Annotated in this window: 48 protein-coding genes (1 of these 48 only partly in view); 29 read left to right on the forward strand and 19 right to left on the reverse strand. The window is 71.8% G+C overall.

Annotation, left to right across the window (positions count from 1 at the left end; all coding sequences use genetic code 11):
* The 11 genes from ACZ42X_RS07860 to ACZ42X_RS07910 form a co-directional block, all read left to right on the forward strand.
* Positions 1 to 461 carry the 3' portion of a TetR/AcrR family transcriptional regulator gene (locus tag ACZ42X_RS07860; RefSeq protein WP_468285433.1) on the forward strand. It extends 184 nt beyond the left edge of the window, so only the last 461 of its 645 coding nucleotides appear in the window; the start codon falls outside the window, past its left edge; the stop codon is at positions 459 to 461.
* A gap of 48 nt (positions 462 to 509) precedes the next feature.
* Positions 510 to 1,469 carry an alpha/beta hydrolase gene (locus ACZ42X_RS07865; protein ID WP_468285436.1) on the forward strand — a complete coding sequence of 320 codons (960 nt, stop codon included), beginning with the start codon at positions 510 to 512 and terminating at the stop codon, positions 1,467 to 1,469.
* 60 nt (positions 1,470 to 1,529) lie between these two features.
* On the forward strand, positions 1,530 to 1,727 hold the full coding sequence (locus ACZ42X_RS07870; RefSeq protein ID WP_468285438.1) for a hypothetical protein: 198 nt from the start codon (positions 1,530 to 1,532) through the stop codon (positions 1,725 to 1,727).
* A gap of 314 nt (positions 1,728 to 2,041) precedes the next feature.
* Complete coding sequence (locus ACZ42X_RS07875) at positions 2,042 to 3,979, forward strand: acyl-CoA dehydrogenase family protein (protein ID WP_468285441.1); 1,938 nt, start codon at positions 2,042 to 2,044, stop codon at positions 3,977 to 3,979.
* 94 nt (positions 3,980 to 4,073) lie between these two features.
* Positions 4,074 to 4,817: a hypothetical protein gene (locus ACZ42X_RS07880; protein ID WP_468285444.1), complete on the forward strand. Its 744-nt coding sequence runs from the start codon at positions 4,074 to 4,076 to the stop codon at positions 4,815 to 4,817.
* 43 nt (positions 4,818 to 4,860) lie between these two features.
* Complete coding sequence (dxr, locus tag ACZ42X_RS07885) at positions 4,861 to 6,111, forward strand: 1-deoxy-D-xylulose-5-phosphate reductoisomerase (protein WP_468285446.1); 1,251 nt, start codon at positions 4,861 to 4,863, stop codon at positions 6,109 to 6,111.
* On the forward strand, positions 6,108 to 7,409 hold the full coding sequence (locus ACZ42X_RS07890) for a M50 family metallopeptidase (protein WP_468285449.1): 1,302 nt from the start codon (positions 6,108 to 6,110) through the stop codon (positions 7,407 to 7,409). The genes dxr and ACZ42X_RS07890 overlap by 4 nt, the downstream gene beginning before the upstream one ends.
* A gap of 168 nt (positions 7,410 to 7,577) precedes the next feature.
* The gene (gene ispG, locus ACZ42X_RS07895) at positions 7,578 to 8,735 is read left to right on the forward strand and encodes a flavodoxin-dependent (E)-4-hydroxy-3-methylbut-2-enyl-diphosphate synthase (RefSeq protein ID WP_468285452.1); all 1,158 of its coding nucleotides are present in this window, start codon (positions 7,578 to 7,580) and stop codon (positions 8,733 to 8,735) included.
* Between the two features lie 181 nt (positions 8,736 to 8,916).
* The gene (locus tag ACZ42X_RS07900; protein WP_361429153.1) at positions 8,917 to 9,762 is read left to right on the forward strand and encodes a GNAT family N-acetyltransferase; all 846 of its coding nucleotides are present in this window, start codon (positions 8,917 to 8,919) and stop codon (positions 9,760 to 9,762) included.
* Positions 9,763 to 9,777: 15 nt separating this feature from the next.
* Positions 9,778 to 10,380 carry a GNAT family N-acetyltransferase gene (locus ACZ42X_RS07905; protein ID WP_468285456.1) on the forward strand — a complete coding sequence of 201 codons (603 nt, stop codon included), beginning with the start codon at positions 9,778 to 9,780 and terminating at the stop codon, positions 10,378 to 10,380.
* A gap of 68 nt (positions 10,381 to 10,448) precedes the next feature.
* Entirely contained in the window at positions 10,449 to 12,143 is a 1,695-nt protein-coding gene (locus ACZ42X_RS07910; protein WP_468285459.1) for a proline--tRNA ligase, read from the forward strand.
* 15 nt (positions 12,144 to 12,158) lie between these two features.
* Here ACZ42X_RS07910 and ACZ42X_RS07915 read toward each other — a convergent pair whose 3' ends face one another.
* The 4 genes from ACZ42X_RS07915 to ACZ42X_RS07930 all read right to left on the reverse strand — a co-directional run bounded on the left by ACZ42X_RS07915 (position 12,159) and on the right by ACZ42X_RS07930 (position 15,417).
* The gene (locus ACZ42X_RS07915; RefSeq protein ID WP_468285461.1) at positions 12,159 to 13,091 is read right to left on the reverse strand and encodes a slipin family protein; all 933 of its coding nucleotides are present in this window, start codon (positions 13,089 to 13,091) and stop codon (positions 12,159 to 12,161) included.
* 74 nt (positions 13,092 to 13,165) lie between these two features.
* Entirely contained in the window at positions 13,166 to 14,059 is an 894-nt protein-coding gene (locus tag ACZ42X_RS07920) for an aminoglycoside phosphotransferase family protein (protein WP_468285462.1), read from the reverse strand.
* Between the two features lie 122 nt (positions 14,060 to 14,181).
* On the reverse strand, positions 14,182 to 14,613 hold the full coding sequence (locus tag ACZ42X_RS07925) for a ferritin-like domain-containing protein (protein ID WP_468285465.1): 432 nt from the start codon (positions 14,611 to 14,613) through the stop codon (positions 14,182 to 14,184).
* Positions 14,614 to 14,853: 240 nt separating this feature from the next.
* Positions 14,854 to 15,417: a hypothetical protein gene (locus ACZ42X_RS07930; protein WP_468285468.1), complete on the reverse strand. Its 564-nt coding sequence runs from the start codon at positions 15,415 to 15,417 to the stop codon at positions 14,854 to 14,856.
* A gap of 153 nt (positions 15,418 to 15,570) precedes the next feature.
* On the opposite strand from ACZ42X_RS07930, the gene rimP reads away from it, so the two are divergent.
* The 9 genes from rimP to ACZ42X_RS07975 all read left to right on the forward strand — a co-directional run bounded on the left by rimP (position 15,571) and on the right by ACZ42X_RS07975 (position 26,529).
* Positions 15,571 to 16,083 (forward strand): ribosome maturation factor RimP, encoded by a 513-nt coding sequence (gene rimP, locus ACZ42X_RS07935; RefSeq protein WP_468285470.1) that lies wholly within the window; start codon positions 15,571 to 15,573, stop codon positions 16,081 to 16,083.
* Positions 16,084 to 16,085: 2 nt separating this feature from the next.
* The gene (nusA, locus tag ACZ42X_RS07940) at positions 16,086 to 17,081 is read left to right on the forward strand and encodes a transcription termination factor NusA (RefSeq protein WP_468285473.1); all 996 of its coding nucleotides are present in this window, start codon (positions 16,086 to 16,088) and stop codon (positions 17,079 to 17,081) included.
* Between the two features lie 137 nt (positions 17,082 to 17,218).
* The gene (locus ACZ42X_RS07945; RefSeq protein ID WP_468285476.1) at positions 17,219 to 17,497 is read left to right on the forward strand and encodes a YlxR family protein; all 279 of its coding nucleotides are present in this window, start codon (positions 17,219 to 17,221) and stop codon (positions 17,495 to 17,497) included.
* Between the two features lie 150 nt (positions 17,498 to 17,647).
* The gene (gene infB / locus ACZ42X_RS07950; protein WP_468285479.1) at positions 17,648 to 20,737 is read left to right on the forward strand and encodes a translation initiation factor IF-2; all 3,090 of its coding nucleotides are present in this window, start codon (positions 17,648 to 17,650) and stop codon (positions 20,735 to 20,737) included.
* 147 nt (positions 20,738 to 20,884) lie between these two features.
* Complete coding sequence (locus ACZ42X_RS07955; RefSeq protein ID WP_361429131.1) at positions 20,885 to 21,178, forward strand: DUF503 domain-containing protein; 294 nt, start codon at positions 20,885 to 20,887, stop codon at positions 21,176 to 21,178.
* A 64-nt stretch (positions 21,179 to 21,242) separates the two neighbouring features.
* A complete protein-coding gene (rbfA, locus tag ACZ42X_RS07960; protein ID WP_468285482.1) occupies positions 21,243 to 21,695 on the forward strand; it encodes a 30S ribosome-binding factor RbfA in 453 nt (150 codons plus the stop codon).
* Positions 21,692 to 22,591 (forward strand): tRNA pseudouridine(55) synthase TruB, encoded by a 900-nt coding sequence (gene truB / locus ACZ42X_RS07965; protein WP_468285485.1) that lies wholly within the window; start codon positions 21,692 to 21,694, stop codon positions 22,589 to 22,591. Before rbfA ends, truB begins: the two co-directional genes overlap by 4 nt.
* Before the next feature lie 122 nt (positions 22,592 to 22,713).
* The gene (locus ACZ42X_RS07970; RefSeq protein WP_468285488.1) at positions 22,714 to 25,524 is read left to right on the forward strand and encodes a serine protease; all 2,811 of its coding nucleotides are present in this window, start codon (positions 22,714 to 22,716) and stop codon (positions 25,522 to 25,524) included.
* Between the two features lie 42 nt (positions 25,525 to 25,566).
* Positions 25,567 to 26,529, forward strand: coding sequence for a bifunctional riboflavin kinase/FAD synthetase (locus tag ACZ42X_RS07975; protein WP_468285491.1), 963 nt, complete (start codon positions 25,567 to 25,569; stop codon positions 26,527 to 26,529).
* Between the two features lie 21 nt (positions 26,530 to 26,550).
* Here ACZ42X_RS07975 and ACZ42X_RS07980 read toward each other — a convergent pair whose 3' ends face one another.
* From ACZ42X_RS07980 to eccE, 9 genes are all read right to left on the reverse strand, one after another.
* Positions 26,551 to 27,534: an ABC transporter ATP-binding protein gene (locus tag ACZ42X_RS07980; protein WP_468285494.1), complete on the reverse strand. Its 984-nt coding sequence runs from the start codon at positions 27,532 to 27,534 to the stop codon at positions 26,551 to 26,553.
* On the reverse strand, positions 27,531 to 28,490 hold the full coding sequence (locus ACZ42X_RS07985; protein ID WP_468285496.1) for an ABC transporter ATP-binding protein: 960 nt from the start codon (positions 28,488 to 28,490) through the stop codon (positions 27,531 to 27,533). Before ACZ42X_RS07985 ends, ACZ42X_RS07980 begins: the two co-directional genes overlap by 4 nt.
* Positions 28,487 to 29,377: an ABC transporter permease gene (locus tag ACZ42X_RS07990; RefSeq protein ID WP_468285498.1), complete on the reverse strand. Its 891-nt coding sequence runs from the start codon at positions 29,375 to 29,377 to the stop codon at positions 28,487 to 28,489. Before ACZ42X_RS07990 ends, ACZ42X_RS07985 begins: the two co-directional genes overlap by 4 nt.
* Positions 29,374 to 30,420: an ABC transporter permease gene (locus tag ACZ42X_RS07995; protein ID WP_468285501.1), complete on the reverse strand. Its 1,047-nt coding sequence runs from the start codon at positions 30,418 to 30,420 to the stop codon at positions 29,374 to 29,376. The genes ACZ42X_RS07990 and ACZ42X_RS07995 overlap by 4 nt, the downstream gene beginning before the upstream one ends.
* A 3-nt stretch (positions 30,421 to 30,423) precedes the next feature.
* A complete protein-coding gene (locus tag ACZ42X_RS08000) occupies positions 30,424 to 32,232 on the reverse strand; it encodes an ABC transporter substrate-binding protein (protein ID WP_468285504.1) in 1,809 nt (602 codons plus the stop codon).
* 183 nt (positions 32,233 to 32,415) lie between these two features.
* Entirely contained in the window at positions 32,416 to 35,466 is a 3,051-nt protein-coding gene (locus tag ACZ42X_RS08005) for an SCO5717 family growth-regulating ATPase (RefSeq protein WP_468285507.1), read from the reverse strand.
* Between the two features lie 333 nt (positions 35,467 to 35,799).
* Positions 35,800 to 36,033: a DUF397 domain-containing protein gene (locus ACZ42X_RS08010; protein WP_361429100.1), complete on the reverse strand. Its 234-nt coding sequence runs from the start codon at positions 36,031 to 36,033 to the stop codon at positions 35,800 to 35,802.
* Between the two features lie 128 nt (positions 36,034 to 36,161).
* Positions 36,162 to 36,812 (reverse strand): hypothetical protein, encoded by a 651-nt coding sequence (locus ACZ42X_RS08015; RefSeq protein WP_361429161.1) that lies wholly within the window; start codon positions 36,810 to 36,812, stop codon positions 36,162 to 36,164.
* A gap of 107 nt (positions 36,813 to 36,919) precedes the next feature.
* The gene (gene eccE / locus ACZ42X_RS08020; protein WP_468285510.1) at positions 36,920 to 38,263 is read right to left on the reverse strand and encodes a type VII secretion protein EccE; all 1,344 of its coding nucleotides are present in this window, start codon (positions 38,261 to 38,263) and stop codon (positions 36,920 to 36,922) included.
* Between the two features lie 182 nt (positions 38,264 to 38,445).
* Here eccE and eccB point away from each other — a divergent pair, with 182 nt between their 5' ends.
* From eccB to ACZ42X_RS08060, 8 genes are all read left to right on the forward strand, one after another.
* Entirely contained in the window at positions 38,446 to 39,978 is a 1,533-nt protein-coding gene (gene eccB / locus ACZ42X_RS08025; RefSeq protein ID WP_468285513.1) for a type VII secretion protein EccB, read from the forward strand.
* A 14-nt stretch (positions 39,979 to 39,992) separates the two neighbouring features.
* Complete coding sequence (gene mycP / locus ACZ42X_RS08030) at positions 39,993 to 41,252, forward strand: type VII secretion-associated serine protease mycosin (RefSeq protein ID WP_468285516.1); 1,260 nt, start codon at positions 39,993 to 39,995, stop codon at positions 41,250 to 41,252.
* 120 nt (positions 41,253 to 41,372) lie between these two features.
* The gene (locus ACZ42X_RS08035) at positions 41,373 to 41,804 is read left to right on the forward strand and encodes a hypothetical protein (RefSeq protein WP_468285519.1); all 432 of its coding nucleotides are present in this window, start codon (positions 41,373 to 41,375) and stop codon (positions 41,802 to 41,804) included.
* 129 nt (positions 41,805 to 41,933) lie between these two features.
* Complete coding sequence (locus ACZ42X_RS08040) at positions 41,934 to 43,595, forward strand: hypothetical protein (RefSeq protein ID WP_468285521.1); 1,662 nt, start codon at positions 41,934 to 41,936, stop codon at positions 43,593 to 43,595.
* A gap of 25 nt (positions 43,596 to 43,620) precedes the next feature.
* Positions 43,621 to 44,883 carry a S8 family serine peptidase gene (locus ACZ42X_RS08045; RefSeq protein ID WP_468285522.1) on the forward strand — a complete coding sequence of 421 codons (1,263 nt, stop codon included), beginning with the start codon at positions 43,621 to 43,623 and terminating at the stop codon, positions 44,881 to 44,883.
* Between the two features lie 110 nt (positions 44,884 to 44,993).
* Positions 44,994 to 45,356 (forward strand): WXG100 family type VII secretion target, encoded by a 363-nt coding sequence (locus ACZ42X_RS08050; protein WP_468285525.1) that lies wholly within the window; start codon positions 44,994 to 44,996, stop codon positions 45,354 to 45,356.
* Between the two features lie 78 nt (positions 45,357 to 45,434).
* Complete coding sequence (locus ACZ42X_RS08055; protein WP_468285528.1) at positions 45,435 to 45,734, forward strand: WXG100 family type VII secretion target; 300 nt, start codon at positions 45,435 to 45,437, stop codon at positions 45,732 to 45,734.
* Between the two features lie 261 nt (positions 45,735 to 45,995).
* The gene (locus ACZ42X_RS08060) at positions 45,996 to 46,514 is read left to right on the forward strand and encodes a hypothetical protein (protein ID WP_468285531.1); all 519 of its coding nucleotides are present in this window, start codon (positions 45,996 to 45,998) and stop codon (positions 46,512 to 46,514) included.
* A 125-nt stretch (positions 46,515 to 46,639) separates the two neighbouring features.
* On the opposite strand, the gene ACZ42X_RS08065 is transcribed toward ACZ42X_RS08060, so the two are convergent.
* From ACZ42X_RS08065 to eccCa, 6 genes are all read right to left on the reverse strand, one after another.
* Complete coding sequence (locus tag ACZ42X_RS08065) at positions 46,640 to 47,647, reverse strand: hypothetical protein (protein ID WP_468285534.1); 1,008 nt, start codon at positions 47,645 to 47,647, stop codon at positions 46,640 to 46,642.
* 36 nt (positions 47,648 to 47,683) lie between these two features.
* Entirely contained in the window at positions 47,684 to 48,349 is a 666-nt protein-coding gene (locus ACZ42X_RS08070; RefSeq protein WP_468285537.1) for a hypothetical protein, read from the reverse strand.
* The gene (locus tag ACZ42X_RS08075) at positions 48,346 to 50,631 is read right to left on the reverse strand and encodes a hypothetical protein (RefSeq protein ID WP_468285539.1); all 2,286 of its coding nucleotides are present in this window, start codon (positions 50,629 to 50,631) and stop codon (positions 48,346 to 48,348) included. Before ACZ42X_RS08075 ends, ACZ42X_RS08070 begins: the two co-directional genes overlap by 4 nt.
* Positions 50,632 to 50,643: 12 nt before the next feature.
* Entirely contained in the window at positions 50,644 to 51,150 is a 507-nt protein-coding gene (locus ACZ42X_RS08080) for a hypothetical protein (protein ID WP_468285542.1), read from the reverse strand.
* Between the two features lie 67 nt (positions 51,151 to 51,217).
* The gene (locus ACZ42X_RS08085) at positions 51,218 to 51,772 is read right to left on the reverse strand and encodes a hypothetical protein (RefSeq protein WP_468285545.1); all 555 of its coding nucleotides are present in this window, start codon (positions 51,770 to 51,772) and stop codon (positions 51,218 to 51,220) included.
* A 13-nt stretch (positions 51,773 to 51,785) separates the two neighbouring features.
* Positions 51,786 to 55,751, reverse strand: coding sequence for a type VII secretion protein EccCa (eccCa, locus tag ACZ42X_RS08090; RefSeq protein ID WP_468285547.1), 3,966 nt, complete (start codon positions 55,749 to 55,751; stop codon positions 51,786 to 51,788).
* A gap of 361 nt (positions 55,752 to 56,112) precedes the next feature.
* Here eccCa and eccD point away from each other — a divergent pair, with 361 nt between their 5' ends.
* The gene (eccD, locus tag ACZ42X_RS08095; protein WP_361429065.1) at positions 56,113 to 57,612 is read left to right on the forward strand and encodes a type VII secretion integral membrane protein EccD; all 1,500 of its coding nucleotides are present in this window, start codon (positions 56,113 to 56,115) and stop codon (positions 57,610 to 57,612) included.
* Positions 57,613 to 57,671 lie beyond the last annotated feature (59 nt).

Genomic DNA, 57,671 nt, shown 5'->3' on the forward strand with positions numbered 1-57,671 from the left:
TCCAGCTCGCCACCGTGCGCGCGGCCATCGAGGTCTATCTCGAGCACGTAGTGCAGCCGGCACGGGACCTCCCCCCGGGTCTCGGGCGCCTCTGGAGCGTCTGCACCAACTGGATCATCTACTCGCGTGAGCGCGTCTTCCCGGGCGGCTGCTTCTTCTACTCCGTCTCCGCCGAGTACGACGCCCGCGAGGGCAAGGTCCACGACACGGTCGCCGCCGCCCGGGCCAACTGGCTGGCCTTCCTGGAACAGACGGTGCGCGAGGCCCAGGTGGCGGGAGAGGTCGAGCACGGAATCGACGTCCCGCAACTGGTCTTCGAGGTGGTCGCGCTCCTGGAGACGGCCAACGCCGAATCCGTCCTGCACGACGACTACACCAGTTACGACAAGGCAGCCAAGGGCATCCTCAACCGTCTCCGCGACGTGGCCACGGACCCGTCGCTGCTGCCCGACACCCCTTGAGCGCCGCCCACGGTCCCCCGGACCGCGGGCCCGGCCAGGAGAGAGAGCATGGCATTCGATCCGCAGTTCCAGGCCGTGTACGACCGGCGGGCCGCTGAGGGCGGGCGGCCGCTGTACACGATGACCCTGGCCGAGGCCCGCGCCGCCGACCTCGCCGCCATCCGGGCCGGTGCGGGCACGCCCGAGCCCGTAGCGCGGGTGTTCGACTCCTCGTTACCCGGTCCGGGCGGCCCCCTGCCGATCCGCGTCTACGGGCCCGAGGCACCCGGACCGCTCCCGGTGCTCGTCTACTTCTTCGGCGGCGGCTGGACCCTGGGCGGCCTCGACACCGGCGACGCGGTCTGCCGGGCGCTGACCAACGCCGCCGGTTGTCTGACGATCGCCGTGGGCTACCGGCTCGCGCCGGAGCACAAGTTCCCGGCCGCCGCGGACGACTGCTGGGCCGGGGTGCGGTGGGTCGCCGAGCACGCGGACCGGTTCGGCGGAGACCCCACCCGTATCGCCGTCGGCGGCGACAGCGCGGGCGGCAACCTGGCCGCCGGAGTCGCGCTGCGTGCGCGGGACGCCGGCGGCCCCGGCCTCACCTGCCAGCTGCTCGTCTACCCCAACACCGACTACCTCGCCGACACGGCCTCCCGGCGGGAGAGCACCGACCCGCTGCTCTTCAACGACAAGTCGGTGCAGTGGTACTGGGACAACTACCTGCGGAGCCCCGAGGACGGCATCCATCCGCTCGCCTCCCCGCTCCGGGCCGCCGACCACACCGGACTGGCACCCGCCCTGGTCATCACGGCCGAGTACGACCCCCTCCGGGACGAGGGCGAACAGTACGCCGACCGGCTCCGCGCCGACGGCGTCCCGGTCGAGGTGACCCGCTATCCGGGGGTCGCGCACGGCTTCTTCACGATGGCGGGAAGCCTCGACGCCTCCCGCCGTGCCCTCGGGCAGGCCGCCGCGTACCTGCGGGCGGCCTTCGCCGGAGCCGGGGCAGACGCCCTCGACGAGTGACCGTCACCACCGGGTGCCAGGAGGCGCCGCCGCTCACCCTGCGGGCCCTGTGCGCTGGTTTTGCCGATATATAAACTCCTCGCGCTGCGCGTCCCGGAGGGGGAGCGGCGAACCGGCCCCGACGCGCTGTTCGCCCCCGCGCTGATCGCCGCCTCCGGCGCCGGTCCGCTGGGCCTCGCCCTGGCGGCCCTCGGCAGGGCGCCCGACTGGACCCCGCCGGTGCCGTCCACCTCACGACTCACCGGAAGCCGCTCCTGATCGCACGCAGGAAGAGGTGTTCGACGGCCGCTCTGGACACGATCAACGGCGACGCGCCGAGCGCTGTGGACCAGCAGTCACGCGAGCGGAGAGATGCGGAGAGATGCGGGCAGATGAGTGAAAACGAGGGCGGATGCGGCCACCCCCCTGTACAGGTCACAGAGATGCCGCAGATCAGAGGCGGTCTGACGACCGCACGGTACGGGGGCTCCGGCCGCCTTTTCGTCTGTGCCGGAATCGGGTAGGTACGGTCGAGTAACCGGTCGGCCCGAGCACCGGCCGGCCGCCCCCGACTGCGGCGAGGTGAGCCCACCATGTCCGGCCCCCACCACAAGCCCAAGGTCTCCGAGCGCGAAGCCCGCCAGGTCGCCGAGGCCGCCCGCGAACAGGACTGGCGCAAGCCCAGCTTCGCCAAGGAGCTGTTCCTCGGCCGTTTCCGGCTCGACCTCATCCACCCGCACCCGCTCCCGCCCGACGAGGACGTCCAGCGCGGGGAGCAGTTCCTCGCCAAACTGCGGGACTTCTGCGAGACGAAGATCGACGGCGCGCTGATCGAGCGCGAGGCCCGCATCCCCGACGCCGTGATCGACGGGCTCAAGGAGCTCGGCGCCCTCGGCATGAAGATCGACCCCAAGTACGGCGGCCTCGGGCTCACCCAGGTGTACTACAACAAGGCCCTGGCCCTGGTCGGCTCCGTCAGCCCGGCCGTCGGCGCCCTGCTCTCCGCGCATCAGTCGATCGGCGTACCGCAGCCGCTGAAGATCTTCGGCACCGCCGAGCAGAAGGAGACCTTCCTCCCGAGGCTCGCCCGCACCGACATCTCCGCCTTCCTCCTCACCGAGCCCGACGTCGGCTCCGACCCGGCGCGCCTCGCCACCACCGCCGTCCCCGACGGCGACGAGTACGTCCTCGACGGCGTGAAGCTGTGGACCACCAACGGCGTCGTCGCCGACCTGCTCGTCGTCATGGCCCGCGTACCGAAGTCCGAGGGCCACAAGGGCGGCATCACCGCCTTCGTCGTCGAGGCCCAGTCGCCCGGCATCACCGTCGAGAACCGCAACGCCTTCATGGGCCTGCGGGGCCTGGAGAACGGCGTCACCCGCTTCCACCAGGTCCGCGTCCCCGCCGCCAACCGCATCGGCCCCGAGGGCGCCGGTCTGAAGATCGCGCTGACCACCCTCAACACCGGGCGCCTCTCGCTGCCCGCGATGTGCGTGGGCGCCGGGAAGTGGTGCCTGAAGATCGCCCGCGAGTGGTCCGGCGTACGCGAGCAGTGGGGCAAGCCCGTCGCCCTCCACGAGGCGGTCGGCTCCAAGATCTCCTTCATCGCCGCCACCACCTTCGCCCTCGAAGCCGTCGTCGACCTCTCCAGCCAGATGGCCGACGAGGACCGCAACGACATCCGCATCGAGGCGGCCCTCGCCAAGCTGTACGGCTCCGAGATGGCCTGGCTCATGGCCGACGAACTGGTCCAGATCCGCGGCGGCCGCGGCTTCGAGACCGCCGACTCCCTCGCCGCCCGCGGCGAGCGCCCCGTCCCGGCCGAGCAGCTCCTGCGCGACCTGCGCATCAACCGCATCTTCGAGGGCTCGACCGAGATCATGCACCTGCTGATCGCCCGCGAGGCCGTCGACGCCCACCTCGCGGTCGCCGGCGACATCATCGACCCCGACAAGACGCTCGGCGACAAGGCGAAGGCGGGCGTCCAGGCGGGCGCCTTCTACGCCCGCTGGCTGCCCAAGCTCGTCGCCGGCCCCGGCCAGCTGCCGCGCTCGTACGCCGAGTTCCACCCCGCCGGCCACCCGGACCTCGCCGCCCACCTCCGCTACGTCGAACGCACCTCCCGCAAGCTGGCCCGCTCCACCTTCTACGCCATGTCCCGCTGGCAGGGCCGCATGGAGACCAAGCAGGGCTTCCTCGCCCGGATCGTCGACATCGGCGCCGAGCTCTTCGCCATGAGCGCCGCGTGCGTCCGGGCCGAGCTGCTGCGCTCCGCCGACGAGCACGGCCGCGAGGCGTACCAGCTCGCGGACGCGTTCTGCCGCCAGTCCCGCATCCGCGTCGAGGAGCTCTTCGGCCGGCTCTGGCACAACACCGACGACCTGGACCGCAAGGTCGTCCAGGGCGTGCTGTCGGGCACGTACACCTGGCTGGAGGAGGGCGTCCTCGACCCCAGCGGCGACGGCCCCTGGATCGCCGACGCGACCCCCGGCCCCTCGGCCAGGGAGAACGTCCACCGCCCGATCCGCTGACCCGCCGGTTTCGGCCCCCGGGCCCGCCCCGGCACGTCCGGCACCCATAATCGAGCCGCGATCACCACGATCTCGACGACGAACGGGAGCACGGATGTACGGGGCGGGAAAGCGGTACGGACGGACCGGGCGCGTCGCCGCCGCGCTCGGCGGCATGCTCCTGCTGGCCGGGTGCGGCGCGGGGGAGCCCGACGACCCCAAGGCCAAGCCCTCCGCGCGTGCGAAAGCCCCCGCGCCCCTCACCGAGGCCCAGCTGACCGCCGCCACCTTCGCCGGGGACGAGAAGGCCGGCGCGTACACCACGAGCCCCTACCGGGTCGGTGAAGCGCCCTTCAGCGACCACTACACCGCCGCCCCGGCCGTCTGCCAGCCGCTCGTCAGCCTCGCCAAGGGCGCGACCGCCCACGACCCCGTCGCCGAAGTGCACCGCGACCTCTCCGCCGACGGCGGGCCGCGCTCCGTCCAGGTGACCGTCCAGCTCCGCTCGTACGCGGCCGCGGACGCCACCGCCGTCATGGCCACCCTCGGCAAGGCGGGCACCGCCTGCGCGGCCGGCTTCACCGAGCAGCGGACCCTCGCCGAGGGGCGCTACCTGAAGGTGGAGCCGGTGAAGGCGCCCGCCGTCGGCGACGAGGCGAAGGCGTTCCGCTTCACCCTCCAGGACGTCAAGAACAAGGACCTCAGGCTGTACGAGTACCTCACCGTCGTCCGCTCCGGCTCCACCACCCTCGCCTTCCGCGCCGAGGTCCTCGACACCAAGGACTTCGGCGGCGTCCCGCAGGAGGTCGTCACCGCCCAGTGGGAGAAGTTCCAGGCGGCCACGGGCGGCGGCGCGTAGGGGCGCGGTCCTGGCACCCGCCCGTTGCGGCAAGAATGGGGGCATGAGCGACAGCCCATCTCCCCTCGCAGACCCGCACATCGCCTTCGATCCGGCCGAAGGCCGCCGGGACATCGTCGTCCTCGGCTCCACCGGGTCCATCGGTACGCAGGCCATCGACCTGGTCCTGCGCAACCCCGACCGGTTCCGTGTCACGGCCCTGTCCGCCGCGGGCGGCCGGGCCGGGCTCCTCGCCGAGCAGGCGCACCGGCTGCGGGTCCGCACGGTGGCCGTGGCGCGTGAGGACGCGGTCCCGGCGCTGCGGGAGGCGCTCACCGAGCTGTACGGCTCGGAGCCGCTGCCGGAGATCCTCGCCGGTCCGGACGCCGCCACCCAGGTCGCGGCCTCCCCCTGCCACACGGTGCTCAACGGCATCACCGGCTCCATCGGCCTCGCGCCCACCCTCGCCGCCCTCGAAGCGGGCCGCACCCTCGCCCTCGCCAACAAGGAGTCGCTCATCGTCGGCGGGCCGCTGGTCAAGGCGCTCGCCAAGCCGGGCCAGATCATCCCGGTCGACTCGGAGCACGCCGCGCTCTTCCAGGCGCTCGCCGCCGGCACCCGCGCCGACGTCCGCAAGCTCGTCGTCACCGCCTCGGGCGGCCCCTTCCGCGGCCGTACGAAGGCGGAGCTGGCCCACGTGACCCGCGAGGACGCCCTCGCGCACCCCACCTGGGCCATGGGGCCGGTCATCACGGTCAACAGCGCCACCCTGGTCAACAAGGGCCTGGAGGTCATCGAGGCGCACCTGCTCTACGACATCCCCTTCGACCGCATCGAGGTCGTCGTGCACCCCCAGTCGTACGTTCACTCGATGGTGGAGTTCACGGACGGCTCGACCCTCGCCCAGGCGACCCCGCCGGACATGCGCGGGCCCATCGCCATCGGGCTGGGCTGGCCCGAGCGCGTCCCGGACGCGGCCCCCGCCTTCGACTGGTCCACGGCCTCCACCTGGGAGTTCTTCCCGCTGGACACCGAGGCGTTCCCCTCCGTCGGCCTCGCCCGGCACGTCGGCGAGCTCGGCGGCACGGCCCCGGCGGTCTTCAACGCCGCGAACGAGGAGTGCGTCGCGGCGTTCCTCGACGGCCGGCTGCCCTTCACGGGGATCATGGACACGGTCACCGCGGTCGTCGCGGAACACGGCACACCCGGTACGGGAACCTCCCTGACGGTGCCGGACGTCCTGGAGGCGGAGACCTGGGCCCGCGCCCGGGCCCGTGAACTGGCGGAGAAAACCATGGCGGAGGCTCGCGCATGACGATCCTGTTGACGATTCTCGGCATCGCGGTCTTCGCCGTCGGCCTGCTCGTCTCCATCGCCTGGCACGAGCTCGGCCACCTCACCACGGCCAAGATGTTCGGCATCCGCGTCCCGCAGTACATGGTCGGCTTCGGCCCCACCCTCTGGTCGCGGCAGAAGGGCGAGACCGAGTACGGCATCAAGGCCATCCCCGCCGGCGGCTACATCCGCATGATCGGAATGTTCCCGCCCGGCGACGACGGCCGGATCGAGGCGCGCTCCACCTCACCCTTCCGGGGCATGATCGAGGACGCCCGCTCGGCGGCGTACGAGGAGCTCCGGCCGGGCGACGAGACGCGGTTGTTCTACACGCGCGCGCCGTGGAAGCGCGTCATCGTGATGTTCGCGGGCCCCTTCATGAACCTGGTGCTCGCCGTCGCGATCTTCGTGGGCGTCTGCATGACCTTCGGCATGCAGAAGCAGACCACCGAGGTCGCCGGGGTCCAGAAGTGCGTCATCCAGCAGAGCGAGGACCGGCGGAAGTGCGCCGAGGGCGACCCGGTCTCGCCCGGCCAGGCGGCCGGCCTCAAGGTGGGCGACCGGATCGTCGCCTTCAACGGCGACCCCGTCCACGACTGGCCCACGCTCTCCGAGCGCATCCGCTCCACCATCGGCCCGGCCACCGTCACCGTCGTGCGCGACGGCCAGGAGGTGGTCCTGCACCCCAAGCTCATCGAGAACACGGTGATGGCCAAGGACGCCGACGGCGAGGTGATCGCCGAGAAGTACGTCCGGGCCGGCTACCTCGGCTTCGAGGCGCGGACCGTGATCGAGCCGCTCACCTTCGGCGAGTCCGTGTCCCGCATGGGCGACATGATCGAGGACGGCGTGGACTCCGTCATCGCCCTGCCGTCGAAGATCCCCGACCTGTGGGACGCGGCCTTCGGCGACGGCGAGCGCAAGGCCGACTCCCCGGTGGGCGTGGTCGGCGCCGCCCGGATCAGCGGCGAGGTGATGAACCTCGACATCCCGGCGCCCAACATCGTGGCGACGCTCCTGCTGACCCTGGCGATGTTCAACCTCTCGCTGTTCCTCTTCAACATGCTGCCGCTGCTGCCGCTGGACGGCGGGCACATCGCCGGCGCCCTGTGGGAGTCCCTGCGCCGCACCGTGGCCAAGGTCTTCCGGCGCCCCGACCCGGGGCCGTTCGACGTGGCGAAGCTGATGCCGGTGGCGTACGTCGTGGCGGGCATCTTCATCTGCTTCACGCTGCTCGTGCTGGTCGCGGACATCGTGAACCCGGTGAAGATCTCCTAGCCGTCGGCGGCCGGCGGGCCGGCCCCGTTTGAGTGGGTACAGCCGTGCGAGTGGGATGGGCGGCCGGACACCCCGTGGTGTCCGGCCCCTTCACCCCGGGGCTGTAACCTCAAACCTGGAGCCCGCCGATCTCGGGACCTCGATCCACACCTTGGGGTTGCACACCAGATGACCGCGATTTCTCTCGGTATCCCGTCCGTTCCCACCAAGCTCGCCGACCGGCGTACGTCGCGGCAGATCATGGTGGGCAGCGTCCCGGTCGGCGGCGACGCCCCGGTCTCGGTGCAGTCGATGACGACCACCCGGACGTCCGACATCGGCGCCACGCTGCAGCAGATCGCCGAGCTGACGGCCTCGGGCTGCCAGATCGTCCGTGTGGCCTGCCCCACGCAGGACGACGCGGACGCGCTGCCGGTGATCGCGAAGAAGTCGCAGATCCCGGTCATCGCGGACATCCACTTCCAGCCCAAGTACGTCTTCGCGGCGATCGACGCGGGCTGCGCGGCGGTCCGCGTGAACCCCGGCAACATCAAGCAGTTCGACGACAAGGTCAAGGAGATCGCGAAGGCCGCCGGTGACGCCGGTGTGCCCATCCGGATCGGCGTGAACGCGGGCTCGCTGGACCGTCGCCTGCTCCAGAAGTACGGCAAGGCCACCCCCGAGGCACTGGTCGAGTCGGCGCTGTGGGAGGCCTCCCTCTTCGAGGAGCACGGCTTCCGCGACATCAAGATCTCCGTCAAGCACAACGACCCGGTCGTGATGATCGCCGCCTACCGCCAGCTGGCCGCGGCCTGCGACTACCCGCTGCACCTGGGTGTGACCGAGGCGGGCCCGGCGTTCCAGGGCACGATCAAGTCGGCCGTCGCCTTCGGCGCGCTGCTGAGCGAGGGCATCGGCGACACCATCCGCGTCTCGCTGTCCGCGCCGCCGGCCGAGGAGGTCAAGGTCGGCATCCAGATCCTGGAGTCGCTGAACCTCCGCCAGCGCCGCCTGGAGATCGTCTCCTGCCCGTCCTGCGGCCGCGCCCAGGTGGACGTCTACAAGCTGGCGGACGAGGTCACGGCGGGCCTGGAGGGCATGGAGGTCCCGCTGCGCGTCGCGGTCATGGGCTGCGTCGTCAACGGCCCCGGCGAGGCGCGCGAGGCGGACCTCGGCGTCGCCTCCGGCAACGGCAAGGGCCAGATCTTCGTCAAGGGCGAGGTCATCAAGACCGTGCCGGAGTCGAAGATCGTCGAGACCCTCATCGAAGAGGCCCTGAAGATCGCCGAGCAGATGGAGAAGGACGGCATCGCCTCCGGCGAGCCCACCGTCTCGGTCGCCGGCTGACGCCACCGTACGTACGCCGACAAGCACGCTGACGAGCACGTCGACAAGCACACCGACCAGCACGCCGACGAGCCCCGCCGCACCCCCGGCGGGGCTCGTCGCCGTCCCGGCCGTCCTGCCACTCCTCCCGCGCCGCCAGGTACAGTGCCAGGACCCTGTCGGAACACGGTGAGGCCCCCTCGTGCTGACGCAGACCACCACCCGGGTCCTCGAACCCGGCGACCTCGGCGCCGCGCTCGCCATCCTGGAGAGCGACCCCGTCCAGAACGCGTTCGTCACCGCACGCGTGCGGGCGGCCGGGCTCGACCCGTGGCGCCTCGGCGGCGAGATGTGGGGCTGGTACGCCGACGGGCGGCTCACCTCGCTGTGCTACTCCGGCGCCAACCTCGTCCCCATCTGCGCCGGCCCCGAGGCCGTCCGCGCCTTCGCCGACCGCGCCCGCCGCGCCGGGCGGCGCTGCTCCTCCATCGTCGGCCCCGCGGAACCGACCGCCCAGCTGTGGCGGCTGCTCGAACCGAGCTGGGGCCCGGCCCGCGACGTCCGCCCCCACCAGCCGCTCATGGTCACCGAGCGGCCCTCGCCGGACATCGACCCCGACCCGCTCGTCCGCCGCGTCCGCAAGGACGAGATGGACGTGATCATGCCGGCGTGCGTGGCGATGTTCACCGAGGAGGTCGGCATCTCGCCGATCGCCGGCGACGGCGGACTCCTCTACCAGGCGCGCGTCGCCGAGCTCGTCGGCGCGGGCCGCGCCTTCGCCCGCGTCGAGGACGGCAAGGTCGTCTTCAAGGCCGAGATCGGCGCCGCCACCCCGCAGGCCTGCCAGATCCAGGGCGTCTGGGTCGCCCCCGAACACCGCGGCCGCGGCCTGTCCGAGACCGGCATGGCGGCCGTCCTGCGCTACGCCCTCGCCGACGTCGCACCGGTCGTCTCCCTGTACGTCAACGACTACAACACCCCCGCCCGGGCCGCCTACCGCCGCGTCGGCTTCCGCGAGGTCGGGGCCTTCATGAGCGTCCTGTTCTGAGGCTAGGGTTCGCCCATGGAAGACGTGGATGACGTGGATGGCGTGTGGGACGCGGACGACGTCGACGGCGTCGCGGTCGGGCCGGTCGACCTCGCCGCCCGCGTGGACGCGGCCCTCGCCGTGCAGGCCCTCGCCTTCGGACTGAGCGAGGACGAGATCGGCGTACGCCGCCACATCGTGCTGCGCCACCTGCTCTGCCCCGGCGCCACCTCCTACGGCGCGACCACGCCCGACGGGCGGCTCGTCGGCTTCGTGTACGGGATGCCCAACGACCGCGCCCACTGGTGGTCGACGGTCGTCCAGCCCTACCTCGTCCGCGAGGGCAACGAGGGCTGGCTCGACGACTCCTTCGTCATCACCGAGCTCCACGTCCACCCCGCGTACCAGGGCCGGGGCATCGGCCGCGAGCTGATCACCACCATCACGGACGCCGCCGCGCAGCCGCGCTCGATCCTCTCCGCCATCGACACGGAGAGCCCGGCACGGATGCTCTACCGCTCCCTCGGCTACCACGACCTCGCGCGCAGGGTCCACTTCCCGAGCGCCGCGCGGCCCTACGCGGTGATGGGCGCGCCGCTCCCGCTGCGGCGGCGCGGCGACGCCCCGCGCGGGAACTGATTTCCGCCGGGCGGGGGCCCACGGCTAACCTCCTAGCCATCACACTTTTCACCGCAGGAGAGTTCCCCATGGCCCAGGTCCAGCGCATGTCCCGGTTGATGGTCAAGACACTGCGCGACGACCCGGCGGACGCCGAGACGCTCAGCCACAAACTGCTCGTCCGCGCCGGTTACGTACGCCGCAACGCCGCGGGCATCTGGTCGTGGCTGCCGCTCGGCATGAAGGTCCTGGAGAACGTCGCCCGCGTCGTCCGCGAGGAGATGGACGCGATCGGCGGCCAGGAGGTGCTCCTGCCGGCCCTGCTGCCCAAGGAGCCCTACGAGGCGACGGGCCGCTGGAACGAGTACGGCGCGGAGCTGTTCCGCCTCAAGGACCGCAAGGGCGGCGACTACCTGCTCGGCCCGACGCACGAGGAGATCTTCACGCTCCTCGTCAAGGACCAGTGCACGTCCTACAAGGACCTGCCGGTGATCCTGTACCAGATCCAGACCAAGTACCGCGACGAGGCGCGTCCGCGCTCCGGCATCCTGCGCGGCCGCGAGTTCCAGATGAAGGACTCGTACTCCTTCGACACCACCGACGAGGGCCTGGCCGAGTCGTACCGCCTGCACCGCGAGGCGTACATCAAGATCTTCACGCGCCTCGGCCTGGAGCACAAGATCGTCTCGGCGGTCTCGGGCGCCATGGGCGGCTCCGCCTCCGAGGAGTTCCTGGCCCCGGCCGCCGCCGGTGAGGACACCTTCGTCTACTGCCCCTCCTGCGACTACGCCGCCAACACCGAGGCCGTCACGCACCCGCTGACGCCCGTCGACGGCTCGGCGCACGGCCCGCTGGAGGAGATGGACACCCCCGACACGCCGACCATCGAGACGCTCGCCGCGCACCTGGACGTCCCGGCCGCCGCGACGCTGAAGAACCTGCTGGTCAAGGTCGACGGCGAGATCGTCGCCGTGGGCGTCCCCGGCAACCGCGACGTCGACCTCGGCAAGCTGGAGGACCACCTCGCCCCGGCCACCGTCGAGCTCGTCACCGCCGAGGACTTCACCGGCCGCCCCGAACTCGTCCGCGGCTACATCGGCCCCCAGGGCCTCGACAAGGTCCGCTACATCGCCGACCCGCGCGTGGCCCCCGGCACCGCCTGGATCACCGGCGCCAACAAGCCCGGCAAGCACGCGCGGAACGTCGTCGTGGGCCGCGACTTCGAGGTCGACCAGTACCTGGACGTCGTCGAGGTCGAGGACGGCGACCCGTGCCCCAGCTGCGGCACCGGCCTGAAGATGGACCGCGCCATCGAGATCGGCCACATCTTCCAGCTCGGCCGCAAGTACGCCGACGCCCTCCAGCTCGACGTCCTCGGCCAGAACGGCAAGCCCGTCCGCGTCACGATGGGCTCGTACGGCATCGGCGTCTCCCGCGCCGTCGCCGCCCTCGCCGAGCAGCACGCCGACGAGCAGGGCCTGTGCTGGCCCCGCGAGATCGCCCCGGCCGACGTCCACGTCGTCGCGGCGGGCAAGGCCCTCCAGACGGAGCTCGCGCTCGACGTCGCCGGGAAGCTCGGCGAGGCGGGCCTGCGGGTCCTGGTCGACGACCGGGCCGGCGTCTCGCCGGGCGTGAAGTTCACGGACGCCGAGCTCATCGGCGTGCCGAAGATCCTCGTGGCGGGCCGCCGCTCCGGCGAGGGCGTCCTGGAGCTGAAGGACCGCCGCACGGGCGAGCGCGAGGAGCTCACGGTCGACGAGGCGATCGCCCGCCTCTCCGCGTAAGCAGGGCTTGCGGCGTCACATACAGCCCGCCGTACCGGTGTCGTCCTCCCGCACGTCGTGTACCTGCGGCGAGGCCGGCGCCGGTTCGCGTTTCTGCTCGTGGTCGTACGCCTCCGGGGGCAGCGGCTCGTGCGCGTGAGGGTCGTGGACGTGGAGGCCCTGCGGGTGCGCGGGCGCCTCGGGCGGGTTCTGCGCGGCCCGCTCCAGGAAGCGCAGCAACTCGACCGGGAAGGGCAGCACCAGCGTCGAGTTCTTCTCGGCGGCCACCGCCACGATCGTCTGCAGCAGCCGCAACTGGAGCGCGGAGGGCGTCTGCGACATCACCCCCGCCGCCTCCGCGAGCTTCTTCGACGCCTGGAGCTCGGCGTCCGCGTTGATGACGCGGGCGCGCCGCTCGCGGTCGGCCTCGGCCTGGCGGGCCATCGAACGCTTCATCGTCTCCGGCAGCGAGACGTCCTTGATCTCGACACGGTCGATGGTGACGCCCCACTCCACGGCCGGGTTGTCGATCATGAGTTCGAGCCCCTGGTTGAGCTTCTCGCGGTTCGACAGCAGGTCGTCGAGGTCGCTCTTGCCGATGATCGACCGCAGCGAGGTCTGCGCGATCTGCGAGACCGCGAAGCGGTAGTCCTCGACGCGGATGATCGCGGCGGCCGGGTCCACCACCTTGAAGTACACGACCGCGTCCACCCGCACCGTGACGTTGTCCCGGGTGATGCCCTCCTGGGCGGGCACCGGCAGGGTCACGATCTGCATGTTCACCTTGTTCAGCCGGTCGACGAACGGCACGATCATGGTGAACCCGGGCAACCGGACTCCGCTGCGCAGCCGGCCGAACCGCAGCACGACCCCTCTCTCGTACTGCTTGACCACCCTCGCCGCGGCCGCCAGGTACACCGCCCCCGCGGACCCCGCCGCCGCGGCCGCCGTCAGCAGTTCCTCGACCATGACAACAACCCCCTTACGGGTGCGTTAAGCCCAATATCGCACCAAAGGGGGCACCGGGGGAGCCCGGAAGGGTGTCACAGCCAGCCCGCGAACTCCATCAGCAGCTCCCCGTCCTGCCGCCGCCCCGCCGCCAGCGCCCGCGTGCCCGACTCCACGGCCCGGAAGAGCGTCCAGCCGCGCAGCCGCTCGCGGTCCACGTCCAGCGAGTCGGCCAGCCTGCTCACCCGGCGGCGCGCCGCCGAGGCGCCCGAGGCCGTCGCCACCAGGTCCTCCACCCGGTCCCGTACCAGCCGCGCCAGGTCGTACGCCCGCTCGCCCACCACCGGATCCGGGCCCACCGCCAGCCACGGCGCCCGCTCCCCGCCCAGCACCTTGCCCTGCCGGAACGCCCCGTGCAGCAGCAGCTCCTCCGGCGGGGCCGCCACCAGCTCCTCACGGGCGTCGAGCGCGGCCGCCACCAGCCCCGCGGACTCCGCGTCCTCGCCCGCCCGCATGGCCTCCGCCTGCCGCGCCGTCCGCTCGGCCACCGACTCGAAGCCGTGCCCGGCGGGCGGCTCCACCCACAGCCGCCGGACCGTGCCCGCGGCCTCCAGCAGCGCCTTGGCCTCCGGCAGCGAACGCAGCGAGACCTCCGTGTGCAGCCGCTCCAGCAGCAGCCCGGGCCCCTCGGCGTCGAGGAGCCGTACCGCACCCCAGCCGTTCCAGTGCGCGAGCGCGGCCCGCTCCAGCTCCGGCGCGGCGAACGGCGGCGCGACCTTGAGCGCGGCCGGCTCCCCGGACCGCTGCCGTACGAGGACGACGACGCCGCTGCGCCCGCCCGGGACGACGACCCGCTCGACCGCCAGCTCCCGCCGGGCCAGCGCGTCCGCCACGATCCCCGGGACCCGGCCCAGCCAGTCCCGCGCGGCCGCATCCCCGTACACCTCGCCGAGCGCCCGCACCAGTCGCTGCGGCGGTTCGAAAGCCATGCGTGCGTTGTTCCCCTTCACCCAACCCCGACTCACTGTCTCATTGGTCGCGTTCCGCTTCGCTACCGCTGCGGGCAGGTGCCGCCCTCGTACCTCGGGCGACCCCTACCCTCCGCTACAGCTCAGCTCAGCTGCTGGCTCGCGCGCTCGGCGAGACCGGGAAAGGCTACGCCGCTCCCTCGCCACCGCACCGCCCGCACCGCCGCCTCCCGCAGCGCGCCCGCCGCCTCGCGCCGCAGCGGGCCCTCGGAGGCCCGCACCAGGTCCGCGTAGACACCCGCCACCCGGTCCTCCAGCTCGGCGGCGAGCCGTACGGCCGCGGCCGCGTCCGGCACCGGGAACGGCAGGGCGTACCCCGCGGCCGCGGCGGCAGGCCTCCCGCCCAGGTCGCGTACGGTACGCGCCAGCGCGTCGCGGCGGGCGCGGTGTGCGGCGTACGCGGCGGTCGCCTCGGCCCGGCGCTCCCCGCCGACCCGGGCGCCGACGACCCCGTACCCGTACACCGCCGCGTGCTCGGCGGCGAGTGCCGCCTGGACGGCGTCCAGGGCGCTCATGATCGGCTCCTCTCGTGCCCCGGCCCTAGGGGGCGTCTTGTCGATCTTGCCGGGCTCGCGGCGTCTGGCACCGTGCCTCCCCGCGTTGTCGTCGGTCGCCAATGGCCCCCGTAGCCCTTCGGGCGACGGGGGAGGCTCCCTCCTCCGCCTTGCGATCCGTCCCCTCGGCCCCAAGGGGCCTGGGGAGACCCCATGCACCAGACGCCGCTCCCTGATCCGGCCTGATCGACAAGACGCCCCCTAGGCGCCGGCGGTCAGCAGGTACGCGTGCGCGGCGGCCGCCGCGGCGACGGACGCGAGCAGCCGCGCGTACTCCGGCGGGGCGTCCGGCAGCGCGGCGGTGTGCGCGTCCGCGGCGCGGCGGGCGGCCGCGGCCAGCTCCGCCAGCGCGGCGCCGGGGTCGGGCGGCACCGGCGTCCGCGAGGGGCTCGGCGCGGCGGCGGTGGAGGCCGCGGGCGGGGCCGCGGCCTCGGTGCCCCTCGGCGTCGGGGACGCCGCCCGGCGCGTGCCGTCCTCCGCGAGCGCGGCCGTGTGCGCGGCGACCGCCGCCCGCAGCGGGAACAGCCGGGGGCCCAGCGAGGGGTGCGCGGCGAGGACCGCGTCGTACCGCCCGAGCAGCGCGGCGCTCACCGCGGAGGAGCGGGCGCGCAGCCGCGCCTCCTCGCGCGCCGCGCGGTCGGCCGCCGACGCCGAACGGCCGGAGCCGCCGCCGTCGGACGAGCAACCGGCCGTCCACAGCCCCGTCGTGACCGCCGCGCCCGTCGCGATGAGCGCACGCCTGCGTGTCGTACCCCTGCGCCCCACGCGTCTCTCCCATCGGCCGCCGGCGAAGATCATCGCAGGCGAGCGTACCCGCGGGTCCGGTGAGGTGGACGGCAACACCCCCCGCGACCGGATACCCTTTGCTCTGACACGCGACGATCCCACAACAGCACACGCGGCCGAGGAGTCACCCGGATGAGCACCACCCAGAGCGAAAGGCTGCGCGGGCTGCTGGAACCGCTCGTCAGCGCCCAGGGTCTGGATCTGGAAGAGATCGAGGTGTCCCGGGCCGGCCGCCGCCGGATGCTCCGGATCGTCGTGGACTCGGACGAGGGCGTGGAGCTCGACGCCTGCGCCGAACTGAGCCGCTCCATCTCCGACAAGCTCGACGAGACGGACGCGATGGGCGACGAGGAGTACGTCCTCGAAGTGAGCTCGCCGGGCGCCGACCGCCCGCTGACCGAGCACCGCCACTACGTACGCGCCACCGGCCGCCTGGTCAGGCTGCAGCTGACCGCCCAAGGGGCAGAGGGAGCTGGCGACCTGGTGGCCCGCATCCTCTCCGTGGACGACGAGGGCCTCGATCTCGAGGTGCCGGGTGTGAAGGGGCGCAAGCCCACCGCCCGCCGCGTGGAGTTCCCGGACATCGCGAAGGCGCGCGTGGAGATCGAGTTCAACCGCAAGGACAAGAAGGAAGAGGAGGCGTAGCCGTGGACATCGACGTGAAGCTCCTGAGGGGCTTGGCACAGGAGAAGGAGATTCCCTTCGACCTGCTGGTCGAGGCGATCGAGTCGGCCCTCCTCATCGCCTACCACCGCACCGAGGGAGCCCGCCGCCACGCCCGTGCCGTGCTCGACCGGCAGACCGGTCACGTGACGGTGTGGGCGAAGGAGGACCCGGCCGACCTGGAGGAGGGGCAGGAGCCCAAGGAGTTCGACGACACCCCGTCGGACTTCGGCCGGATCGCCGCGAGCACCGCCCGCCAGGTCATCCAGCAGCGCCTGCGCGACGCCGAGAACGACGTGACGTTCGGCGAGTACGCCCGCCGCGAGGGCGACATCGTCGCCGGCATGGTGCAGCAGGGCAAGGACCCGAAGAACGTCCTGGTCAAGCTGGACGACAAGCTGGAAGCCATCCTGCCGGTGCAGGAGCAGGTGCCGGGCGAGGAGTACACGCACGGCCTGCGGCTGCGCACGTACGTCGTCCGCGTCGCCAAGGGCGTGCGCGGCCCGTCCGTCACCCTTTCGCGTACGCACCCCAATCTGGTGAAGAAGCTCTTCGCGCTGGAGGTCCCGGAGATCGCCGACGGTTCCGTCGAGATCGCCGCGATCGCCCGTGAGGCCGGTCACCGTACGAAGATCGCCGTGCGGTCCACCCGTTCGGGTCTCAACGCCAAGGGCGCCTGCATCGGCCCGATGGGCAGCCGGGTGCGCAACGTCATGGCCGAGCTGCTCGGCGAGAAGATCGACATCGTCGACTGGTCGGACGACCCGGCCGAGATGGTGGCGAACGCACTCTCGCCCGCGCGCGTCTCCAAGGTGGAGATCGTCGACATGGCCGCCCGCTCCGCGCGGGTGACCGTGCCCGACTACCAGCTGTCCCTGGCGATCGGCAAGGAGGGGCAGAACGCCCGCCTCGCCGCCCGCCTCACCGGCTGGCGCATCGACATCCGCCCCGACACGGAGCAGACCCCCGAGCAGGACTGAGCAGGGCTGAGCTGCGGCTCGGGCTCCCAGGGAATAGATCGCGCCGTGGTCACGTTGTGCCACAGCGAGATCACGACAACAACCGTTCGATTTTTGCCCCAAAGGGGTGAGGTCGGTGCGGGGAGGTAGACTTAAGCGTGTCTGGCCGGACGCATGCCCGCGCATGCCCTGAGCGAACCTGTGTGGGATGCCGGGAGCGGGCGGCCAAGCGTGAACTGCTGCGCATCGTGGTGATCGAGGGCGCCTGCGCCCCCGATCCACGCGGTACGCTGCCCGGCCGGGGTGCATACGTGCATCCCGCCTCGGTCTGTCTCGACCTGGCGGTCCGCCGGAGGGCGTTCCCCAGGGCCTTCAAGGTCCAGGGACCGCTCGAAACGGCGAACGTCCGCCAGTACGTCGAGCAGTCGGCACCGTAAGAAAGAAGTACGGCACGGAACACCGTGCGGTCAGGTACCTCGCGAGTCTGGAAGTAGGTCGAGATTGCGATGAGCACTCGATGAGTACGCGATGAGTACGCCCATGAAGTAGCGACGGTCCGGCGGTAACCCGGACCTAAAAGGAGCGAAGTGGCTAAGGTCCGGGTATACGAACTCGCCAAGGAGTTCGGTGTAGAGAGCAAGGTCGTCATGGCCAAGCTCCAGGAACTCGGTGAATTCGTCCGTTCGGCGTCTTCGACCATCGAAGCGCCGGTTGTACGCAAGTTGACTGACGCGCTGCAGGGGCCCGGCGGCAACGCCGGCAAGTCCGCAGCCAAGCCCGGCGCGCCCCGCAAGGCCGCGCCTGCCAAGCCTTCCCCCGCGGCGCCGAGCCGCACCGAAGGCACCTCCGCCGCCCCCGCGCCCTCCCCGGCGCAGGCGGCTCGTCCCGCTGCCCCGAAGCCCGGCGCCCCCGCGCCGAAGCCCGCGGCGGCCGAGAAGCCCTCGACGCCGGCCCCCGGCCCGCGTCCCGCCCCGGGTCCGAAGCCGGCCCCCGCGGCGCCCAAGCCGGCGCCCGCGTCCCCGGCTCCGTCCAACCCGGAGTTCACCGCGCCTCCGTCGGCTCCGGCCGCCGGTCAGCGCCCCGGTGGTGCCACCCCCGGTCCCCGTCCGGCCGCACGGCCCGGCCAGGGCTCCGGTCAGGGCGGTGCCCGTCCCGGCGCCCCGCGCCCCGGTGGCGAGCGCCAGGCCCCGCGTCCGGGCGGTGCCCGTCCCGCGGGTCCGCGTCCGGGCAACAACCCCTTCACCTCCGGTGGCTCGACCGGCATGGCGCGCCCGCAGGCGCCCCGTCCCGGTGGTGCCCCGCGTCCGGGTGCCGGTGCGCCCGGCGCCGGTGGTCCGCGTCCGCAGGGCGCCGGTCAGGGCGGTCCCCGTCCGCAGGCCGGTCCCGGTGGCCCGCGTCCCACGCCCGGCTCCATGCCGCGTCCCCAGGCCCCGCGCCCGGGTGGCGGCCCCGCCGGTAACCGCCCGAACCCGGGCATGATGCCGCAGCGTCCGGCCGCCGGCCCGCGTCCGGGCCCCGGTGGCGCCGGTCGCGGTCCCGCGGGCGGTGCCCGTCCGGGTGGCGGCGGCGGTCGTCCCGGCTTCGCCGGTCGTCCCGCCGGTCCCGGTGGTGGCGGCGGCGGCTTCGCCGGCCGTCCCGGTGGCGGTGGCGGCGGCGGTCGTCCCGGCGGTCCGGGTGGCGGCGGCTTCGGTGGCGGCGGTGGCCGTCCCGGCTTCGCCGGCCGTCCCGGCGGTCCCGGTGGCCGTGGTGGCACGCAGGGCGCCTTCGGCCGTCCCGGCGGTCCCGCGCGTCGCGGTCGCAAGTCGAAGCGGCAGAGGCGCCAGGAGTACGAGGCCATGCAGGCCCCGTCGGTCGGCGGCGTGATGCTGCCTCGCGGCAACGGCGAGACCGTTCGCCTGTCGCGCGGTGCGTCCCTCACCGACTTCGCGGAGAAGATCAACGCCAACCCGGCGTCGCTCGTCGCGGTCATGATGAACCTCGGCGAGATGGTCACCGCCACGCAGTCCGTCTCCGACGAGACGCTGCAGCTCCTCGGCGACGAGATGAACTACACGGTTCAGATCGTCTCCCCGGAGGAGGAGGACCGCGAGCTGCTCGAGTCCTTCGACCTCGAGTGGGGCGAGGACGAGGGTGGCGAGGAGTACCTCGCGCCGCGTCCGCCGGTCGTGACCGTCATGGGTCACGTCGACCACGGTAAGACGCGACTGCTGGACGCGATCCGCAAGACGAACGTCGTTGCGGGCGAGGCCGGCGGCATCACCCAGCACATCGGTGCGTACCAGGTCGCGACCCAGGTCAACGACGAAGAGCGCAAGATCACCTTCATCGACACCCCGGGTCACGAGGCGTTCACCGCCATGCGTGCCCGTGGTGCCAAGTCCACCGACATCGCGATCCTCGTGGTGGCGGCGAACGACGGTGTGATGCCCCAGACGATCGAGGCGCTGAACCACGCCAAGGCGGCCGACGTGCCGATCGTGGTCGCGGTCAACAAGATCGACGTCGAGGGCGCGGACCCGGTCAAGGTGCGCGGTCAGCTGACCGAGTACGGCCTGGTGGCCGAGGAGTACGGCGGCGACACCATGTTCGTCGACATCTCCGCCAAGCAGGGTCTGCACATCGACTCGCTGCTGGAGGCCGTGATCCTCACGGCCGACGCCTCGCTCGACCTGCGGGCCAACCCGGAGCAGGACGCGCAGGGCATCGCCATCGAGTCGCACCTCGACCGTGGCCGCGGCGCCGTCGCGACCGTCCTGGTCCAGCGCGGCACCCTGCGGGTCGGCGACACCATGGTGGTCGGCGACGCGTACGGCCGCGTCCGGGCGATGCTCGACGACAAGGGCAACAACGTCGAGGAAGCGGGTCCGTCGACCCCCGTCCTGGTCCTGGGTCTCACCAACGTCCCGGGTGCCGGCGACAACTTCCTCGTCGTCGACGAGGACCGCACGGCCCGCCAGATCGCCGAGAAGCGCGCGGCGCGTGAGCGCAACGCCGCCTTCGCCAAGCGCACCCGCCGGGTGTCCCTCGAGGACCTCGACAAGGTGCTCAAGGCCGGCCAGATCCAGGAGCTCAACCTCATCATCAAGGGTGACGCTTCCGGTTCGGTCGAGGCGCTCGAGTCGTCCCTGCTCCAGCTGGACGTCGGCGAAGAGGTCGACATCCGCGTCCTGCACCGCGGTGTCGGTGCGGTCACGGAGTCGGACATCGACCTGGCCATGGGCTCCGACGCCATCGTCATCGGCTTCAACGTCCGCGCGGCCGGCCGTGCCGCGCAGATGGCGGAGCGCGAGGGCGTCGACGTCCGGTACTACTCGGTGATCTACCAGGCCATCGAGGAGATCGAGGCGGCCCTCAAGGGCATGCTCAAGCCGGAGTACGAAGAGGTCGAGCTCGGTACGGCGGAGATCCGCGAGGTCTTCCGCTCGTCCAAGCTGGGCAACATCGCGGGTGTGCTCATCCGCTCCGGCGAGGTCAAGCGCAACACCAAGGCGCGCCTCATCCGCGACGGCAAGGTCATCGCGGAGAACCTCAACATCGAGGGTCTGCGTCGCTTCAAGGACGACGTCACCGAGATCCGCGAAGGCTTCGAGGGTGGTATCAACCTCGGAAACTTCAACGACATCAAGGTCGACGACGTCATCGCGACGTACGAGATGCGCGAGAAGCCGCGCGCCTGATCACAGGAGCGGTGAGCCGGGGCCGGTCGGCGGAGGAATATCCGTCGATCGGCCCCGGCCGTTCCGTGTACGGTTCTTGTGTCCCTGCCAAGTGACAACTGGACGGCAGGGCCATCGAACCCGAACCGGCGGGACATCCGGACATACATGTATGTGGGGACTCTGTCCTTCGACCTGCTCCTCGGCGACGTACGGTCGTTGAAGGAGAAGCGCTCCGTCGTCCGCCCGATCGTCGCCGAGCTCCAGCGCAAGTACGCGGTGAGCGTGGCCGAGACCGGGGGCCAGAACCTCCACCGCAGGGCCGAGATCGGCCTGGCGATGGTCTCCGGGGACGTCGGGCATCTCACGGAGGTACTGGACCGGTGCGAGCGCTTGGTCGCCGCCCGGCCCGAGGTGGAGCTGCTGTCCGTACGGCGGCGGCTGCACACCGACGAAGACTGATCGTGCAAAGGGCGCCAGACGTGCGGGACGACACCGTACGGCGCAGATAAGAGGAGACGGACCAGTGGCCGACAACGCGCGGGCGAAGAAGCTGGCGGACCTGATCCGGGAGGTGGTGGCACAGAAGCTCCAGCGCGGGATCAAGGACCCGCGGCTCGGAACGCATGTGACCATCACCGACACCCGGGTCACGGGGGACCTGCGGGAGGCGACCGTCTTCTACACCGTGTACGGCGACGAAGAGGACCGCAAGGCCGCCGCCGCGGGCCTGGAGAGCGCCAAGGGCGTCCTGCGGTCCGCCGTCGGCGCGGCGGCGGGCACCAAGTTCACGCCGACGCTGACCTTCGTGGCGGACGCCCTCCCCGAGACCGCCAAGACCATCGAGGACCTGCTGGAGGTGGCCCGCGCCTCGGACGCCAAGGTGCGCGAGGCGGCTTCCAGCGCCGCGTACGCGGGCGAGCCGGACCCCTACCGCAAGCCGGGCGACGACGAGGACGAGGACGCCGCCACCGAATGAGCCAGCACACCACGACGCCGGACGGCCTTGTCATCGTCGACAAGCCGTCCGGCTTCACTTCGCACGACGTCGTCGCCAAGATGCGCGGGATCGCCAAGACCCGCCGCGTCGGACACGCGGGGACGCTCGACCCGATGGCCACCGGGGTCCTCGTCCTCGGCGTCCAGAAGGCCACCAAGCTCCTCGGTCACCTCGCGCTGACCGAGAAGGAGTACCTGGGCACCATCCGCCTCGGGCAGAACACGATCACCGACGACGCCGAGGGCGAGATCACCTCGTCCACCGACGCGTCCGCGGTCACCCGTGAGGCGGTCGACGCCGAGGTGGCCAAGCTGACCGGCGCCATCATGCAGGTGCCGTCCAAGGTCAGCGCCATCAAGATCGACGGCAAGCGGTCGTACGCGCGCGTGCGCGGCGGCGAGGAGTTCGACATCCCGGCCCGGCCGGTGACGGTCTCCTCCTTCCAGGTGTACGACATGCGGGAGGCGGTGGCGGAGGACGGAATGCCGGTCGTGGACCTCGTCGTCTCGGTCGTCTGCTCCTCCGGTACGTACATCCGCGCCCTCGCCCGCGACCTGGGCGCCGGGCTGGGTGTCGGCGGCCATCTCACGGCGCTGCGGCGCACCCGCGTGGGCCCGTACAAGCTGGACACGGCGCGCACGCTCGACCAGCTCCAGGAGGAGCTGACCGTGATGCCGATCGCCGAGGCGGCGGCCGCGGCGTTCCCGCGCTGGGACGTGGACGAGCGACGGGCGAAGCTGCTGCTCAACGGCGTACGGATCGACATGCCGGCGTTCGAGGCGGCGCCGGTGGCGGTGTTCGGGCCCGACGGCCGGTTCCTCGCGCTGGTGGAGGAGAAGGGCGGCAAGGCGAAGAGCCTCGCGGTCTTCGCCTGACACCCTCGCCCCCGGTGTTTCACCCACTTGGCGAGGCGCTCGAAGTGAACACGGGGGGCACCCGGGGGCGCGTTTGCCGCGCGTTCTTCTCGCGGTGATCATCGCCGTCCTACCGTCGAGCCATGGAACGCGGGGACGGTGCGACGCTCGTACACATCTGTGACGCGGGAGGCCGGCCACGCGGCACCGGCTTCGTCGCGGACGACCTGGGCACGGTCGTGACCAGCCATGAGGCCGTCGACGGCCTGAGGCGCGTCGTGCTGCTCGGGCCCGGCGGCCGGACGTGCGTCGCCGAGGCCGACGCCATCACACCGCTGCCGGGCGCCGCGCTCGCCCTCGTACGCGGCGCGGGGCTCGGCGCCCGCCCCCTGCCGCTGGCCGACCGCCCGGGTGTCGAGCCCGGCACGTACGTACGGATCGCCGCGGGCGGCTGGCGCCAGGCGCGGGTCCTCGGGCCCGCCGACGTCACCTACACCGCCACCGACCGGTTCCACCGGCTCGGCGGCGTCCTGGAGCTCGCCGTCGGCACCGAGGGCAGCGAGGCGCTGCGCCGGGGCGGCGAGGCCGCGGGCGGGCCCGTCCTCGACGCCGCGACCGGCGCCGTACTCGGCGTCCTGGCCACCGCGCTCCACGCCGAGCGGCGCGCGGCCGGCTTCGCCGTCCCCCTGGCGGCGATGGCCGCCCGCGACCCCGCGGGGCCGCTCGCCGCCCTGCTGCGGCGCAGCGCCGCCACCGTCCCGGCGTACGGGCGCGACCTCAACCCGGCGGGCGTGCTGGAGCTGGCCGCCGCCTCCGGAGACCCGGACTCCGGCGGCAGCGCCTGGCCGGAGCCGGTCGAGCGGGCCGAGGCAGCCCGGGCGTACGAGCTCTTCGCCGCCTCGCCGGACGCGCTGCTGCTGGGGCTGGTCGGCGAGCCCGGCAGCGGGCGCACCACCGAACTCGCGGCCCTGGCCGCGCGCCGCGCCCGGGGCGCCGAGCCCGCGCCCAGCGTGTGGGTGCGCGCCGCCGACCTCCGGCCGGACGACACCTCGGTGGCGGACGGGCTCGCGCGGGCCCTGCGGCGCGCCGCCCGGGCCGTCGCCGCGAGCGGGCGGCCGGGCCTGTGGGACGACTCCGCCGCCGCCACGCCCGAGCGGGTGGCGGCGCTCGCCCGCACGGCGGGCCACCCCCTGCTCGTCCTCCTGGACACCCCCGACGAGCCGACGCCCGCCTGGACCGCGGGGACGGCGGCCTGGCTGCGTGCGCACGGCGCCCGGCTCGCGGTCGCCTGCCGCCCCGAGCAGTGGGAGCACGCCCGTGCGCCCTACCCGGCGGGAGAGGTGCGGTGCGTGCGCCTCGGCGACCTGACCGAGCGGGAGGCGCGCTGGGCGCGCGCCCGGTACGGGCTGCCCGCGGACGCCGTCGCGGACGCCGACGCCCGGCACCCGCTGGCGCTGCGGCTGCTCGCCGAGGTGCGGGAGGCGATGGGCGGCGGCGCGGTCGCGGGGGCCCGGCGAGACGAGATCTTCGCCGCGTACCTCGACCTCGTGTGCCTGCGCGTCGCGGTCCGGGTCGCGGACGCCTCCCGCCCGCCGGTGAGCGGCATCGGGGTGCGGCGGCTCGCGGCGCGGGTGGCGGGGCGGGTCCACGAGGTGGCGCGGCGCTGCCCGGACCCGGAGGTGGACCGGGCGGTGTTCGAGGAGCTCTTCCCCTGGAAGGGCGGCTGGGCGTCCGCGGTCCTCGCCGAGGGCCTCCTCGTCCCGGTGGGCTCCGGCTACCGCTTCGGCCACGAGGAGCTGGGGGAGTGGCTCCGGGCCGCACACCTGGACCTGGACGCGGCGCTGCGGGCGCCCGGCTGCGAGGCCCGTACGGCGGGCCTGGCGGCGCGGGCCCTGCTCGCGCTTCCGGACGCCCGGGGGTACGTGGGGGCGCTGCGGGAGCTGGCGGACCGGATCGCGGAGGCGCCCGCCGACGGGCCACATGAGGGCGCCGCCGCGCCGGGGCGTCCGTTCGGGCCCGACTTCTGGGTGCGGCTGCGGATCGGTGAGGACGAGCGCCTCGACCTGCTGCGGCGCCTGGTCCCGGCGGACGGCCCGCCCGGGGGGCCGGGAGGCCCGCGGTTCCTCGACGCAGCCGCCGCGCGGCTCGTGGCCGACCCGCGGGGCGTGCAGCCGCTGCTGTGCCGCTGGTTCACCGACGAGCGGCCCGTGCCCGACGAGCGGCCCGTGGCCGCCGAGCCCGGCTCCCGGACGCGGTCCGTGCGGCTCACCGTCGCCGGGGCCGCGCAGGCGCTGCTGTACGCGCACCGGGGCCCGGCCGTTGACGACCTGTGCGAGGCGCTCGTCACCACCGCCCACCCGCGCGCCCGACAGCTGCTCGCCGCCCTCGCCGAGGACGAGCCGTCCGCGCTGTGCCGCGCCGTCGACCGCTGGGCCCACGACGACGCACGCCCCGCCCGCCGTGCCGCCGCCGCCACGTACGGCCGGCTCGTCGCCGCGCACGCCACCGCCGCAGCCGACCGCGAGCTGCTGCGGTACGCCGCCCTCGCGCTGCTCGCCCGCCCCGGCGACCCCGCCCTCCACGAGGCGGCCCTCGACCTGCTGGCACGCGAGCCGCGCGGGCCGGGCCTGCCGGGCGAACCGGAGGCGCTGCTGCGGGCCGCCGCGCTGGGCGCGGAGCGGTGGCCGGAGGAGCGCGTGCGGGAGCTGGTGCGGCGCGCGGGCGCCCTCTCGGTGCGTACCCCCGAGGGCGCGACCCGCTTCGATGGGCACCTCGTCCAGCTCGCCCGCCAGGTGCCCGGCTTCGCGGCGCTGGTCACGGGATGGCTGGCCCGGGACCCGGAGGAGTGGGTGTTCCTGGTGGGGCCGAGCGCGCGGCGCACGGTCGAAGGGCTCGTCACCCCGATGCCGATGCGGGCGGGAAGCCATCGGCATGGCAGTCTTAGACCTGCGTAATCCGTCAATGACGTACACAGGTTCGGGCGAGGAGCGGTCACAGTGCAGCGCTGGCGTGGCTTGGAGGACATCCCCCAGGACTGGGGGCGCAGCGTCGTCACCATCGGCTCCTACGACGGGGTCCACCGCGGGCACCAGCTGATCATCGGGCGCGCGGTCGAGCGGGCGCGCGAGCTCGGCGTCCCGTCCGTCGTGGTCACCTTCGACCCGCACCCCTCCGAGGTCGTCCGCCCCGGCAGCCACCCGCCGCTGCTCGCGCCGCACCACCGGCGCGCCGAACTGATGGAGGGGCTCGGCGTCGACGCCGTACTCGTCCTGCCGTTCACGGCCGAGTTCTCGCAGCTGTCGCCGGCCGACTTCATCGTGAAGGTCCTCGTCGACAAGCTGCACGCCCGCGCGGTCATCGAGGGCCCGAACTTCCGCTTCGGGCACCGGGCCGCCGGCGACGTCGCCTACCTCGCCGAGCTGGGCTCCACGTACGACTACGAGGTCGAGGTCGTCGACCTGTTCGTCAGCGGCGAGGCGGGCGGCGGCGAGCCGTTCTCCTCCACGCTGGCGCGCCGCCTGATCGCCGCCGGCGACATCGAGGGCGCCGCAGAGATCCTCGGCCGCCCGCACCGCGTCGAGGGCGTGGTGGTGCGCGGCGCGCAGCGCGGCCGGGAGCTCGGCTACCCCACCGCCAACGTCGAGACCCTCCCGCACACCGCGATCCCCGCCGACGGCGTCTACGCCGGCTGGCTCGTCGTGGGGGAGGAGCGCATGCCGGCGGCGATCTCCGTCGGCACGAACCCCCAGTTCAACGGCACCGAGCGGACGGTCGAGGCGTACGCGATCGACCGCGTCGGCCTGGACCTGTACGGGCTCCACGTGGCCGTCGACTTCCTGGCGTACGTGCGCGGCCAGGCAAAGTTCGGCTCCATCGAGGAGCTGCTGGAGGCCATCGCGGCGGACGTGGAGCGCTGCCGCGAGCTGACGTCGGCGCACGACGGCGCCCCGGCCGCGTAGCACTGCGCGCGGCCCGGGCAGTCAGCCGTCGGCCGCCCAGTGGCACGCCGCCCCACGCCCGCGCCCCGGCAGGACCGGCAGGTCCCGGGTCCGGCAGGTCTCCGCGAGGCCGGGGCGCGCGGTCTCCGGTGAGGCCAGGACCGGGCAGCGGGCGTGGAAGCGGCAGCCGGGCGGGATGCGGGCGGGGTCCGGGGGCTCGCCCGTGAGGAGCACCGGCTCGCCGGGGGACTCCGGCAGGACGGACAGCAGGGCGCGGGTGTAGGGGTGGCGGGGGGCCGACAGCACCTCCTCGACCGGGCCCGTCTCGACGACACGCCCCAGGTACATCACCGCCACCCGGTCCGCGATGTTCCACGCCAGCCCCAGGTCGTGCGTGACGACGAGCGCGGAGAGGCCCAGCTCGTCCCGGAGGCGCAGCAGCAGCGCCAGGATCTCCCCGCGTACCGAGGCGTCGAGCGAGGCGACCGGCTCGTCGGCGACGATGAGCTCGGGCTCCAGGACCAGCGCCCCGGCGATGACCACGCGCTGCCGCTGACCACCGGACAACTCGTGGGGGTAGCGCAGGAAGAACCGCTCCGGCGGCCGCAGCCCGGCCCGGGCGAGCGCCGAGGCGACGGCGGCCCGCTCGTCACCGCCGTACCCGTGGATCCGCAGGCCCTCGGCGACCGCCTCGTACACCGTGTGCCGGGGGTTGAGCGAGCCGCTCGGGTCCTGGAGGACCAGCTGGACGCGGCGCCGGTACGCCTTGAGGGCCGCGCCGTGGTACTCCAGCGGCGCTCCGGCGAAGGTGACGGAGCCGGACGCCGGCCGGACCAGGCCGAGCAGGGAGCGCGCCAGCGTCGTCTTGCCGCAGCCGGACTCGCCGACGAGCGCGACGATCTCGCCGGCGCCGATCTCCAGGTCGACCCCGTCCACCGCACGGGCGGGCGCGCCGCCGCGCCGCCGCCCCGGGAAGGCGACGCGCAGATCCGACACGGAGAGCAGGGTGTTCACGCGGGGCTTCACGCGGGGCTCCCGGCGGGGAAGAGGCAGGCCGAGCGGTGGCCGGGTACCACCTCGACCAGCGGCGGCTCGTGGGTCGCGCACGCCTCCACGGCCACCGGGCAGCGCGGGCGGAAGGCGCACCCCGGCGGCAGCGCGGCCGGGTCCGGCGGGTCGCCCGGCAGGCCGCGCGGGGCGAGCCGGGAGGCCGGGTCGCCGACTCGGGGGAAGGCGGCGGACAGCGCGCGGGCGTACGGATGCCGGGCCGCCGCGTACACGGCGCGCGCCGGGCCCTCCTCGACGACGCGGCCCGCGTACATCACCGCGAGCCGGTCACAGGTGTCGGCCAGCACCGACAGGTCGTGACTGATCATCACCAGGCTGATGCCCTGCTCGGCGACGAGCCGCTCGATCAGCCGCAGGATCTGCGCCTGGATCATCACGTCGAGCGCCGTGGTCGGCTCGTCGGCCACGATCAGCCGGGGCTCGCAGGCCAGCGCCATGGCGATCATCACGCGCTGCCGCTGCCCGCCGGACAGCTCGTGCGGGTACGCCGTGGCCCGCGCGGCCGGCAGCCCCACCTGCTCCAGCAGCTCGGCCACGCGCTCGCGCGCCGTCGCCGCCGTCGCCAGGCGGTGGACGAGGAGGGGCTCGGCGATCTGGTCGCCGACGCGGTGCACGGCGTTGAGCGCGTGCATCGCGCCCTGGAAGACGAGGGACGCCCCTGCCCAGCGGACCGCCCGCAGCCGGCCCCACCCCATGGTCAGGACGTCCTCGCCGTCGAGCAGGATCCGCCCGCCGAGCCGCGCCGACGCGGGCAGCAGCCGCAGCAGGGCCAGCGCGAGCGTGGACTTGCCGCACCCCGACTCGCCCGCGATGCCCAGCTTCTCGCCCGCCGCGAGGGTGAGGCCGACGCCGCGCACGGCGGGCGTGTCCGTCCCGTACGTGACGGTCAGGTCCCTGACGTCGAGCAGGCTCACCGCCCCACCCCCAGCCGGGGATTGAGCACCGACTCGATCGCCCGCCCGCACAGCGTGAAGGCGAGCGCGACGGCCGCGATGGCGATCCCCGGCGGCGCCAGGTACCACCAGTGCCCGGAGGAGACCGCGCCCGCCTCCCGCGCGTCCTGCAGCATGCCGCCCCACGAGACGACGGTGGGGTCGCCGAGCCCGAGGAAGGCGAGCGTCGCCTCGGTCAGGATGGCGGTGGAGATGCCCAGCGTCGTCTGGGCCAGCACGAGCGGCATCACGTTGGGCAGGACGTGGCGGCGCATCACGTGCGCGTGCCCCCCGCCGAGCGCCCTGGCCCGTTCGATGTACGGGCGCGACTCGACGGCGATGGTCTGCGCGCGCACCAGGCGGGCCGTGGTGGGCCAGCTGGTGACGCCGATCGCCAGGATCACCGTCCACACGCTCCGGGACAGGACGGTGGCCAGCACGATCGCGAGCACCAGCGACGGCATCACCAGGAACCAGTCGGTCACGCGCATCAGCACCGTCGCGAACCAGCCGCCGTAATGGCCCGCGACGACCCCGACGAGCGTGCCGATCGCGACGGACAGCGCCGCCGCCAGCAGCCCGACGGCGAGCGACACCCGCGCCCCCTGCACCAGCAGCCCGAGCAGCGACCGCCCGAACTGGTCGGTGCCCAGCGGGAAGCGCGCGCTCGGCGCTTCCAGTGGCATCCCGGGCGCGCGGGTGACGCTCCGCACGTCCCCGCCGACGAGCAACGGCGCGGCCAGCGCGACGAGCCCGATCACGGCGAGGGCACCGAGCCCGTACAGCCCGGCCCGGTGCGTACGGTAACGGCGCCAGAAGCGGGCCAGGGAGTCGCGGCGGCGCAGCCAGGTCAGCGAGGAGGAGCTCATCGGGCCACCCGGGGGTCGAGCAGCGGGTACAGCAGGTCGGCGAGGAGGTTCATCACGATCATCGCCCCGGCGAAGACGACGAACAGGCCCTGGACGAGCGGCAGGTCGGGCACGGACAGCGCCTGGTAGAACAGCCCGCCGAGCCCCGGCCAGGAGAACACGGTCTCGACGAGGATCGAACCGGCCGCCACATGGCCGAGGTTGATGAAGACCATGGTCACCGTGGGCAGGAGCGCGTTCGGCACGGCGTGCCGGCGGCGTACGACGGCGTCGCGGAGCCCCTTCGCCCGCGCGGTCACCAGATAGTCGCCGCCCATCTCGTCGAGCAGCGAGGAGCGCATCACCAGCAGCGTCTGCGCGTACCCGACGGCGACCAGCGTCAGCACCGGCAGCACCATGTGGTGCGCGACGTCGAGGACGTACGCGAACCCCGTCTCGCCGCCCCCGGACTCCATGCCCCCGGTGGGGAAGAGTCCCGGGACGGGCCCGACACCGACGGCGAAGACGATGATGAGCAGCAGCCCGAGCCAGAACGACGGCACGGACCACAGCGCCAGCGCGACCCCGGTGTGCACCCGGTCGGCGAGGCGGCCGTGGCGCCAGGCCGCGCGGGTGCCGAGCCACAGCCCGAGCGCGGAGTAGACGACGACCGCGACACCGGTGAGGAGCAGCGTGGCGGGGAGCCTGCTCGCGATCAGCTCCCCGACGGGGGCGCGGAACTGGTACGACATGCCGAGATCGCCCGTCAGCGCCCTGGCGCAGTACTCCGTGAACTGCTGCCACACCGGCAGGTCGAGCCCGAACTGCCTGCGCAGTGTGGCCATCTGCTCGGCGGAGGTCGGCCGCCCGTGGGTCATGGCCCGGACCGGGTCGCCGGGGATGATCCGGAAGAGGAAGAAACTGGTGACGAGCACGGCGAACAGCGACACCACCGCGCCGCCCAGCTTGCCCGCCAGATGGCGCGGGTACGACGAGACGGCCGTCCGGGAGCGCCCTACGACCGCCCCCGCCCCCGCCCCGGCGCTCGCGCTCGCGGTCGTCATCGGTTACTCACGCTCGTCGGCGGTGGCGCGGCGGCGCACGGCGGCGCAGGCACCGACGGCGGCGAGGACGAGCGCGGCGGGGCCGAGCACGAACCAGACACCCGCCGTCCCGCCCGAGTCCCCGCCGGCCCGGCGCGCGGCCGACGCCGGTTCGGCGGACCACCAGCTCCAGTAACCGTCCTGACCCCAGATGTTGCCGGCGGCCTCCGGCATCGTCGTGATCGACCGGATGTGGTCGGTGCGGTACGCCTCGACCGCGTTCGGGTACGCCATGACGTTCATGTACCCGGTGTCGTACAGCCGTGCCTGCGCCTGCTTGACCAGCTCCGCCCGCTTGGCGGGGTCGTACTCGCCCGTCTGGCGGGCGTACAGCTCGTCGTACGCGCGGTCGCAGATGAAGTTGTCGGTGGCGCCGGTGTCGGCGGGGGTCGCCGGGAGCGCCGCGCAGGTGTGGATGGAGAGGACGAAGTCGGGGTCGGGATTGACCGACCAGCCGTCGAAAGCGAGGTCGTAGTCGCCCTTGAGCCAGGGGTCGGAGACATTGTCCAGGCAGTCCACCTTCAGTCCGATGCCCAGCTTGGACCACCACTCCTGGAGGTAGGTGGCGACCGCCTTGTCGTTGGGGTCGGTGGCGTGGCACAGGATCCGGAAGTCGAGCGGTCTGCCGTCCTTGCCGGCGCGCTTGCCCGCGGCGTTCTTCCGGTAGCCGGCGGCGTCGAGGATCCGGGCCGCCTGGGCGGGGTCGTACGCGCGCTTCCGCGCGCCCTCGGGCTTCCAGAAGTACGGGGCGAAGCGGGGCGGGATGTAGCCCGCGCCCTCGACGGCGTGGCCCTGGAAGACCTTGTCGACGATCGTCCCGCGGTCGACGGCGAGGAAGAGCGCCTTGCGGACGGCCGGGTCGAGCAGGGCCGGGTGGCCGGTGCCGAACCTCTTGCCGTTCTTCGCCCGCGCGCCCGGGTTGGTGGCCAGGGCGTAGAAGCGGCGGCCGGGCGCGTCGTTCACCTCGATGTGAGGGGCGGAGCGCAGGGACGCGGCCTGGGCGGGGGTGAGGTTCGGTACGAAGGAGACCTCGCCCTTGCGCAGCGCGGCGACGGCGGCGTCCCCGTCCTTGTAGTACCGCAGCACCAGCTCGTCGAACTTCGGCGCCCCGCGCCAGAAGTCCTTGTTCGGCGTGAGCTTCACGTACTGGTCGACCTTGTAGTCCGTGATGAGGTACGGGCCGTTGCCGACGATGGGGAAGCTCTTGTCGTTGTTGAAGGTGGAGAAGTCCTTCACCTTCTCCCAGATGTGCTTCGGCACGATCGGGACGTCGAGGGCGGTCATCGTGGCCTGCGGCTTCTTCAGCTCGATGACGAGGGTGCGGGGGTCGGGCGCGGAGACCCTCTTGAAGTTGGCGGTGAAGCTGCCGTTGGCGGTGGCGGCGTCCGGGTCCGACATCATCCGCCCGAACGTCCAGGCGGCGTCCTCGGCGGTCACCGGTCTGCCGTCGGACCACTTCGCGTCGGAGCGGATGGTGTACGTCCACGTCAGCTTGGACGGCGACGGCGTCCAGGCGGTGGCCAGACCCGGGACGGGGTGGCCGTCCCTGACGTCGTAGTTGGTCAGGTTCTCGTAGGTGAGCCGGTGGAGGGTGGTGGAGACCAGCCGCTGGGCGAGGAAGGGGCTCAGGGAGTCCACGCTCTGGGACACGGCGATGGTGAGGACGTTCTTCGCCGCGTCGTCGGCGTGGGCCGGGGGCGCGTGGAGGGCGGTGGCGGCGACGCCGGAGGCGAGAAGCAGGCGGATGAGGCGGTGCGGAGCCATGGTGACCATGAGCTGACCTCGCGTCGGGTGGCGGGTGGTGGCGCCGGCTGGTGAGCGAGGTGTACCAGCGCCGTAGGGCCGCGTCAACGAGGCGTCAGCACGCGTTGTGCCTGGGGGGAGATACCCGAGGGCCCGCACCGTCACGACGGTGCGGGCCCTCATGGACTTTTAGTGGTCCAGTCCTTCGCCGCCCTACTGCTGAGGGGCCGGCGGTGCCTGCGGAGGCTGCTGCCCGGGCTGCTGCGGTACCTGGTGCTGCGGCGGGTACGGCTGACCCGGCGCCGGCTGCTGCGGTGCGTACGGCTGGCCGGGTGCGGGCTGCTGCCACTGCTGCGGCGGCTGGGCGGGGTACGGCTGACCCGGTGCCGGCTGCTGGGGGGCGTACGGCTGGCCGGGGCCCGGCTGCTGGGGGTGCTGGGGCTGCTGGGGTGCGTACGGCTGGCCCTGCGGCGGATAGGGCTGGCCCTGCTGCGGGTACGGCTGGCCGCCGGGCGCCTGCTGGCCCGGCACCGGCGGAGCCATCTGCGGCGGCATGCCGCCCTGCCCGTCCCCGGTCCACAGGCCCTGCGCCTGCTGCGCCCGGGCGAAGTCCTCGGCGACCATCGCCGAGAGGTTGAAGTAGGCCTCGCGCGTCTTCGGCCGCATCATGTCGAGGTCGACCTCGGCGCCCGCCGCCAGGTGCTCGTCGAACGGCACCACGATCACCCCGCGGCAGCGCGTCTCGAAGTGCTGGACGATGTCCTCGACCTTGATCATCTTGCCGGTCTCGCGCACACCCGAGATCACCGTGATGGACCGCTGCACCAACTCCGCGTACCCGTGCGCCGACAGCCAGTCGAGCGTCGTCGACGCGCTGGAGGCACCGTCCACGGACGGGGTGGAGATGATGATCAGCTGGTCCGCGAGGTCGAGCACCCCGCGCATGGCGCTGTAGAGCAGACCGGTGCCGGAGTCGGTGAGGATGACCGGGTACTGCTTGCCCAGGACCTCGATCGCCCGCCGGTAGTCCTCGTCGTTGAACGTCGTGGAGACGGCCGGGTCCACGTCGTTGGCGATGATCTCCAGACCGGAGGGCGCCTGCGAGGTGAAGCGGCGGATGTCCATGTACGAGTTGAGGTACGGGATCGCCTGGACCAGGTCGCGGATGGTGGCCCCGGTCTCGCGGCGCACGCGGCGGCCGAGCGTACCGGCGTCCGGGTTGGCGTCGATGGCGAGGATCTTGTCCTGCCGCTCGGTGGCGAGCGTGGCGCCCAGCGCGGTGGTCGTGGTCGTCTTGCCGACGCCGCCCTTGAGGGAGATGACGGCGATCCGGTAGCAGGACAGCACCGGCGTACGGATCAGGTCGAGCTTGCGCTGCCGCTCCTGCTCCTCCTTCTTGCCGCCGAGCTTGAAGCGGGCGGCGGCGGAGGGGTTGCGGCTGGACTTGGCCTTCTGCTTGTTGTTGCGCAGGAGGCGGTCGGACGACAGCTCGACGGCCGCGGTGTAGCCGAGCGGCGCGCCCGGCACCGAGCGCTCCCGCTGGTCGTGCGTGACCGGCGTGGGCCACGCACCGCCGGTGCGCGGGTCGTACGGGGCGCCCTGGGGCTGCTGCGGCTGTTGCTGCTGGGGCTGCGGCTGCTGCTGCGGGGCAGGCTGGCCGGGGTGGGGGAAACCGTAACCGCCCTGCGGGTGCTGGGGCTGGGGCTGGCCGGGCGCGGGTGCCTGCGGGGGCAGAGCGCCGGAGGGAGCGGGCTGCTGCGGCTGCTGCGGGGCGGCCTGGGCCGGGTGCGGGAAGCCGTAACCGCCCTGCGGGTGCTGGGGCTGAGGCTGGTGCTGGCCGGGCGCGGGGACCTGCGGCGGCAGGGCGCCGTAGGGCCCGGGCTGCTGCGGCACGGGCTGGGCGGGCTGCGCGGGGTGCGGGAAGCCGTACCCGCCTTGCGGCGCGGGGGCCTGCGGTTGCGGCTGTGCCTGGGCGGGCTGGGCCGGGTGGGGGAAGCCGTAACCGCCTTGCGGCGCGGGGGCCTGCGGTTGCGGCTGTGCCTGGGCGGGCTGGGCCGGGTGCGGGAAGCCGTAACCGCCCTGCGGCGCCGGGGCGTTCGGCTGCGCGGCCGCCGGGAGGACGGACTGGTCGGCGGTCGGCGCCGGGGCGGGCCACTGCGGGGCCGCGGTCGGCGCGGCCGGCTGGAACGCCGGCGGCAGCGGCGGCAGCGCCGCGCCCTGCGGCGTACCCGGCGCGGGGGCCCACGGCTGGGCCGGCGCGTCGGCGGGCGCCGCGTTCTGGGGCGGGGTGTCCTGCGGCGCGGTGCCCTGCGGTACGGCGTCGGTCACTTCGGCGTCCGCCGGGGCGGCGGCGTCCTCGGGGGCTTGGTCACGCGGCTCGTCGCCGCCCTCGTCAGCGGGGCGCTCGTCGGCGGGGCGCTCGTCGGCCGGGGGCGCGACCTCGGCAGGCGCCTCGGCCGCGGGCTTCTCCTCGGCGTCCGCGTCCGCGTCTGCGTCGTCGGAGGCCGAAGGCGCGGGTGCCCCGGCGATCTCCGGAGCCTCAACGGCCTCAGCGGGCACGGCCTCGGCGGGCTCCGCAGCCTCAGCCGCAGCCGGCTCCTCGGCACGCGCTCCGGCCTCATCCGACGAAGCCGCACCTGACGAAGCCGCATCCGACGGGGCCTCAGCCGACGGAGCCGTACCCGACGCGGCCGCCTCGCGCGCGGCGATCTCGGCCATCTCGCGCTTCAGCGCGGCGGGCGAGAAGCGCATGGTCGCGCCGCTCTCCAGGTCACCGCCCCCGAAGGGCTGCTCGGGCTCGGGCTGGGCAGCAGCCCCCGCCGAAGCCTCCGCCACGGGAGCTTCGGCGGCATCGGCAGCCCCGGAGGCCCCGGCGGCATCGGAAGCACCCGGTGCCCCATCAGCCGCAGACGCCTCAGCCGGAGCAGGCGCGGGAGCCGCGGGAGCAGGCGCCGCAGGGGCGGGCGCGGGCGCGGGGGCCGCGGGCGGCGGCGTCGTCCAGTTCGGCTCGAAACCGCTGCCCGGGGGCAGCCCCGGCACCGCGACCGGCATCGCCCCGCTCGGCGGCGGCGGAGGCGGCGTGTACCCGCCGCTCGCCGCGCCACCGGCGGCACCACCCGACGACGTGTCCGCGGCGTTCTGCGTGTACCAGGCCGGCGGGGTGTAGTCGATGGTGAACTCACCCGTCATCTCGGCGGGATCCGCGTCGGACTCGTCGACGGGAAGGTTCCAGCTCCCGTGGATGTCGTCCCGATCGCCGTTCACTTTGCCTCCTGGTGTGGTCGAGCACCCTTGTGCCGTGGTGGGTGGGGCCACCGTTGACTTCCGATCGGCCCGGCTCTGCGACCCACCCTAATCGTCAACGATGCCGGACCGGCAGGCTCACCCGGAGCCCACCCTCTGTCCCGTACCTCACGCCCTGCCTACTCGTCACGTGAGTGCGGCAGAGCGTGAGATGCGTGGCCGGGAAAATCGGTACAACTGCCCATGAACCAGGAGTGCTCGACAATCACGCGGCGAGGCTCTCACCACATCTCGCCGAAGCCTTCGCGAAGCCCTCACAGACCTGCGCGGCGGCCCCATCGACCCCAACCGCCCCTACGTGATGTCGAACTCGCCGTCCCGCGCCCCGAGGACGAAAGCTCGCCACTCTGCCTCGGTGTACCGCAGCACCGTGTCCGGGTCCAGGGACGAGCGCATCGCGACCGCGCCCCCCGGCAGGTACGCGATCTCGACCCGCTCCTCGTCGGGGCTGGTGCCAGGGGGACCGTGCCACTCGACGCCCGAGATGTCGAGGGCGTACAGCTCTTCCTTCTCCTGTGCGCTGCCCATCGGGGTTCCTTTCTCTCGCGGTGGCCGCGCCGCCCGGCCCGAGTGCCCTGTGGCGGCGCGTGAAGCACCTGTCGCTCCGCGTCACCCTCCCGCATCCTAGGCCAGGTGGGGGACCCCGCAGGGGGCGCTCAGTCCATCCGCCGGGGCATGCCCAGCAGGCCCGACTCCGCGTCCGTCGCGGTCGTCATCACCCAGTTCCGCTCGCGCCCGGAACACCAGAGCGTGACACCGTCCGCCAGCGTGGGCAGGGCCTCCGTCTCGACCTGGGTGAGCCCCAGGATGCGCCCGATCTGCTGCGCCTCCTGCGGCGAGACCCGCTGGACGCCCACGAGCGTGGACGCCCGCATCAACCGGGGCGCCACCGGGCTCAGATACGGCAGCAGCGTCAGGACCGACTGCCACGGCGACGACACCACGCGCCCGCGCGGCGGCCGCATGCCGCAGTCCCGCACCACCACGACCGGACTGCTCACCGTCGCACCCATCGGGGGGACGCGGCCCACCTCGTGCAGGGTGATGCACTCCAGGCCGGCGCCCGCGGTCTGGGCGAGCGAGACCCACTCCTGCGCGCGCCCGGTCTCCACCGCGACCCGCGCGCCCGTGCCCGCCGCGCGCAGCGCCAGCACCTGCGCCGTCCACAGGCCGCCGATCAGCAGCACGTCGTACGGCGTCGAGCGGTGGAAGCCGATCATCTGCGGCCGGCCCTCGCCGTCGTCACCGATGACGACCCCGTCGTCCCCGACCGGCAGGGACAGCGCGCCGAGATGGTCCGCCGCCATGGTGTGGCCGGCGAAGCGCGGGCCGAACAGGCCCCGGAACCCCCGCCCGGAAGCGGACACGGACACGGGTGCGGATGCGGTTGTGGATGCGGATCCGGTACGGGCCATCAGCGGGCACCTCCCAGCGGCAGCGTCGCCAGTACGCCCGGCAACTGCTCACGGTCCAGGCGCTGCAGGCCCACCTTCGCCGACCGTCCGGCCTGCTCCAATGCCCTGCGTACGCCGATCAGTTCAGTGTCGGAGCCGCCGGTGATCCGGACGTGCCCGAGTACGTCCATCGTCCCCTGGCGCAACCCGCGCCGCAGCGTGAAGCTCACGGTCGTCGCGTACGCGGGCACGGCGGTCAGCAGGGACACCAGCTTCGGCAGGGGCGTCGCGCCCCGCCCCAGCTCCGGCCAGCGGCCGACCGCGTACGTCGTGTGCCAGCGGTCGTCGCACCGCCACACCCGCGACGTCTCCGCCGTACGCCGCTGCGGCGCCGCGTCGGGCCGGCCCGCACGAGCGGTCAGCCGCGCGCTGGCGCAAGCCGCCATCGCCACCGTGGAGTTGAGCTCCTCCTGGTCCAGGACCACGGCCTGGAAGCCGGCGCCGGTCATCCGGCTCGCCACATGGTCCGCCGCGCGCACCAGACAGCGCTGGGCGCCCTCGACGCCGCCACCGCGCGCCGCGACCGCCTCCGCGCACAGCTCCGGGTCCAGCTTCACCGCCACCCACGTCATGCGCAGCGCGGGCGCACCGGTCCGCTCCTGCAGCGGTGCGTAGGACCGGCGGGCCACCGACTGCTCCGGCAGGTGCGGCGCCGGCGCCGGGCGCACCTGCTGCACCAACTGCACCGACTCCAGCACGATGTCGTCGACTTCCAGCGCGCTTCCCAGCACGGACAGCGGCAGTGCACGGGCGCCGAACGCCGGGCGCAGCGCACTCCCGCTGGCCTCGATCCGTACCACCGCGGTCAGGAACGTGCCGTCCCCGAGCATGCCGACGGTACGGCGGTTGCGGTCGACGTACGGATAGGGCCGGAAGCCCGGCACGCCCTCCGCGACGACGGCCAGCGAGGGGTCCACGTCCGCCGGCGCCGGCGCGGCGCGACGGTTGCGCGCGCGCAGGGCCATGGCCGCCGACAGCCAGTCCCGCAGCGCCTGACCCCGGCGGCGGACGACGGCGAACACCACCAGCAGGAACGCGACCACACAGGCGGGGATCAGCCAGAACCCACCGAGCGCGACCCCCACCGCGGCCAGCGCGAGCGCCAGTTCCACCAGCATCAGCTGGCGCAGCTGGAAGGGACCCACACGGCTCGTGCGGGACAGGGGGCGCAGGGTGGTGGAGGCCGGGACGGCGTTGCCGCGCCCGGCCGGCTCCGCCGGGGCGTTGCTTCGTTGCCGTCGGGAACTTTCGGGGGCGGCCCTACCGGAGTTACGCCCATTTCGCGCGCGCGTCGCCGTACCCATCGCCGCGTTGCCCCCTCGTGTCCGTAATTACTGAATTCCCATGGGCGTTGACCGGGCGATCACCCTACCTGAGCGGTGGAACGCTGGTGCCAGCAGGCATAGTAGGGGGCGGCACCGACGACAGGTCCCGCTCGACGCATGTGGGAGCCTGGTCGCTCAGCGGGGAGAGGGACAACGGACACATGGCATCACGACGGGACGAACTCAACGCTTACACCTTTGCGAAGCGGAGGCTGGTGGCGCAGTTCGTACAGCCGAATGCGACCGGGTCGGAGGAGGGCGCGCCGCGGCCGCTGCGCGCGGTGCTGCCGGGGGTCATCGTCGGTGTGGTGATCCTCGCGGTCTTCGGGGCCTGGGGCATGTTCAAGCCCGTGGCGCCGCAGGGCTGGGCGACCCCCGGCGAGAACGTGATCATCGCCAGCAAGTCGACCACGCGGTACGTGGTGCTGGAGACCGACAAGAAGAAGCAGCTCCACCCGGTGCTCAACATGTCGTCGGCCAAGCTGCTGCTCAACCCCGACAAGGGCAAGGTCATCAACGTCGACGAGTCGGTGCTCGACAGCGGCAAGATCCCGCACGGCGCCACCCTCGGCATCCCCTACGCCCCGGACCGGCTCCCCGACCCCAAGGAGGCGGGCGCGGTCAAGCGCTGGGCGGTCTGCGAGCGGCCCGGCGAGGGCGGCCGCGCCATCCAGAAGGCGGCGTTCGTCTTCGCGCAGCGCGAGGAGAGCAAGACCGAGGGCGCGAACCGCCTCACCGGCGGCGAGCTGCTGTACGTCGAGGGCCCCGACAAGACCCGCTACGTGGTCGACGCCCAGGGCACCGCGTACCCCGTGGCCGAGAAGGACCAGGAGCTGCTCCTGCGCCAGCTCGTCGGACAGGGGCGCGCCGCCCAGCGGGTGTCCGCCGCGTGGCTGGAGACCCTGCACAAGGGCGACGCCATCGAGTTCCCCACCGTCCCCGGCCAGGTCGGGACGGACGCCGGTATCCCCGGCGACCTCGACCCCGAAGTCAACAAGATCGGCATGGTGCTGACCGCCACCGACGGCACCCGGGAGCAGCAGTACGTCGTCCTCCGCGACCGCGTCGCTCCCGTCTCCGACTTCACGGCCAAGCTGCTGCTCAACAGCCGCCAGTTGGTCGACCTCGACCAGGCGGGCCGTGCCACCTCGGTGAGCGCCGGCGCCTTCCAGCCGGGCGAGGCGTTCGGCGCGGACAAGAAGTGGCCGCGGCTCGCGCCGAAGCCCGTCAACGACGCCGGTACGGAAGAGGGCAGCCGCAACACCGTCTGCAACGTCCTGCGCGAGGTCGACACCGACAACGGCGCCACCACCCTCAGCACCTGGGCGGGCACCGACTTCCCCGCCCCGCTGCCCACCGGCGCCAGCAGCGCCTACGTCACCCCCGGCTCCGGCCAGCTCTTCCGGCAGTTCAAGGGCTCGGAGACCGGCACCGGCTTCCTCTTCCTGGTCACCGACACCGGCCTGCGCTACGCCATGCAGTCCAACGGCGACACCGCCACCGACGACTCCGGCATCGGCTCCTCCGGCGACGAGAAGGAGAAGAAGGCGCGGGCCCAGGAGGCCGCCCAGGCCCAGAACCGGCTCGGCTACAAGGACGTCGACCCCGTCCCCGTACCCGCCGAGTGGTCGGTCTTCCTGCCGACCGGCCCCCGCCTGTCGACCGGCGCCGCGCGCCAGCCGCAGGGCTCCTGAGGGCCGGGGCGAACATGACCTACACCCACCGACGTCTGCTCGCGGCCGCCCCCGCTCTCGTCGCCACCGCGCTGGCCGCCGTCATCCTGCCCGCGCCGCCCGCGGCCGCCGACGACCTCCAGCAGTGCACCTTCCCCGGCAAGAAGTACGAGGGCCGGCCCTGGGCGCTGCAGCGCGTCCTGCTGGACGAACTGTGGAAGCAGTCCACCGGCAAGGGCGTGCGCGTCGCGGTCATCGACACCGGCGTGGACGTCAAGAACCCGCAGCTGACGAAGGCCGTGGACACCGGCAGCGGCATCAACCTGCTGCCCAAGAAGGACGATCAGGGCAAGGAGCTCGAGCGCGGCAAGGAGGACGGCACCACCGACACGGTCGGCCACGGCACCAAGGTCGCCGGCATCATCGCCGCCCGCCCCGCCAAGGGCACCGGCTTCGTCGGCCTCGCGCCCGACGCCACGATCATCCCGATCCAGCAGAACGACGCGGAAGGCCACGGCACGGCCAAGACCCTCGCGGCCGCCATCCGGCACGCGATCGCCGAGAAGGCCGATGTGATCAACATCTCCCAGGACACGGCGAACGCGGTGGAGCCCGCACCCGCGCTCAAGGAGGCCGTGGACGCCGCCCTGGAGAAGGGCATCGTCGTCGTCGCCTCGGCGGGCAACGACGGCCTGGGCGGCAACGTCAAGCGCACCTACCCGGCCTCGTACGAGGGCGTCCTGGCCGTGGCCGCGTCCGACCGCAACAACGAGCGCGCGCAGTTCTCCCAGTCGGGCGACTTCGTGGGCGTCGCCGCCCCGGGCGTCGACATGGTCTCCACGGTGCCGGGCGGCGGCCACTGCGCCGACAACGGCACCAGTTTCTCCGCCCCGTACGTCGCGGGCCTGGCCGCGCTCATCAAGGCCAAGCACAAGGACTGGACGCGCCCGCAGATCGTCGCCCAGATCCAGCAGACCGCCGAGCGCTCCGTGGCCGGCCACGACCGCCTCGTCGGCTGGGGCGTCGTCGACCCGGTCCGCGCCCTGACGGAGGACGACAAGCCCATCGACAAGCCGGTCGCCCACGAGGGCGTCACCCGCGCCGAGGCCCCGACCCCGGCCGAGGTCCACCTCGGCGAAACCCCGGAGGAGCGCAACGCCCGCCTCGCGACGTACGTCGTCGTGGGCGGTGGAGTCCTCGTCGCGGCCATCTCGGGCGGCGCGGTGGCCCTGCGTGACGCACGTCGCAGGGCGAGGCGCGTGTCGTTGCAACCGCACGCCCGTGAAATGGCGTGATCGGTAAGGCGCTTGGGACTGTCATACCCAGTGACTACAGTGACGTGAAGCAGTCAAACAGCAGAAGCAAACGGGGAGGAACGAGCATCGTGCTCGAGGGAATGGTTGACGGGGGCGGCTATGGCAGGTGACCTCGAGCGTGGGGTTGGTGAGCTCAAGAAGTTCCAGCGGGATGTGAACGCCCTCCTGGAGAACCTCCAGGGCGGCGCCGGCGGCAGCTCCAAGATCGCCGAGGAGCGGGTCACCCGCGGCTCCCTCGGCACGGGCATGCAGTTCGCCGAGGCGGACGGCTTCTACACGCAGTACAACCGCGTCCACCAGGCGATCGTCCAGCTCTCCAAGCACCTGAGCGACCAGATCGAGCTCTACAGCATCGCGGTCCACGCGGCGGACGTCGGTTACGACAACGTCGAGGAAGAGCAGCGGCAGCGGTACCACTCGATCCTGGCCCGCCTGGACGAGGAGCGGGACAAGAACCAGCCTCAGGACCAGAAGCCCGAGACCGGCAAGTCCCACCAGGATGGCAACCGCGTCGGCAAGGACCTGGGGTGATGACTGATGAGTGAAGAGAAGAAGCCCACGGAGCAGAAGCCGCCGACTCCCCAGGAGCGGTACGAGCAGGAGCACAAGCAGCAGCAGGCGACCGACACGGCCATCACGGGCCAGCGTGTCGTCACGGACATGGCGCAGAAGGTGCAGGAGACCTTCAGCGGTGTGTTCGGGGGCACCGGCACGAGCCTGTTCGGCAAGACCAGCTTCGAGAACGCGCCGCTGAACGCGATGCTGGACCTGCTCGAGAGCGCCAACCCCGCGGACCTCACCAGCGCCGGCAAGAAGCTGCAGGACGCCACCACGGCGCTCAACGAGGCGGCGAGGAACCTCGACAACTTCGTCAGCAAGACCGAGTGGAAGGGCGAGGGTGCTGAGGAGTTCCGCCGTTACGGCAAGGAACTCGTCACGTACACCTACAAACTGGGGGCGTTCTCCAACGTGACGGGCGCCCAGATGCAGGAGGCCGCCGTCGGCCTCAGCTCCGTGCGCAACTCCAAGCCCCCGCGCGACGGCCGGCTCGTGCAGAAGAAGCCGGACGACTTCGCCCTGCCGGAGCGCACGGAGGACAACCCGGACTACCAGAAGGCCCTGAAGGTCGAGAAGGACCGCCAGGAGGCCATCAACCAGATGAACCGTCTGGCGTCCTTCTACGCGGTCTCGGAAAGCACGCTGGCGTCGCAGGACCCGCCGAAGTTGCCGAAGCCGCTGGGGAGCTCGGCGGTGCCGCCGCCAGCAGGGCAAGTAGACAGTGGCCGTGCCAGGAGGGACGCAGGCTCCGCAGATAACGACCTGTCGCGGACTTCCTCGGCACAGCCCGGCGCGGTGCGCGGGGCGGCCGACAACGCGGGTGACGGCACACCTCGCACAGAAGTCACGGGCAAGCCGGTCGACGTGGTGGGTTCCAACCCCCGCACGGAGATCGACAGCGTCCAGACCCTTCCGCCGCTGACGACGCCCAATACGCCCACTCCGACCGTCCCGGTCACCGGCAACCCGGGGCCGCCCAACGGCGGTCCGCCCTTCCCGGGCTTCGGCCCGCCTGTCCGGCCCACGGCACCGCGGGCCACGGGGATGCCCGGTGTCCCTCGGACCAGTGGTGGCCCGGGCCCCAACACGGTCAGCCGTACCGGCACTCCTGGTAACCCGACCGGGCGCGCCACGGGAACGCCCGGTCGTTCCATGGGCACCCCTGTAACAGGTCACGGTTCGCCTTCACAGGCCACCGGGCGTTCCGGCCAGGCCATGGGTCGCCCGAGCCCCATGGGGACGCCGGCAGGCCAGACGGGTCGCACCGGTGGTCCCAACCAGACGCCGGTGACCGGCCGGCCGACCACGACGGCGCAGGGTACGGCCGGCCGCCAGGGCGGCCCGGGCGCACCCCGAGCGGGCCAGAGCGGCATCGTCGGAGGCACGCCGCAGCGTGCTACCGGCGGGACCACCGGATCGCGCATTCCCAAGGGCACGGTCATCGGCGGGGAGGCAGCGGCCACAGGCCGTCCCTCCGCCGCGAGGCCGAGCCAGTCCGGCGTCATCGGCGCCAACCAGGCGAATGGCGCTGCTCGGCCCACGGGACGCGGCACGCCCAGCGTGAACGGTGTGGTCGGTACGCCGCGTGGTGGTACGGCGGCGGCTCGGCCCGGTGGTGCGGCCATGGGCGCTCGGAGTGGCCAGCGTCAGACCCGTGACGAGGAGCAGGAGCGGAACAACTCCACCCGTCCGGACTACCTGACGGAAGACGAAGAGACGTGGGCAGCCAAGCGACGCAATGCTGTGCCACCGGTGATCGACTAGGCACTCGGAAGGTTCGGAAGTCAGGATGACGCCAGTGATGAGTCAGGTCCGTAAGCACACCGTGCGGCGTGGCCTGCTCTGCGCCGTGGCCGCGGCTGGAGCTTGGTCGGTGGGAATCGGCGGTACCGCCACAGCGGCGACTATCACCGACCCTCAGTCGAGGCAGTGGTACCTGGAGTCGATGCATGCCGATGAGATCTGGAAAACGGCCACCGGCGAAGGCATCAAGGTCGCGGTTATTGACAGTGGTGTCAATCCCTCCACGCCCTCACTCAAGGGGCAAGTGCTGAAGGGCGTGGACTTCACTGGCGTCAAGGGCGAAGCGACCGACGACTTCGATGGACATGGCACGTCGATGGCTGAACTCATTGCAGGCACTGGCAACGGTGGTGGGCTGAAGGGCCTCGCACCAGGGGCCAAGATTATTCCGTACCGGGTATCCGATACCGAGCTTCAGAACAGGGAGAAGGTCAACGCCTTCGACATGCGAGAGGCGATTCGTGCGGCGGCGGACAGTGATGCCCAAATCATCAATGTCTCGATGGCCAGCGATTACTACAATGCCGATATCAGGGATGCGGTCGAGTACGCCCAGAGCAAGGGGAAGCTGCTCTTCGCCGGTGCCGGCAATGGTGCCAAGAAGGGCAATAAGAAGCAGTACCCGGCTGCTTACCCGGAGGCCATCGCTGTCGCCGGCATCGGCCCCGATGGCATGGTGTCCGACTACTCCCAGCACGGCGAGTGGATCGACATCGCGGCTCCCGCCGACGACATCCCCGGCTGGTGTGACACAGCCTTCGACGTCTACTGCGACGGCGACGGCGGAACCAGCTCCGCCACCGCCCTCGCGTCCGCCACCGCCGCCCTGATTTGGTCCAAGCACCCCGACTGGACCGGAAACCAGGTGCTGCGCGTCATGTTCGAGTCCGCCGCGCGCGGCGAAGACTGGAAGCCCGGCTCCGTGAGCACGTACCTCGGCCACGGCGTCGTGCGCCCCAACGCAGCCCTCAACCGGGGGCTCGGAAAGCCGGGTGACCCCAACATCAGCCCGCTGACCAACGAGCGGGTCGGCGGCAAGCCCGGCTCGTCCGCTTCGTCGGCTCCTTCTGCACCAGCTTCGTCACAGGCCCCGAAGGACAAGCCTGCCGATGACGCGGCCATGGCAAGCTCTTCGAGCAAGAAGGCGGACGGCAACGGCCAGTTGGGCCTCATCATCGGCGGAGTCGCAGTCGTGGCCGTCCTCGCGGGCGCGGGCGTCTTCGTGGCCCGTAGGCGGCGTACCGCCTGACGCTGCGGCCGCGTCAGGCCCCCACAGGGGTAACCCACAAGACCATCTCCGCGGACAGCTGAACCGACAGTCCGCGGTGCAATGGAAACCCAAGAAAGGGAGAGCGACACATGGCAGTCCAGAAGGTCGGCGATGCAAGTCTCAAGGACTTCCAGGACGAAATCACCCGGAACTTCGACGACGTCAAGGCGCAGCTGAAGAACCTCCAGGGTGTCATCGACAGCCTCGAAGGCAACTGGAAGGGCATCGGCGCCGGCGCCTTCGACGTCAAGCAGAACGAGATCAACCAGGGCATGGTTCGTATCGCGAAGCTGCTGCTGAACTTCCAGGAAGCGATCCAGGTCACCCGCACGACCGCCGGCAACACCGACGACGAGGTGGAGCAGGCCCTGCGTGGCGTTGACGTGACCGGCGGTTTCTCGGGCGACGCGGGTGCGGAGCGCCGCGCGACGTCGAACATCGCCAGCTACTAAGCGCACAGGTCGTCATCCCGCGACCGCGACCGCGATCAGTACAGAGAACACACGCCTCAATCGGTATTTGGAGGAACCGTGGCACAGTCCAACGACGGCGTGATGGTCGTCACCTACGCCTCGCTCGAGCAGGCGGCATCGACCATCGAGGCCCAGGCGGCCCGCCTGGACGCGTCTCTCGACGCGATCCAGAACAAGATCAGGAGCATCTCCAACACCTTCGAGGGTGAGGCCAAGACCGCCGCGGACGGCGCCCACGCCAAGTGGGACCAGGAGACGCGCGCGATCCACAACGCCCTCAAGGGCATCGCCAAGGCTGTCCGCGAGGCCGGCCCGGCGTACCAGGCTGGCGACCGCAAGGCCGCGAGCCACTTCTAAGTCCCAAGGGCCCGGTGAGGGCCTGAGCGGCACGCAGGACGAGTAGCAGGGTGGGCATGCGCGGGAGATGCCCACCCTCACTCTTTTGTGTGGTTCAGTCGAGGCGCTGTCGTCACAGTGACTGGCTCGCCTCGGGCACGGGGGGAGGCCGAAGGCCGCCTGGTAGAACTGGGCGGTGCCCGCTGAGGAGCTGGCACGGATGACCATCCCGTCCGGCGGCCGCCTCCTCTGACCGCCCCGGCCTTCGCTCTGGAGCCCGCTGTGCCTCTGCGGTCGGGTATCACCCGCCCGATATCCCTGCTCCTGTCGACCGCGGCGCTCACGGCAGGACTCACCGGCTGCTCCCTGATGGCACTCGCCGAGGACTGCGACGGGACCCACGACCAGGTGAAGAAGCTGGCGGCGCTCGACATCCTCGACTCCCGGCCCGCGCGGGCCACCGTCGCCCAGGGCTTCGAGAAGGTGGACGCCGGCTGCTGGGCGGACAGCGGCGATGTCTCGGTGTACGCCAGCCGGACTTACGCCTTCCCCGGCACACAGGCCGAAGTGGCCGCGCACTACCGGACGGCGGCGGTACGGGACGGATGGAACCCGCACCCCGAGGCCTTGCCCGACGACCTGTGCTTCGTGAGGGAGAAGATGGCCCTGCAGATCGTCTTCCTCACCGCCGAACGCCTCGCGGAGGACGGTTACGGAAACCGGCCCGACCTCACCACCGGGGCCGGCTACTCGATCGACATCAACTCGTTCGTGAACAGCGGCGCCGAGGCGGGCTGCTAGGGCCTACCGGCCGAGCCCGCAGCCCCGGCCCTCGGCCGGTCCGGAGACCAGGCCGACCGGAAGATCCACCTGGCGCGCGAGGGGAGCGGCCGGAGCCCCGGCGGCGCCACGCGCATCTGCGCGGCCTAGCGCGGCAGCTTCAGATCCGTGCAGCCGTGTTGCTGAGCGGCCCGCTTGGCGAACGCCATGAGGGCGGCCTTCGCGAATCCCGGGTTGTTGGTCGTGTCCGTTTGCGGCCGGATGCGGAAGATCGCACGGAAACTGTCGTCGGGACAGCGAGCGCTCGCCCAGTAGCTCTCCTCGGAGCCGCCCGCCGGCTCCTCCGCCACGTACGGAGCCCGCGCATGTCGATGAGCCGCGTAGGGGCCGAAGGCGGCCTCCAGGTAGTAGAGCTCTTGACGCCTCATGAAGTTCGCGTCGTCGAGGACGACGCAGACCTCGAGCGGCGCGTCACCACTCGTTGGTGTTTCCACCACCCCCGAGATCAGCTCCTCTCGGGTGAACGGCAAGCCCGCACAGGTCCCTTGGGCCGTGCTCGGGGCCGTGTCACCTCCCGCCCGTGGTAGGGGCGGCAACGGCCCGCCGAGCGTGGCGTCGCAGTCCCAGCGGTCGGCGGCCTTCGCCGCCGTGGCGGTCACGAACTTGGCGACCTTTCCGGGCCTACGTGACTCGTCCTCGACCGCTGTGACCACCAACATGGTGCCCTTGTTACGGCAAGGGAGGACGACGGCCGTGTTCCGCAAGTCGGTGAAGCCGCGCCAGCCGCCACCCAGGGGCATGGGCAGCGCCTTGGCGTTGTTCTTGGGGAGGTAGTACTTCCAGTCGTTTTCACTGAGGAGGTCGTGAGCCGGCAGGCGACTGACGGTGACGTACACGTCCCCGACCCAGCAGAAGTCATAGCCCTGCTCGTCCCGACCGTGACGGATGTCGTTGCGCAGTCCGCGCTCGTGGTCCAGCCCGGTGAAGGCGACGGTCTCCTTATACGGCAGGACGCCGTCGCAGTACGTCTTGAGCTTGTTCTCGTACCGCCACCGCTTGCCGGTGTCGCTAAGCCGGTACCAGCCGTATCCCGCGAGGGTGGCCAGCACGAGCGGGACCGCGACCCAGAGAGCCCACCGTCGTATCACCTTCATCGGACTTCTCCTGCATCGTTGGGCCGCGCGTGCCGGTTACTTTTCGGCGCTGACTTTCGGCGCCTTGGCCGGGAGCCGCGAGGGGAGGTTGCATCCGGCCTTCTTGTGCGCGTACTGCGCCGCGCCGACGGTGAGGTCGGTCAATGCCTGGCGGTCCTTTTGGCTGGCCGGCCGCTCATAGTCGTACAGTTGTGCCTCCACGCTGAGACTCCAGATGCCTCCGGGAATCGTCCCGGGTGAAGTGCAGGGAACAAGAATGGCTGCCGAGCCTCCCCCGAGTACTCCCCTGCTGCCAGCCTCGAAGTTGTCGACGTCTTCTGGGGGCGAGTCGATGATTACCTTGCGCACCCAGTCATTCGATGGCTCATCGATCAGCCCGAGTTCCGCCCTGGTTCGGAAAAGAATGCGGTCCTCTCCGTACACTTGGCAGTGGACTGAAAAAATCGATCCCCCTAGCGTGACGGGATCGCCGTTCACCGACTCCTTGAAGCTGTATTCGGGTTCGTCGGGCAGGGTCGCGTCAAGAGCGCGGGCGGCGCGGGACGAGTCCCCCAGCGCATCACAGACGTCGCTAGCCTTGATTTCTCCGCGCCGCTCAAAGGGAGGCAACCCGAAGGCGTAGACGATGGCCGCGCACAGGGTTACCATCGCCAAGGCGATAATCGAGGCAATGAATCTTCTTGATGTGCGAAGCACTGTCATTCCTTCTTCGTGTCCAGTTCTCGCGGCTTTCCTTCGCCGTCCAGGAAGTTCCCGATGTTCGTGTGGGCATTGTTGAAGCCCCTCTCTGTCGCGGCTGCAACTGAAGCAACGATATGCGGAGAGGGGTTTTTAGCGCTTTCCCCAGCCTTCTGGGCGGCCGATTCGACCAACGCGTATGTGGATTGCCTCGTGTCGTCGATATCTTCTCCGTTACGGTAGATGGCCTCGCTAGAACTGTCCTGCATTGACCCCTCTATGATGGCGCCGATGATCTCGCCGGCAGCCGTCTCGGCAATCCCGCCAGCAATGACTCCTCCTGGCCCCATGGCCGGGGTCGCCACCAACCCAACTCCGATTCCCACACCGGCGCCTGCCCAGGTTTCAAGGCTCGCCAGGGCATCGTTGAAGTCCTTGTCCTCGGCACCGCCTTCCAATTCGTTAGCGTAGGCGCGGCCTGCACCGATCGTTCCCTCGATTTCCCCAGCCACTGTGGCAACATGCTCGATTGTGAGCTTGAGGTTATCGTTTGACGGAAACTTCGAGTCCTCAAGAAATGCGTTGGGGTGAGCGAAGTGATACTGCATCACGTTCGTGGTGTAGCTGTGCTGTCCCACGTTGATCGCCGCATATCCCTCCGGATTCTGGCCGAGCGTGTAGAGGAAACGTGTGACGTCGCGTTCCTGAAGATTGGCCGCTTCGCCAGCAACGGGGAACAAGTTGTCCCTGTTACCCTGCACCGGGCTCAGTGTCCGGTGGATGTCCGGCATGTACTCAGCCGCGATCTGGCCCAGGCTGTCGGACATGTAGCCGTACTTCGTGACGCGCTCGGGAACCTCGGAAACCGAAGCGAAAATGTCCTCCACCAGCTTGGCCTGCTCGGCGTTGTGGGCCGGAGTGTCGGCGGTGGGCATCTCCCCGGCCCGGTGGCCGGTTGCCGCGGCCTCCAAGGCCAGGGCCAGGTTGTTGCGTCCCTCGATGCTGTCCTCGCCCTTGCGGTCCACCTCCGGTGGCCAGTGGCGCTCCTCGAAGAGGTACTGGAAGTTGCTGAGTTCTTTCCGGCCCTTGTACTCGTTTTTGTCCTTGCTGTCGTACAAGAACTCGTGGTCGTCGTCCTTCGACAGGAACCGCTGATTGAAGAAGTCGGGACCAGCGCCCGGGCTGTTGGACAGGGCCTTCAAGAAGCCGACCAGAGGGTCGGCGCCAGAATCCGTGCCGGTCCGGTTGAGTTGGGGGCCAATCATGTGGTGCTGCCAGGCAGGTTGGCTGCCGTTGTCGCTGCGGGTCTTCTCGACCTGCATCAGCTTGGTGCCGTAATCCTTGAGGAACCCGTCATCGAAGTCGCCCCAGCGCATCAGGTTGCTCATCACCTGGAAGCCGTGCACGCCGCTGTGCTTGTTGAGGGGCTGTCCGCCGAGGTCGGCCATGTCGTACTTCCACTTCGACATCTCGGGGGTGTCGGCGTGCGAGGCGGTGGCCAGCGTCAGGCTGAGGTTCTTCTGGAGGTCGTCGTATTGCTCGTGCCGGTCGTGGTAGACGTCATAATTCCGCGACATGTCGGTGATGCCCGCCCAGAAGTCGAGGGTCCCCTTCGGCCCCAGCTGCTCCGCGAAGCGCTCGGCGAACAACGGGTCCCCGGAGCGCTTCTGCAGGCCGGCGTTGAGCCGGTCGAAGTCGCTGGGAGTCAGGTCCTCGGGTTTCTTCTTGGCCAGCTTGGCCAGGTCCTCCGCCTCCTTGAGGGCGGCGGCCGCGGCGTCGCGGTCCTTGTACTTCGCCTCCGAGAAGCCGTAGTCGGTGAGGTCGACCAGCGCCTGCAGGGTGGTGGCGGCGGAGTTGTCGATCTCGCTCGCCTTGTCGAGGATCCCCTGGAGCTCGTCGCGCAGCCCGTCGATGTCCTTCTGCGTCACGTCCTTGGCGTCGGGGTTCGCGTCGACCTTGAAGCTGCTACCGCTGACCGTGACCGTGAGGTGCTTCGTCCGCCCCCGCTCGATGGCCTCCCTGAGCAGCCGCTGCTGAGTCTTCAGCTCGTCGCGCGAGTCGCGGAGGATGTTGAGGATGGACGTCGCCTGAGTGTGCGCGTCGGAGAACTCGCCAGCGGTCTTGGTGATGAACTGCCGGGAGACCGCGGCGTTGTATCCCGCCCAGTTCGCCTTGTTGGCCTTGCCGACGAGCCCGTCCTTCGCGTCCGTCGCCAGCTGCTGCAGTTTGGTCAGCATGGTCGTCCAGTCGCTGACCGTGTCGTCGAGCGGCTTGAAATTCGCGGAGTGCAGATCTTCGAAATCCACCGGCTGATCCCCCTAGTCCTTCTTGTCCTTCTCGTCGTCCTTCTTCTCACCGTGCACTTTGTTGTCCTTGCCCGGTGGTGCGTAGGACTCGTCGAAGCCGGCGTCAAGCGTGGCGATGCTGCTCACGTGACGTTCGATGTAGATCTCGTCGCCCTGGTGCGCCTTCGTCGTGAAGTCCATGTGGTTCGAGATGAGCGCACAGGCGTCCATGAGACTGCCCAGCTGCCTGTCCCAGCGGGCGGCTACATGCTTCAAGGCCCCGCCCAGCGCGAAGCCCTCCTTGGACAAGGCGGTTCCGGACGCGTCGGTCTCGGCGACCCGGGCCTCTTTCCACATGCGGTTGTAGAGCTTGAAGGCCTCGTCGCCGATCGCGGCGAGGTCCTTCTGGGAAACCTCGAGATCGCCCGTGGGTTCGCCCGCGTTGGGCCTGTCTTCGGGCGGCAGTCCGTTCAACCGCATTCCGGTCGGCTGCCGCTCGGCAGCCGATTCCTTCAGCTGCTCCCATTCGTCCCACGCCATCGTCCGGGCTCCTTCCCCCGCGCCTGCCGCGCGCCTCATGTGGCATGAACCTATTGAGCCCTTGCGACTACTTGCAAGGACTGTCCTGGACGTCGGTTTTGATGCTGTACAAGAGGTTGACGCCCACGGCGTGCGTCACTTCCGACTGTCCCGGCAAGGGCGTCGCCGTCACCGTCAGACAAATGCCGGCGACCTCGTATTTCTCCACGTCCCCGTCTTTCGTGACGAGTCGTACCTGGGGGTCGTCACCGGGACCGCGCAGCCGAAGGTTGATGAACTCGTCCCACGAGTTCCCCAGCCCCTTGGAGCGGCCCTGGCCCTCATCGGTCTCCAGATTCGCGGCCGCGTACCTCACCCGCTTGAGCGTCTCGGCGTGATCCGGCCCCGAGTCGAAAACACCCGCGGCCCGCAGCAACACCACCACCTGCCACACGAAGAAGCCCGCGAGCACCACCAGGCCGATCCGCCGCCACCTGAAGGCCGAGTCCGGCGGCTCGTGCGCCTCCGGGTTGTCGAAGTGAGGGGCCCGGAAGCGCCACCAGAGCCTGCGCGGCACGTCGAAGATCGCCGCGGCGAGGAACAGCGCCGCGAACGTCGAGATGAAGACGATCAACCCGATCATCCGAGCAGTCCCCTCATCCCAGCAGCTCCGGCATCAGCCCCGTCTGCACCAGCGGGTTCCCCCGCTGACGGGAGACGAAGATGCCCCGGCCCGCCGGCATGGGACGCATCCGGACGCCGCCCAGGACGTCGCCCTCCTGCGGGTCACCCGAAAGCAGGACACCCTGGGCGCCCAGCTCCATCATCCGCTGGAGGAACGGCTCGTAGGAGGCCCGGCTCGCGCCCGCCGCGCTGCGGGCGATGATGAAGCGCACGCCCACGTCCCGCGCGAACGGCAGGTGTTCCGTCAGCTTGGCCAGCGGGTTGCCGCTCGACGTCGACACCAGGTCGTAGTCGTCGACCACGACGTACACCGACGGGCCCCGCCACCAGCTGCGGTCCCGCAGCTGCTGCGCCGTGACGTCGGCCGACGGCGTACGGCGCTGCATCAGGTCGGCCAGCGCGTCCACGTGGTGGTCCATGTTGTTGGACATGGGCACGTACTCCGCCAGGTGCGAGGCGGGAGTGACGTCCAGCAGCGCGCGCCGGTTGTCGACCACGAAGAACTTGCAGGAGTCCCCGTCGTACCGCTCGCTCAGCTGCTTGATCAGCAGCCGCAGCAGGTTCGACTTGCCCGTCTCGCTCTCGCCGAACACCAGGAAGAACGGGTCGCGGTCGAAGTTGACGTAGACCGGCTCCAGGTTGTTCTCGTCGATGGCGAAGGCGACGCCCCGCTTCGGCTCCACGAAGCCCGCCGGCAGCTGCTGCGCCGGCAGCTCGCGCGGCAGCAGCCGCACCTGCGGCGCGCCCGGCGCCGTCCAGTGCCGGGCGACCTCCTGCGCCATCGCCGCGGCGGCCTCCGACAGCTCGGTGTCGGAGTTGATGCCGTCGATGCGCGGCACCGCCGCCATGAAGTGCAGCTTCTCCGGGGTCAGACCACGCCCCGGCACACCCGTGGGCACGTTCACGGCCGCCTTGCGGTCCAGCTCCGAGTCCATGGTGTCGCCGAGCCGCAGCTCCAGGCGGTTCATCAGGTGGTCCTTGAGGTTCGCCCGGACCTCCATCGACCGCGAGGCGGTGAGGATCACGTGGATGCCGTAGCCCAGACCGCGCGCCGCGATGTCGAGCACCGCGTGCTCCAGGTTCTCGTAGTCGGTACGGAAGTTGCCCCAGCCGTCGATGACGAGGAAGACGTCACCCCACGGCTGCTCCGTCACCGAGATGTCGCCGCGCGCCCGCAGCCTGCGGTACGTGGCGATGGAGTCGACGCCCGCGCTGCGGAAGTACTCCTCGCGGCGCGCCAGGATGCCGTACACCTCGGCGACCGTACGCCGCACCTTCTCCGGGTCCAGGCGCGAGGCGACCCCGCCCACGTGCGGCAGGCCGGCGATGGACGCCATACCGCCACCACCGAAGTCCAGGCCGTAGAACTGCACCTCGTGCGGCGTGTGCGTCAGCGCGAACGCCGAGATGATCGTCCGCAGCAGCGTCGACTTGCCGGACTGCGGACCACCGATGATCTGCATGTGGCCCGCCGCACCGGAGAAGTCCCGGTACAGCGTGTCGCGGCGCTGCTCGAACGGCTTGTCGACCACACCGAGCGGCACGACGAGCCGCCCCGCCCCCTCGTACCCGGGCTGTGTCAGCCCGCGTCCCTGCACACCGGTCAGGCCGGGCAGCAGCTCGTCCAGCGGCGGCGGGTTGTCCAGCGGCGGCAGCCACACCTGGTGCGCCTCCGCGCCCCGCCCCTCCAGGCGTCGCACGATCACGTCGAGTACGGAGTCGGCGAGCGCGTCGTCCTCGGCCGCGCGCTGCTCGGGCACCTGCGCCTGCGCGGCCGGCTGGACGTAGTGCACCGGCACCGGCGCGGCCGTGAACAGCGCCGGACGGCGGTCCACCGGCAGGGGCCCGCCCGGCACGGCGGCGTGCGCGTTCTCGCGGTACACGCCGGAGACGTACGCCGCCTTGAACCGCACCATCTCGTCCGTACCGAACTTCAGGAAGCCGGAGCCGGGCACGTTCGGCAGCTCGTAGGCGTCGGGCACACCGAGCGCCGCGCGGGACTCGGCCGCCGAGAAGGTCCGCAGACCGATCCGGTACGACAGGTACGTCTCCAGGCCGCGCAGCCGGCCCTCCTCCAGGCGCTGCGAGGCGAGCAGCAGGTGCACACCGAGGGACCGGCCGATACGGCCGATCTGCACGAACATCTCGATGAAGTCCGGCTTGGCGGAGAGCAGCTCGCTGAACTCGTCGATGACGAGCACGAGGGAGGGGATGGGCTGGAGCGGGGCTCCGGCGGCACGCGCCTTCTCGTAGTCGTGAATGTTGGCGTAGTTGCCCGCGTCGCGCAGCATCTCCTGGCGGCGGTTGAGCTCACCGCGGATGGAGTCGCCCATGCGGTCCACCAGCGTCAGGTCGTCCGCCAGGTTGGTGATGACGGCCGCCACGTGCGGCATCTGCGACATGCCGGCGAAGGTGGCGCCGCCCTTGAAGTCCGCGAGGACGAAGTTCAGCGTCTCCGAGGAGTGCGTGACCGCCAGACCGAGCACGAGCGTACGCAGCAGCTCCGACTTTCCGGAACCGGTGGCGCCCACGCACAGGCCGTGCGGGCCCATGCCCTCCTGGGCCGCCTCCTTCAGGTCCAGCATGACCGGCGTGCCGTCCTCGCCCACACCGATCGGCACGCGCAGCCGCTCCGACTGCGAGCGCGGCCGCCAGGTGCGGCTGACGTCGACGGACGCCGCGTCGCCGAGGTTCAGCAGGTCCGTGAAGTCCAGGTTCGCCAGCAGCGGCTCGTCGTCGTCCGACCCGGAGCCGACCCGCAGCGGCGCGAGCTGGCGCGCCAGCGTCTCGGCGGCCTCCAGGCTCAGCCGGTCCGGGGCGCCCTCGTACACCATGCCGTGCGCCGACTCCAGGCGCAGCGAGTCCGGGTGCACCACGACCGACAGGCCACCGCGGGGCCCGGTGATCTCACCGGCCACGACCTCGATGATCGTCACGCCCTGCAGGCCCTCCGGCGTGGCGAGCGCCGACACGGAGGGGATGGACTGGCCGTCGAGGACGACCACGACGTGCGGCTGGTCCAGCAGCGGGTTGCCGCCGAAGCGCGGACGGCCCTCCAGCCGCGCGCCGAGCAGCTCGTCGAGCTCGCGCGCGTCGGTGGTGATCAGCCGCCGCGAGCCCGCGCCGTCACCGGCCCCGGGGGCCTGGACGTGCGGGAACCACTTGGCGAACTCCCAGTGGCCGGCGCTCTCGCGGCCCACGGCGAGGGCGATGACCAGGTCCTCGGGGGAGTGCAGCGACGCCAGCGAGCCGACCATCGCGCGCGCCGCCGACCGCGCCGACTCCGCCTCGCCGCTCACCGTCAGGTGGTAGAAGGCGCGCAGCGACACGGCGATGGGCAGGCCCTCCAGGGTGCTGTGGGCGTTGATGAACTGCTGCATCGCGCCGGCCGTGAGCGGCTCCAGCTCGTCGACGGGCGCCGTGTCCGGGGCGATGAGCGGGGTGGCGAGCTGCTGGCTGCCCAGCCCGATGCGCACCTGCGCGAAGTCGTCGTCGGCGACGCGCCGCTCCCACACGCGGCTGCCCTCGGCGACCAGCGCCCACAGCTGCTCGGGGGAGGGGTGCAGGTAGAACTGCGCGTCGCGCTGGAGGCGCGCGGTCCGCAGCACCGTACGGCGGGTCTGCGTCAGGTACTTGAGGTAGTCACGGCGCAGGTCGGCGAGCTGCCCCTGGGTGCCGCGCCGGTAGCGCACCATCATCGCGATGGCCATGGCGACCGTCGAGGCGATCATCACCATGCCCATGATCCGCATGACCGGGTTCGGGGTCATGAAGAAGAAGACGACCGAACCACCCATGCCGAGCGTCGGCAGCAACTGCATGAGGACGCCCTCCTGCTGCCCTCTGGGCAGCTCGGGAGGGGGTTGCAGTTGCACCTGCTCGCCGGGTACTTCGGACGGCAGGGCCCGTGGTGGGCGCTTGACGATGATTTGACTCACAGCTCACCAATTCCCTTGGCGGACGGAAACGTTCCTATCGGCGCCCCCGTGGCGACGGGTTCCGTCCGCGGGGAGGGATCCTACTTGTGAGGGGGGTTACGGGTGGGCGGTAGGGTGGCGCGAAATGGTGGCGCACCTGTGAACCTCCGCAAACAAATGGGTCATTCGGAGCGCCACGGCAGGACTTCGACGACGTGGGCGACGCTCGACGTCCGGGGTCGTCTCCGACACCTCGGCGTCCGAGGTCGTTCCCGACGCCTCGACGCCCGAGGCCGTCTCCGACGCCTCGACGACGATCCACGCACGACATCCACGCACGACATCCACGCACGACATCCACGAGGGGAAGCAGCAGGTGAGTATGACGGCCCCAGCCGCGGCCACCGGAACGGGTCACCCGGCTCCCGCGACACCGTCCGGCGGCGGAACGGGATTCTGCCGCGTCACGGTCGTCGCGCCCGACGGCCGCGTCGACGTGGCACTGCCCGAGGACATCCCGGTCGCCGACCTCTACCCCGAGGTCCTCAGGCTGTCCGGCCAGAGCCCCGCGCCCGGCGCCCCCGTCGGCTACCACCTGGTGCGCCGCGACGGCACCGTGCTCGACAGCGCGCGCTCGCTGGCCGCGCAGCGCATCCTCGACGGGGAGCTGCTCTCGCTGCGCCCCTTCGCCGAGTCGCTGCCCCCGGCGGTCTTCGACGACGTCGCCGACGCGGTCGCCTCCGCGGTAGCCCGCGACCGCACCCTGTGGTCCGACGCCCTGATGCGCGGCGCCGGCCTCTTCGGCGGCTCGGTGCTGCTGGTGCTGGTCGCCTTCGTGCTGTGGACGGCCGACCCGCGGCACGACATGAACGGCCTGCCGGGCATCCTCGCCGGCATCACCGGCGTCCTGCTGCTCGCGCTCGCCGGCGTGCGCGCCCGGGTCTACGACGACCGCGGCTCGGCCATCGCGCTGGGCATCGGCGCCATGGCGAACGCCGCGGTCGGCGGAGCCGGCCTGCTGCCGCTCACCGCGGGGCAGGGCATCGGCAAGCTGCAGTTCCTGCTGGCCTGCGCCGCCGTCCTGGTCGTCTCCGTGATCCTGACGATCGTGGCCCCCGGCGGCGACGGCCCCTTCGTCGCGTTCGTCTTCGCCTCGGCCGTCGGCCTGCTGGTGACCTTCGTCGCCATCACCACCGAGATCACGCCCGCCGAGACCGCCGCCGTCTGCGCCCCGCTCGCCGTGGGCGCGCTCGCCTTCCTGCCGGGCCTGTCCACCCGCTTCGCCCGCCTCCCCATCGGCTTCGACCCGCCCCGCACCTCCGTCGGCGGTTACGGGGCCGAGCCCGAGAACCAGGGCCCCGTCGACGCCGAGCGCATCGCCGCCCAGGCCCGGCGCGGCCACGAGCTGCTGGTCGGGCTCGTCGGCGGCTGCGCGCTGCTGGCCGTCGGCGCCTCGGCGGTCCTCGGCTTCTCGGACAACGTGTGGGGGCAGCTGCTGGCCCTCGCCACGGGCGTCGCGATGCTGATGCGCGCCCACCTCTTCCGGTACACCGCCCAGGTCGGCTGTGCGCTCGCCGCCGGCCTCGGGTCACTCGTCCTGCTGGGCCTGGGGCTGTGCCTCAACCCGCCGGCGACCCTGATCCGCGACGCCCTGCGGGGCGACGGCACCGCGCTGGACATCCGTACGATCTGGCTCACCGCGGCGGTCGCCGCCGTGGCCGCGCTGATCGTCTCGATCGGGCTGATCGTGCCGCGCAAGGGCGTCACGCCCTTCTGGGGCCGGTTCCTGGAGATCGCGGAGTCCTTCGTGCTCCTCACCCTCGTACCGCTGTGCCTGGCGGTCTTCGACGTCTACCACTCCATCCGTGCGCTGACGTCCTGACCGGGCCTGGTACGCTGTGTGACGGCCGTTTGTGTACGCGCACCCGGAGAGACCGCTCT

Source organism: Streptomyces sp. NPDC030862, assembly GCF_055571835.1.

What these genes read in the sequence shown, in the direction of transcription:
- ACZ42X_RS08040 (WP_468285521.1), top strand. Translation starts at nt 41,934, where the DNA reads ATGGCGCAGAAGGTGCAGGAGACCTTCAGCGGTGTGTTCGGGGGCACC.
- mycP (WP_468285516.1), top strand. Translation starts at nt 39,993, where the DNA reads ATGACCTACACCCACCGACGTCTGCTCGCGGCCGCCCCCGCTCTCGTC.
- ACZ42X_RS08080 (WP_468285542.1), bottom strand. Translation starts at nt 51,150, where the DNA reads ATGGCGTGGGACGAATGGGAGCAGCTGAAGGAATCGGCTGCCGAGCGG.
- ACZ42X_RS08085 (WP_468285545.1), bottom strand. Translation starts at nt 51,772, where the DNA reads ATGATCGGGTTGATCGTCTTCATCTCGACGTTCGCGGCGCTGTTCCTC.
- ACZ42X_RS08050 (WP_468285525.1), top strand. Translation starts at nt 44,994, where the DNA reads ATGGCAGTCCAGAAGGTCGGCGATGCAAGTCTCAAGGACTTCCAGGAC.
- ACZ42X_RS07865 (WP_468285436.1), top strand. Translation starts at nt 510, where the DNA reads ATGGCATTCGATCCGCAGTTCCAGGCCGTGTACGACCGGCGGGCCGCT.
- ACZ42X_RS07990 (WP_468285498.1), bottom strand. Translation starts at nt 29,377, where the DNA reads ATGAGCTCCTCCTCGCTGACCTGGCTGCGCCGCCGCGACTCCCTGGCC.
- ACZ42X_RS07890 (WP_468285449.1), top strand. Translation starts at nt 6,108, where the DNA reads ATGACGATCCTGTTGACGATTCTCGGCATCGCGGTCTTCGCCGTCGGC.
- ACZ42X_RS08065 (WP_468285534.1), bottom strand. Translation starts at nt 47,647, where the DNA reads ATGAAGGTGATACGACGGTGGGCTCTCTGGGTCGCGGTCCCGCTCGTG.
- ACZ42X_RS07875 (WP_468285441.1), top strand. Translation starts at nt 2,042, where the DNA reads ATGTCCGGCCCCCACCACAAGCCCAAGGTCTCCGAGCGCGAAGCCCGC.
- truB (WP_468285485.1), top strand. Translation starts at nt 21,692, where the DNA reads ATGAGCCAGCACACCACGACGCCGGACGGCCTTGTCATCGTCGACAAG.
- ACZ42X_RS08010 (WP_361429100.1), bottom strand. Translation starts at nt 36,033, where the DNA reads ATGGGCAGCGCACAGGAGAAGGAAGAGCTGTACGCCCTCGACATCTCG.
- rimP (WP_468285470.1), top strand. Translation starts at nt 15,571, where the DNA reads ATGAGCACCACCCAGAGCGAAAGGCTGCGCGGGCTGCTGGAACCGCTC.
- ACZ42X_RS07915 (WP_468285461.1), bottom strand. Translation starts at nt 13,091, where the DNA reads ATGGTCGAGGAACTGCTGACGGCGGCCGCGGCGGCGGGGTCCGCGGGG.
- ispG (WP_468285452.1), top strand. Translation starts at nt 7,578, where the DNA reads ATGACCGCGATTTCTCTCGGTATCCCGTCCGTTCCCACCAAGCTCGCC.
- ACZ42X_RS07925 (WP_468285465.1), bottom strand. Translation starts at nt 14,613, where the DNA reads ATGAGCGCCCTGGACGCCGTCCAGGCGGCACTCGCCGCCGAGCACGCG.
- eccD (WP_361429065.1), top strand. Translation starts at nt 56,113, where the DNA reads ATGACGGCCCCAGCCGCGGCCACCGGAACGGGTCACCCGGCTCCCGCG.
- eccE (WP_468285510.1), bottom strand. Translation starts at nt 38,263, where the DNA reads ATGGGTACGGCGACGCGCGCGCGAAATGGGCGTAACTCCGGTAGGGCC.
- ACZ42X_RS07995 (WP_468285501.1), bottom strand. Translation starts at nt 30,420, where the DNA reads ATGACGACCGCGAGCGCGAGCGCCGGGGCGGGGGCGGGGGCGGTCGTA.
- ACZ42X_RS08015 (WP_361429161.1), bottom strand. Translation starts at nt 36,812, where the DNA reads ATGGCGGCGGACCATCTCGGCGCGCTGTCCCTGCCGGTCGGGGACGAC.
- ACZ42X_RS07970 (WP_468285488.1), top strand. Translation starts at nt 22,714, where the DNA reads ATGGAACGCGGGGACGGTGCGACGCTCGTACACATCTGTGACGCGGGA.
- eccB (WP_468285513.1), top strand. Translation starts at nt 38,446, where the DNA reads ATGGCATCACGACGGGACGAACTCAACGCTTACACCTTTGCGAAGCGG.
- dxr (WP_468285446.1), top strand. Translation starts at nt 4,861, where the DNA reads ATGAGCGACAGCCCATCTCCCCTCGCAGACCCGCACATCGCCTTCGAT.
- ACZ42X_RS08000 (WP_468285504.1), bottom strand. Translation starts at nt 32,232, where the DNA reads ATGGTCACCATGGCTCCGCACCGCCTCATCCGCCTGCTTCTCGCCTCC.
- ACZ42X_RS07880 (WP_468285444.1), top strand. Translation starts at nt 4,074, where the DNA reads ATGTACGGGGCGGGAAAGCGGTACGGACGGACCGGGCGCGTCGCCGCC.
- ACZ42X_RS08070 (WP_468285537.1), bottom strand. Translation starts at nt 48,349, where the DNA reads ATGACAGTGCTTCGCACATCAAGAAGATTCATTGCCTCGATTATCGCC.
- ACZ42X_RS08045 (WP_468285522.1), top strand. Translation starts at nt 43,621, where the DNA reads ATGACGCCAGTGATGAGTCAGGTCCGTAAGCACACCGTGCGGCGTGGC.
- ACZ42X_RS07920 (WP_468285462.1), bottom strand. Translation starts at nt 14,059, where the DNA reads ATGGCTTTCGAACCGCCGCAGCGACTGGTGCGGGCGCTCGGCGAGGTG.
- ACZ42X_RS07905 (WP_468285456.1), top strand. Translation starts at nt 9,778, where the DNA reads ATGGAAGACGTGGATGACGTGGATGGCGTGTGGGACGCGGACGACGTC.
- ACZ42X_RS07910 (WP_468285459.1), top strand. Translation starts at nt 10,449, where the DNA reads ATGGCCCAGGTCCAGCGCATGTCCCGGTTGATGGTCAAGACACTGCGC.
- ACZ42X_RS08035 (WP_468285519.1), top strand. Translation starts at nt 41,373, where the DNA reads ATGGCAGGTGACCTCGAGCGTGGGGTTGGTGAGCTCAAGAAGTTCCAG.
- ACZ42X_RS07955 (WP_361429131.1), top strand. Translation starts at nt 20,885, where the DNA reads ATGTATGTGGGGACTCTGTCCTTCGACCTGCTCCTCGGCGACGTACGG.